Source organism: Bacillus bingmayongensis, assembly GCF_000299035.1.
GTDB classification, from domain to species: Bacteria; Bacillota; Bacilli; order Bacillales; family Bacillaceae_G; genus Bacillus_A; species Bacillus_A bingmayongensis.
On the sequence record NZ_JH921522.1, the window covers coordinates 1 to 57,671 of the forward strand.

Genomic DNA, 57,671 nt, shown 5'->3' on the forward strand with positions numbered 1-57,671 from the left:
CAAACCAGGTGCTCTACCAAGCTGAGCCACTTCCCGTTATGGCGCGCCCGAGAGGAGTCGAACCCCTAACCTCTTGATCCGTAGTCAAACGCTCTATCCAATTGAGCTACGGGCGCTTATTCATGATGTTTTGTCATCGTTGTGTTTTGGCGACTCAATTATCTTATCACACTGCATTTTTAAATGCAAGCACTTTTTTATTTTTTCTTTGGTGCGGCCGAGAGGACTTGAACCTCCACGGGGTTTCCCCCACTAGGCCCTCAACCTAGCGCGTCTGCCATTCCGCCACGACCGCATAATGCGGGTGAAGGGAGTCGAACCCCCACGCCAAAGGCGCCAGATCCTAAGTCTGGTGCGTCTGCCAATTCCGCCACACCCGCGGATTATTATAAATGGTGAGCCATGAAGGACTCGAACCTTCGACCCTCTGATTAAAAGTCAGATGCTCTACCAACTGAGCTAATGGCTCGTAAATGGCTGGGCTAGCTGGATTCGAACCAGCGCATGACGGAGTCAAAGTCCGTTGCCTTACCGCTTGGCTATAGCCCATCGAAAGATATTCCTTTTTAGTGACAAAAATCATTATATCACGATTAGCAATAAAAAACAACTGCTTATTAGCAGAAGTTAAAATGGCGGTCCCGACCGGGGTCGAACCGGCGATCTCCTGCGTGACAGGCAGGCATGTTAACCACTACACCACGGGACCATTGGTTGCGGGGACAGGATTTGAACCTGCGACCTTCGGGTTATGAGCCCGACGAGCTACCGGACTGCTCCACCCCGCGACGATACTATTTATATACTTATATTTAATATATGGTGGAGGATGACGGGATCGAACCGCCGACCCCCTGCTTGTAAGGCAGGTGCTCTCCCAGCTGAGCTAATCCTCCGAAAGTGGTGACCCGTACGGGATTCGAACCCGTGTTACCGCCGTGAAAGGGCGGTGTCTTAACCACTTGACCAACGGGCCAATATGAATGGCAGAGAAGAAGGGATTCGAACCCTCGCACCGCGTTAGCGATCTACTCCCTTAGCAGGGGAGCCCCTTGAGCCACTTGGGTACTTCTCTGTATGGCTCCGCAGGTAGGACTCGAACCTACGACCGATCGGTTAACAGCCGATAGCTCTACCACTGAGCTACTGCGGAATAATAAAGACAATTTACATCTTATATAAATTCATATTATAAGTCAAGTCGCTTATACAATATCTTGTACAAACGTGACATGTTTATAATATACTGGATTGATTTTTAACTGTCAAGGTGTTTTTTTATCTCTTTTAATCTACCCTTACACTTCCCGCAAACATATCTTTTTGTATTAATTTGACGTCTTCTTACATATCGAAGAGTACATGCTATACATTCATACACATGTGTTTTAGACTCTTTTCTCACTCCCGCTATCCGCTTACAAAATCTAGGGGCTCCAACCTCCTTCAATAACTGACGAAAATCTCGATCACGATGTTGATACCCTCTTCCCATAATATGCAAATGATAATGACACAGCTCATGCTTAATAATACCAATTAGTTCTTCTTTTCCATACACTTCATAATAACGATAGTTTAATTCTATATTATGACTTCGTAACAAATACCTCCCACCAGTTGTACGTAGTCGTTTATTGAACATTGCTTTATGCAAAAAAGCCCTCCCGAAATATTGTAACGATATTTCTTCTACAAGTCTTTGAATTTCTTTTCCATCCATTTTTATTCCCCCAAAAACTAAAAATAAACTTACACTTTTCTTCTTTCTTATACATATATTAAATAGTACATATACCCATCCTCATTCAAAAAGCGCAGCTTCTATAAACCGTCTTCTCCCTCATCCGTTCATAGAACTTCGCTAACCAAACTCTTATAAGCAGTTCCCAAGATTGAGTTTTCCATTTACTTTGAATCTTTATCTTGGTCTATGGGGACTACTTGTTAGAGCCGGATTAAACAAGGAGGGATTCTTATGCCTACGTGGCTCCGAAAACAAATGCAGCGTGCATATTTTGAAAAAAACCGGTATCAAATTAAGTTACTAAATGAATGCTGGTTTTATTATAGCAAAACACATCAAAATTCCTGATAAAGTGAACGTTTAATCAGTGGGGGATGAAGCCTCCCCCACCGATTAAAATCCCACTAACCATCCGTTCACGAAAAAAGAGCAGCGCTACACCTGCTCTCTTCCCATTCTTATTCAATAGGTAACATCGATAAGGCAACACGTCCTTTTTTCATATCAACATCATCTACCCATACCTTTACAATTTGTCCAACAGAGACCACATCTAACGGGTGCTTCACAAACTGTTTGCTCAGTTTAGAAATATGCACTAAACCATCTTGTTTCACACCAATATCGACAAATGCGCCAAAGTCAACAACATTTCGAACAGTTCCTTCCAACTCCATGCCACGCTTTAAATCTTCTAATTTGAGAATGCCCTTTTTCAAAAGTGGTTTTGGCAATTCATCACGCATATCTCGTTCTGGACTAATTAAAGCGTCTATAATATCGATTAATGTCGGCTCACCAATATTCGTCTCTTGAGATAATTTAGAAAGCTCCACTCCTTCTAAACACTGTTGTAAATGTGGTTGTCCTACATCATTAATCGATAACCCTAAACTTTTTAATAGTAATTCAACATTTTTATACTGCTCTGGATGAATACCCGTTCTATCAAGTGGATTTTCACCTTCTAGTATACGTAAGAAACCAATGCATTGTTCATACGTTTTGGCACCTAGCCGTGGTATTTTCTTTAACTCTGTGCGCTTTGTAAATTTTCCATCTTCTTCACGTTTACTTACAATATTTTTCGCAACTGTTTTTGATAATCCCGAAACGTATTGCAATAACGCTACAGAAGCTGTATTCACATTCACTCCTACTTGGTTAACAGCTGTTTCCACGACAAATGTTAATGATTCATTTAATCTCTTTTGTGATACATCATGCTGATATTGTCCTACCCCAACTGATTTTGGATCAATTTTCACAAGTTCGGCAAGCGGATCTTGCAGACGTCTTCCAATCGAAACAGCACTTCTTTCCTCAACTTGAAACTCTGGAAATTCTTCACGAGCCAAATCAGAAGCTGAATATACACTAGCACCAGCTTCATTGACAATAATATAAAATACGTCTTGCTGTACTAATTGTAAAACATCTACTATAAACTCTTCCGTCTCTCTAGAAGCCGTACCATTTCCAATCGCAATCATCTGAACCTGATATTTTTCTATAATAGAAATAACTTTTGTTTTTGCATCTTCATATTTTCGAACAGGTGGATGCGGGTAAATGACATCAATATGCAGAACTTTCCCTGTATCATCTACTACCGCTAACTTACATCCTGTTCGATACGCAGGATCTACCGCTAATACTACCTTCCCTTTCATCGGTGGCTGTAATAATAAATTACGTAAATTCTCAGAAAAAATGTGAATTGCTTGCTCTTCTGCCGTTTCAGTTAATTCTTTACGAATCTCCCTTTCGATTGACGGTTGAATTAATCGCTTATATCCATCTTCAATTGCTAATTGTACATACAATGCACTTTTGGAGGATTCATCACGAATCACTTTTTTATGTAGAAAACGCACAACCTCTTCTGTTGGTGGAATAACAACAACTTTTAGTACTTCTTCCTTCTCGCCACGATTTATAGCTAACACACGATGCGGTACAATTTTTTGGATTGGCTCTTCATAACCGTAATACATCTCATATATGTTTTTTTCATCTTTCTCTTCATCTTTTACAGAGGAAGACATCATTCCTTTTTTGAAAGTAATATTGCGAATCCAACTACGATATGCAGCATCATCTGATACGATTTCTGCAATAATATCTTGAGCGCCTTGCAATGCTTCTTCGGCAGATTGTACTTCTTTCTCGATATTCACAAATCCCTTTGCCTTATCTTTTGGGTCTTCTTTTGTAAATAGAAGTAACCACTCCGCTAACGGCTCGAGTCCCTTATCCTTTGCAATTGTCGCTTTTGTTCTTCTTTTTTCTTTATAAGGACGATACAAATCTTCTACTTCTTGTAGTTTTGTTGCAGATACAATATGACGACGTAACTCTTCTGTTAATTTTCCCTTTTCATGAATCAGACGAAGAACCTCTTCTTTTCGATCTTCAAGTTGCATCATATATTGCCATCTTTCTAAGATGGTACGAATTTGCACTTCATCTAGAGAACCTGTCCATTCTTTTCGGTAACGAGCAATAAATGGAACTGTGTTACCTTCTTCTGTTAATTGAATAACATGACGAACTTGCTTTTCTGTAAAGCCTAATTCTTTCACTAGCATTTTCATTAACGCTTGTCGATTATCTACCGTTTCCATATACAACCGAAACCTCCTCTAATAAAAAAAGTTGCCCCTTAAAGAGAGCAACTTAAACTGCCGATTTAAAAATCTATTAGTCCTAAACTAATTTGCAGAGCTTCATCTACACGACTCATCATCACTTCATCTAAATGAGTGATTTTGTCCGTTAAGCGCTGTTTATCGATTGTTCGGATTTGCTCAAGCAAGATAACCGAATCCCTCTCAAACCCGTACTTTTTCGCATCAATTTCCACATGTGTGGGCAATTTTGCTTTCTGAATCTGTGCAGTAATAGCCGCCACAATCACAGTCGGACTAAAACGATTTCCGATGTCATTTTGAATGACAAGAACCGGACGAACGCCTCCTTGCTCAGAACCAACAACTGGGGAAAGGTCTGCAAAATACACGTCGCCGCGTTTTACAATCAAAATATTACCCCCCGCTAACTAAGCGTTCTACTGTATGAGCTGCTTCATACTCTGCTAAGAAAGCTTCAGATGCAATACCAAGATTAATTTTTCCCATTTCAATATACCCACGTCGCATGGATTCATGTTGGTAGCGTTTCTTCGTCTTATGTTGACGCAATAACAGTTGTGTTGCCTGGCAAATTAGTTCATGGCGATTCTTATTCTCTTGTTTTCCAATTCCGTCCAATTCCGTTACCACTTGCTTCGGCAACCGAACCACGATTTCAGTAGTTACACTTGATTCGGACACAAAAATACACCTCCACCGTCAACTACACACCCAAATATATATATGACACCTATTGTAATAATACCATTGTATGGGGCCTGTTGCAAAGACTTCCTTATTCCTTGTTTATGTTTTCCAATTCACAAACAAAACATTCACTTTCTTTTACTTTTTATCTCTTTCTAATAAGAAATGAAACGAAATTCCCATCCACGGGAGCTTCCATCACTTTTGATAACTAACAGGTAATGGCTATCGCAAAAATACTTACTTATATATCATTTAAATAATTTATGACTTCGACAACTTTACCATCTCGTATAAATATACGAGGAACTCGAAAGCTTATTGTTGTAATAATTTCATAGTTAATGGTTCCTGAATACTCCGCAACCTCAGTCGCACTAATATATTGGTCACCCTGTCTTCCGATAAGCGTTACCTTTGTTCCAAGGGAGACCTCACAAGGAAGGTGGATCATAAATTGATCCATTGTAACCCGGCCTACAATAGGAACTCTTTTCCCATTCACAAGTACTTTAAATCCTTGCAATCTTCTAAGCCAACCATCTGCATACCCAATCGGTACCGTTGCTATCCACTCTTCCGTCTTCGTCCGATAAGTGACACCATAACTAATTCCATCACCTTTAATAACTTGTTTAATATGAGCAACTCTCGTATGAAGTGAAAGAGCAGGTTCTAATTTAATCGGTAAAAAAGGGCGTATTTCTACAGAAGGTGATAATCCATACATTGCAATCCCTAGTCTAACAGCATTGAATGTAATGCCATGAAACCTCATAGCAGCTGCACTATTAGCCGCATGAATGAACTCTGGATCTACTCCAAATTCCTCAAGCCAACTTAACTGTTCCAAAAACGTATTATATTGCTTATCAAAATAATAGGTTTCCACTTCATCCGCTGTTGAAAAATGCGTATACACTCCTTCTAATTCAAAAGATGGAGCATATTTTAAGCTATGCAAAAACCCTTTAAGTTCTTTACGTTCTCGAATTCCAATTCTTCCCATACCACTATCGAAATTAATATGAAAACGTAACGGTACCGCGCTATCCCAAATTTCTACAGCTTCCTCGACCCACTCTTTTTGAAAAACAGTTAATGCCACATCATTTTCAGCAGCTACATTCACAACACGTGGTGATGAAGGACCTAATACTAAAATTGGCGCGGTAATACCTGCTCGGCGAAGTACTAATGCCTCATCCAAAAAGGCAACAGCTAGCCTTGTTGCCCCGGCCTCTAACGCAGTTCTGGCTACAGGAACATAGTCATGTCCATATGCATTCCCTTTTACTACAGCAAAAATCTCAACTCTTTCCGGAATGAGTTCTTTAATGCGCGTTACATTGTTGTAAATTGCATCCAAATTCACTTCTACCCACGTATCACGGTAAAATGATGATTCTTCCATAAAACAACACTTCCTTATATACGATATGCGAAGCTCATTCTTTTATATTCGTCTTTTTATGAAATCCATCCCTCAAAACAAGAAAAAACGTGGTGCATATACTTCACCACGTCTAAGAAGTTTATTTCTCCTGCTTTGCTGCGACAGAACGAGCTATCATTAACAGCTCATCTGATTTTAAACCTTTAGACACGAGCATATATTCCACTCCGTCATGCGACCATGTTAATGAATCTTTTGCTAGGGCACCAATTGTAAAACCAAGATCGACTAACTCTCCACTTACACTTATTGACGCTGAAGCTTCAGCAACCTTCGCTTTTTCTTGTATTAATGTAAAAGATTTCTTATTTCCAGTGTATGTGAGTATCGCACGCTTGCCACTGTCTGTCTTCAACTCTTTCTCTTCATTTAAAACCATCCCTTGCGGAGTATCACGTGGATATAGAACAGCAAATGGTTTGTCTTCTTTCACAGTTGTTTGTACATCCACTTGCGCCCTTGACATATTTTGTTTCGTATCAAATGCACCCTTATCAAATTTTGTATCAAACTTCACTTTTGAAAAATCTACTTTCACAAGAACATTTTGATCATTATCCATCAATTTTACCGAAACGGGTGCTAAATCACTTTTATTAAATTTAATTTCTTGCTTCGGTAGCATATTTTGATGGTGATAATTCGTTTTTGTCTTAAACACATAATATTTATCTGTTTTCTCAAATGAAAGATTTTTCTCATCCTGTAAGATGTCTCTTACAAGTGACTCATATAAGTAAGCCTGACTGCTATTTTGCGGCCAGTCGCTTTGAAATCGAAAACTTTTATTAAGAGCTGGTGTTAACACAAATACACCTTCATTATTTCTTAAAATGATTTGACTCTGATCTTTCTTTGTATTTTTTAAATTTACACGATAATAAGAAGGTTCTTTATGCCAAACTTCCACATTATACTCTTGTGGTTCATTTCCCGTTTTAATAGATAATTTCGCTTCTGCTTGATAACTTTTCATACCCTTAACCTTGGCTTCTAAATCTCGTACGACATCTTCTTGTTTTTTTTCCATACAACCCGCTAACACGAAAACGGTCAATAAACCGACAATAACTAAAAATAGCCGCCTTTTCATCATTTCAGCCCCTTTGCCCCTATAAATGAATGGAAGATATTTCTTCCTTATCGCTAACTCAAATATATGAGACAAAGATATAAAATATGCAGACTAGCGTGACGAGCTTTCTAAAACAACCTGGGCCACTGCAAACTCTCTACTATGACTGATTGACAGATGAACGATATGCTCCGTATTTGCAGCGAGAATCGGCTTGCCTCTATCATCATTTTTTATTTCAATATCTAAAAAGCTTACTTCTTTTCCGATACCAGTTCCAACCGCTTTAGAATACGCTTCTTTCGCTGCAAACCTTCCCGCTACAAATTCTACAAGACGATTCCCTTTTAATTCAGAAGCAACACTACGTTCCTCCTCAGTTAAAATACGCTCCATAAATTTAAGCTTTCCATCTAGCATTTTTTCAATTCGATTCAGTTCGATAATATCAATTCCAATCCCTATAATCATTTCAAAAGTCCCCTTCTTCTATTTATCTTCCTTCATTCATATTGTAAGAATAACAGAGAATCTTTCTGATGCAAAAGGAGTGAAAATATAAAATGCCAATTCCATATATGCGGACTCCCTTACAACCCGTCGTTCTCTCTTTACTTTGCTTGCAACTAATCATGATGATACTTGGAGATTTTTTCTTTCCTACTTTAGCTGCTTACAATGAATATATTTCTAAAGGTGAATGGTGGCGGTTTATAACCTCTCTATTTATACATGTAGACTTTCAGCACTTTCTTTCTAATAGCATTTGTCTATTTCTGCTCGGTCAATCTATCGAAAAACAACTAGGCAGCATTCGCTTCCCTATTTTATTTTTCGCCGCCGGCATTAGCGGCAATATTTTTTCTTATATTATTATGCCCATCGGGTATGTTCATGCCGGCGCATCAGGTGGTATTTTCGGATTACTTGGTTCACAACTTTTTCTTTTGTATAGTCGCCACCAGTCTTCTCAGCCAAAAGAATTAGTTTTCTTTTCTTCAATTATATTTCTATTACTTCTTTTCACCTTCTCTAATCCTTCCGCTAATCCTATTAGCCATTTAACTGGACTACTAATTGGTGGTATTTGCACTCCATTTTTAACAAAAGAAAAGATGGTGTAGAGCTTATTTAACATAAAAGCTCCCACCATCGACTATTTCCACCTCTGGTTTTGCACCAAGATCTCGCATTAATTGAAATAAAGACTCATCCTTCTTTTTCGCTTCAATCATACAATCTATTTGCGAAACGCTACCTTTGATTTTCTGTAACAAAGATAAAAATGTATCTGCATCAATAAAATCCGCATGAGCTCTAGGATCCTTTCCTTTTCGCGGACTAGAAATATGCATTTTGATTGGCAATAAAGACACTTTCCAAGTATTCACTACACGTTCCCAATCTTCATACCAATCCTCTTTATCGTTATTCATCATATGATGGTGCAAATCAAATACAATCGGAATTTCCAGTTTTTCACCTAAATATAACGTTTCTTTTAATGAAAAAGTCGTATCATCATTTTCTAACATAATCATTTCTTGAATACTTGCAGGAACGTTGGACCAATTTTCAATGAAATGTTCTAATGCAAGTTCTTTATCATTATATCCACCACCAACATGTAACACGCAGCGATGTCCTCGTTTTATCCCCATTCCCTTTAGCAACTTTCGGTGCATCTGAAGCGTTTTTACCGACTGTTTAAAAATATTTTCTTGCGGTGAATTTAATACAACAAAATGATCCGGGTGAAAATCGATTCTCATGTTCATCTGATGTGCAAATTCACCTAACCCTTTTAAATTCTCCTTTAAAGGACGAATATAATTCCAATCGAGCAATTCTTCATGGTTTGCTAAAGGAATTAATTTTGAGCTAAGCCGAAAAAAGGATATATCATGTCCCTTATTATGTTTTAATAACCGCAAACAATTTTCTAAATTAGAATTAGCAATTCTTTCAAGCTTATGAATCGCCGCCTCCCGATCTTTCATACGTTGAAACTGTGCATATGTCATCGTTTGAGAAGGAGATGCATTTTTCAAGTGTACACTCATCGCTACATAACCAAGTCTTACAAGCATAAAGCCCCTCTTTTCTATACAACTTATTATGTAGTATGCGCAATTACACAAATAAAAAAGGATGCCCTTTTTTTGGACATCCTCTCTTTTATTAAGCTTGTGGCTTACGGCTATGATGTTTTCTTTCACCGCGTCCATTTGAAGATCCCGGGCGACCTTGACCTTCACCTTTACGACCACGGTTACGGTTACCGTCACGATTGCGACCATCACGGTTGCGATCACGATTACGGCCGTCACCGCCACCACGCCCATCGCGACTACGGTTACGGTTACCATCACGGTATCCACTTCCGTTACCACCGCGCTTTTTAGAACCTCTTGAAACTACAGGTGGTTCTGATGTTAAAGAAATCGGTGTTGTATCTGGTTCTTTTGTCATCATTTTTAAAGCAGCTGCTACAACAGTTACAGAATCATTTTCTTCTAACATTTCTTCTGCAATACGTTTGTAGTATGATAAGTTATCATTTTCAATTGTGCTTTGAAGTTTTTCTGCGATTAAACGTTGTTGACCTTCTAACGCTTCGTCAAGTGTCGGTGCATTCATGCGGTCCATTTTACGTTTTGTTGTACGCTCGATATTTTTTAATTGTCCTGATTCACGTGGCGTTACAAATAGCATTGCAATACCTTTTTTACCAGCACGGCCAGTACGACCAATACGGTGAACGTATGATTCTGGATCTTGTGGAATATCGAAGTTGTATACGTGTGTTACACCTGAAATATCAAGGCCACGCGCTGCAACGTCTGTTGCAACAAGAACTTCAATAGAACCTTCTTTAAATTTACGCAATACAGACATACGTTTCGCTTGCGTTAAATCACCATGAATACCTTCTGCTGCATAACCGCGTAAGTTTAATGCTTCTGATAACTCATCCACACGACGCTTTGTGCGACCAAATACGATTGCAAGCTCTGGAGATTGAATATCTAATAAGCGTGTTAACACGTCAAACTTTTTCTTTTCTTGCACTTCTAAATAGAATTGCTGAATGTTTGGCATTGTTACTTCTTTTGCTTTTACTTTAATGTGCTGAGGCTCAGTCATGAAACGCTCAGCAATACGACGGATTGGATCTGGCATTGTTGCTGAGAATAATAATGTTTGATGTGTTTCTGGCACATCTGTTAAAATCGCTTCAATATCTTCAATGAAGCCCATGTTTAACATTTCATCTGCTTCGTCAAGAACAACAGTTTCTACGTTTTGTAGACGAAGTGTCTTACGGTTAATATGATCTAAAATACGACCCGGCGTACCAACAATAATGTGTGGGTGTTTTTTTAGAGCACGAATTTGGCGGTTAATATCTTGGCCACCATAGATTGGTAAAATACGAACACGTTTATGTTTACCAATTTTGTAAAGTTCTTCTCCAACTTGAATTGCTAATTCACGCGTTGGCGCGATAACAATACCTTGAACTGATTCTTTATGTGTATCCACTTTGTCTAATAGTGGTAATCCGAATGCTGCTGTTTTCCCTGTACCTGTTTGTGCTTGCCCAATAATGTCTTTACCTTGCAATGCATGTGGAATTGTTTCAGCTTGAATTGGCGTAGCCTCTTCAAAGCCCATACTTTCAACAGATTGCAGTAAAGAATCACTTAATCCTAATTCTCGAAATGTTGTCAATGTTACTTCTCCTTTTCTATCCTATACTTATCATTTAAAAAAAGGCGTTTTCCGAATTTGCGGAAAAGCCCTTTTCCTGAATGCTCACGTATATAAACGGGCGTATATTCTTCGCGAAAATACTTCTAAACGTTATTACACTTTATCAATTATAAGTTTTGTATGTGCAAAAAGCAAACCCAACTGTTACCTTATTTCATATAAAGAGCTTTTTTCTTCACTTTTATTTTTTATTTTTTTACTGTAAGCGCTTATTAGCAGTTTCCGCTATTTTTGTATCTGTCATCCCTATTTACATGCACCAATTATTTCAACATCGTAATGACTTCTTCCAATTTCATTCCACGAGATGCTTTTACTAATACAACATCTTTCATATCAACAACAGCCTTTAAATCTTTCACAAGCTCTTCTTTATTATCATATGCTTTCACACGCTCATTAGAAAAGTTAATTTTTGCTCCTTCAGCAATTTGTGCTCCTAGTTTACCGTACGTAAATATATAGGAAATTCGCGCAGGGTCAATTAACTTACCCACTTCATAGTGAAATTGTACTTCTTGATCACCAAGCTCTAACATATCCCCAAGAACAACAATTTTTTTCGAAAATCCATCTAAACCATTCATTAAATGGAATGCTGCTTCCATTGCTGTTGGACTTGCATTATATGCGTCATTAATAATCGTTAATCCACTATCTGTTTTTACAATTTCCATACGCATACCTGTCATTTTGAGTGTTAGTAGGCCTTGCTTCATCTCTTCCCACGTTACACCAAAATATTTCGCAATTGCCATTGATGCCAATGTATTATATACATTATGTTTTCCAAGAACCGGTAGAGAAAATGTAACATTTTCTGCCTGGTTCATCTTGAAATGAGTGCCAGTCGCCTGTAATGTTACAGAGGTTGGATAATAATCATTCGCTCTCGCATCACCAAACGTAACAGTTTCTGCTGCTAAATTCATCTTTGGAACACGATTTGTTAAAAGCGGCTCATCCCCATTGTATACAAAAACTCCACCATCTTGTAATCCTGTAACGATTTCGAGTTTCGCCTCAGCAATCGCATCGCGGGATCCTAAATCCATTAAATGCGCTTCTCCAATATTTGTAATGATTGCAGCGTTCGGGCGAGCCAACTTAGATAAAAATTCAATTTCACCCAGGCTAGACATTCCCATCTCTAATACAGCCATTTCTGTATTTTCTTCTAGATTTAAAATAGTAAGCGGCAAACCGATATGGTTATTAAAGTTACCCTCTGTTTTTTGAACCTTAAATTTGGTTGCAAGGAGGCTTGTCACAATATCTTTCGTAGACGTTTTGCCGTTACTTCCTGTTACACCTATAACTTTTACATCTAACTGATCACGGTAGCTTTTTGCTAATGTTTGCAGCGCTTCTAATGTATCTTCTACAAAAATCACCGGTATATTCGTAGGTGGATTTTGTACATCCTTTTTCCAAAGCGTAGCTACAGCACCATTTTCAATTGCTTTATCTACAAAATTATGACCATCAAAGCGATTACCTTGAATCGGAACATATAAGTTACCTTTTTCTATTTTTCGTGTATCAATTGATACGCCTTGTATAGTCATTTCGCTATATTGTTCTACTAAGCCGGCACCACTTACCATTTGTTCTACTTGTTTTAACATTCGCTTTATCATAAAAACACTCCTTACATAGATGAAGCACTATTCTCTTGAATAGTGCTTCCCCCTTTTTGTTAGATTGTATATTTAATTTTTTGCTTTTCTTCGTGACGCTCAATCGCCAACTGAATTAATTCTTCAATTAACTCCGGATACGGCAAGCCCGTGTGTTGCCATAGCAGCGGGAACATACTAAATGGCGTAAATCCTGGCATTGTATTTACTTCATTAATATATACTTCTCCGCCTTTCGTTAAGAAGAAATCCGCTCTTGTTAATCCAGCACCATCTAAAGATTGGAATGCACGAATTGCATCTCTTTGAATCGTTGCCGACTCTTCTTCTGTAATTTCAGCTGGAATAATTAATGCCGTATCACCATCAATGTATTTTGATTTATAATCATAAAACTCTTTCTTCGGTACAATTTCACCGACAACAGAGTATTTTGGCTCATCATTACCTAAAACGCCAACTTCCACTTCACGACCTACAATATTTTCTTCTACAATAATCTTGCGGTCAAATTGGAACGCTTCTTCAAATGCTTTTTCTAATTCTTCACGATCTTTACATTTATTGATACCAACACTTGATCCAAGGTTTGCTGGTTTAACAAAGCATGGGTAGCCTAATACTTCTTCTACCTTTTCATAAGCAGCTTGAGGGTTTTTCTCCCATACACTGCGAATGCAAGATGCGTACTTCGCTTGTTTTAATCCAGCTTCCGCAAAGATATTTTTCATAACAACTTTATCCATACCAGCAGCTGATGCTAACACACCATTCCCAACGTATGGAATATTCATTAATTCTAACAACCCTTGTACCGTTCCATCTTCACCATTTGGTCCGTGTAACAATGGGAAAATAACATCAATCGCCTCTTCTTGCTTAGAAGAAGACGGGATAATTTCTGTACTTAATGATACTGGAGAAATTGCATTTTCCTCTCCATTCATTTGTAAAGCTTGCACGCTTGTTACTTCACCTTCAATGCGTTCACCACGCATCCATTGTCCTTGCTCTGTAATATAAATCGGATGAATCTCGAATTTTTCTTGATTTAATGCTTTTATAGCAGCAAGAGCTGTTTGTAATGAAACTTGATGCTCTGCTGATTTTCCACCATATAATAAACCTAATTTAATTTTCGTCAATGAAATCACCCTAACCAATTGTTTTCATTTTTCTATTTTAGCACTTTTTATAAAAATAGACAGTTCCTATTTAAAATAAAGTGAAACTTTTCTCAACAGGGATCTTACTGCCTACAAATAGAGAAATAAATGACAGAACGGTTTCACCAATTGCATTTTTATGAAAAGTTATTCTAGATTCATATCCTTTCCTTACAACAAAGCTGTGTTATAACCTGTTCTAGTTATGTACCTAATATATATGAAGAAATACCGCTTTTTGTGTATGTCACCTATTAATTATGAAGACTGTTTCGTCACAATTTCCTTTTGTCTTTGTTCTACAAGGCGATCTAAAGAAATATATACAATACCTGCTACTACACATCCTACCCCTAAAATCGTGAACAATAAGTGCCCTAGCGATCGATCAAGTAATAGTCCGCCAAGAAGCGGGCCGAATGCATTTCCTGTAATCCACTGCAAGCTTGCTGCACCCATATATGTCCCTCGTAAATGTTCCGGTGCTAAATTGGCTACAAACGTCATTTGCACAGGCGACATAATCATTTCACCTAGCGTATAGACCGCATAGACAACAAATAATGTTATTAAAATAACCGTAGCATTTGTTCCAAATTCACCAAACCACTTTGGAAGCCAACCGATGAAAAACAATCCAATTCCAAATAACCACGCCCCATATAACATCGTCTTTCCAACAGGTTTATCTGTTGCCCATTTTGAAATTTGAAATTGGAATAAGACAACTAGTAAGCCATTTAAAGCCATTAAATATGGATACGGGTTATTTTTACCAAAGATTTCTTTCATTTCATTATCAAAATGAAGAGGAAGCATACCTTCTGTTTGTGAAAAACCCATGGAAATAATAATACCGGCCAACAAATAAATCATTAGTACCTTATCTCGCAAGACAACTTTCCAGACAGCTTCTGATCCCTTTTCTTTATCCTTCTGTTCTTTCAATCCAGTTTTCGGCATGGTTTCTTGAATAAGTATTAACACAAGAAGTGCATAAAACAGCATTGTGGATGAAGCAATAATAAACACTAGATTTTTTGAAAGAACAACTACCGAAGCCCCCATAATTGGTCCGATTGCTGCCCCAATATTATGTCCCATTCGTAATAAACCGTACGCCTCCGTCCTCTTTTCAGGTGCTGTCACATCTGCTACCATCGCTGATGCCGCTGGATGAAATAGCGAATTACTTAATCCTAAAAGAATAGACAAAATAGCATAAGGAATAAATCCTTCTATAAATAAAAAACCAAGCATCAACACCGCATTACTCGCCATCGAAAATATCATAATCGGCTTTCTACCATATATATCAGCAATTCGACCTCCTATAAGCGAACCAAAACTTGCTGCAATTGGAGAAAGTGCCATAATAATCCCTACTTGCAATAAAGAATCTACCTTATCTTTTAAATACAATGCAAAAAATGGCATTAACATCATCATTGCAATTCCATTTAATGTTTCTCCTATAAAACGGATCCATACGTTACGATCCATCGCTCGTAACTCACGCCATGTCTTTTTCATTTACAACACTCCTTTAATCAACCACTCCTTATCTTATATTAATTTTAGAAAAATGTAAATTTTCAAAATAAAAGATCCGTTCTATTCTATTTAGAACGGATCTTTTTCTTATAAATTCGCTACATCTTCCTCATCTTTTTTATTATTTAAAACGCTATGCTTTCGGCTATAAAGGAAATAAACCACTACACCAATCACCATCCAAATACCAAAGCTCATCCATGCAGTTCCTGATAATTGAAGCATTAAATATACACAAAAGATAACTGTTAATGCAGGTAAAACTGGTACAAGCGGTGCTTTAAAAGCACGTGGTAAATCTGGGTGTGTTTTTCTCATTACAATAACAGCAACAGCTACAAGTGCAAATGCGGATAATGTTCCCATATTTACAAGATGTGCTAGTACATTTAAATCAATAAGCCCTGAAATAAGTGCTGCTATAATACCTGTTGTCCATGTATTTAAAAATGGTGTTTTAAATTTCGGATGAACTTTTGCAAGACGCTTCGGCAATAACCCATCGCGACTCATTGCATATGAAACACGAACCTGTCCATACATCATTACTAACATTACAGTTGTAATTCCTGTAATTGCTCCTACCGAAATAATACCGGCTAAACTATCTTGTCCAATAAACTGAAGCGCAAAAGCTACCGGATCAGAAATGTTCAGCTGACCATATGGTACAATCCCTGTCAAAATAAGTGAAACAACAATATAAAGAATCGTACAAATGAGTAATGACGCTATAATACCAATTGGTAAATCCCTTTGCGGACGTTTTACCTCCTCCGCTGCCGTTGATACAGCATCAAATCCAATAAACGCAAAGAATACCGTTGCAGCCCCAGCCATTACACCATCAAGACCAAACGGCATGAACGGTGTCCAGTTTTCCGGCTTTACATAATTAAAACCAGCAAAGATAAAGAGCACAACAACTGCTAACTTAATAAAAACCATTATATTATTTACACGGGCACTTTCACGTACTCCCCTAGATAAAAGAACAGTCATAATTAAAATGATAATTACAGCTGGTAAATCAATAAGACCACCCTTTCCCGTTCCAGGAGCCGAGGATAAAATGGTTGGAATATGAATCCCAAAACCTTTTAATAAAGATTGAAAATAAGCAGACCATCCGTTAGCTACCGCAGATGTTGCTAATAAATACTCCAACATTAAATCCCATCCAATTAAAAATGCAAACACCTCTCCCATCGTCGCATATGTATACGTGTAAACGCTTCCTGAAACTGGGACAGAAGATGCAAATTCTGCGTAACAGAATGCAGCAAAGGCACAAGCTAATGCAGCTATAGCAAATGATAAAATGATAGCTGGTCCAGAATGTTTCGCTGCAACAACACCGGTAAGCACAAATATTCCTGTCCCGACAATAGCTCCAATCCCAAGCATTGTTAAATCCAGTGCTCCCAATGTTCTCGATAATGTTTTCTGTTTACTTTCTTGCATTAATTTTGCAATCGGCTTTTTTTGAAAAATTTGCTTCATAGCATGCACCCCTATTTTAAATTTTCTGAAAATTTTTAATTTATTTTTCATTTTACTTATAACATGTTTTTTAGTCAATACTTTTGTCGAAATAAACAGAAAAATATATCGTCAGCTTAAAGAATAAAAAACAACCTCTTTATAACTCTTTCTATTTTTATATTTGTTCACCACATTAAATGATTTCATGATTCGGCATAAAAAGATAAAGAATATACAAATAATGTATATAGTTATATCCCTATATCTTTTTATGATTTTTTTTGATATTCTATAAATTGTCGATTCCAACTAAAGAAAGAGGCATACTCATTTTATGAGCATGCCTCTTTCCTTTATCTCACTATTTACGGGCAGTAAGCCCCCACTGATGGAAGTTTCATTTTATTTCGTAGTATATGAACCTTCTTCAATCCAGCTATACATATACTTCTCATCTTCCGTTTCATGTGCTTGTTTCACAATACGGAGCGGGCGGAATGTATCGATCATAACCGCTAGTTCAATTGTTTCTTTTTTCCCTAAGCTTGCTTCTGTTTTTCCAGGATGTGGCCCATGCGGAATACCACTTGGATGGAGTGTAATTGAACCTTCTTCTACACCTTTTCTACTCATAAAGTTCCCTTCTACATAATAAAGAACTTCATCACTATTTACGTTACTATGATAATACGGCGCTGGAATTGCTTCCGGATGATAATCATATAAACGCGGCACAAAAGAACAAATAACAAAGTTATGACCTTCAAAAGTTTGATGGACTGGCGGCGGCTGATGAATACGGCCTGTAATCGGCTCAAAATCCTCGACATTAAAGACCCAAGGATATAAATATCCATCCCATCCGACAACATCTAACGGATGATGCTGCATAATATGCTTATGCATATAACCTCTCGACTTTGTCATAACGACAAACTCGCCTTTTTCATCATATGTTTCTAACTTCTCTGGCCCTCGAATATCTCTTTCACAGAAAGGACTATGTTCTAACAATTGACCATACTCATTACGATAACGACGCGGGGTTGTAATTTGGCTATTCGCTTCTACAACAAGAAACTTAGACTCTCCCTCATCTGGAATAACTCGGTAAATTGTTCCGATTGGAATCGTTACATAATCACCCTTCCGGTAATGAATCGTTCCAAACATCGTCTCAATTTTCCCAGTCCCATAATGAACGAATAACATTTCATCTCCATCACCATTGCGATAGAAATAATCCATTTTTTCTGTTGGATTAACAACACCGATTAATAGGTCCTCATTCCCTAATACGAAATTCCTTCCACTTACTGCATCACCAGTTTTTCTATTTTCCTTCATGCGAAAGTGACGATGAGCCAGCGCTACATCTTCTTCATACTGTAACTGACAAGAATGTGCTAACGCAGCATGTCCTACTTCAGTTGGCATATAATGATGATACAAAATAGATTGTGTACCAGAGAAACCTTTCGTTCCCATCACCTGTTCACGATAAAGTGATCCATCTTCTTTACGAAATTGTACATGTCGTTTATGAGGAAGCTCCCCCATGTGACGATAATACATGCCCATCACCCGCTTTCGTTTCTTTTTTCACTGTGTTACGCAATGTGCCTAGCCCAGTGATCGTAAGTTCTACAACGTCACCATCTTGTAACCACTTTTCTGTACCAAGTTCTAAAATACAGCCAGTACCAACCGTGCCAGAACCAATTACATCTCCTGGATATAACGTAACATCCTCTGAAGCACGTTCTATCATTTCTGCAAACGTATAGTAAATATCTCGGAAATTCCCTTTAGACAAAAGTTCTCCGTTCACGTGAGCATTCATTTCTAAGTTATAATGTTCACCTGTGCGATAAACTTCTAATTCCTCTTTCGTAACAAGATAAGCTCCTAATGAAGTAGCAAAGTCCTTTCCTTTTGCTGGACCAAGCCCTACTTTCATTTCTTTAGCTTGCAAATCTCTTGCGCTCCAGTCATTCATAATACAATAACCGAAAATATATTCTTCTGCTTGTTCACGCGAAATATTTCTTCCTTCTTTCCCAATGACACAAGCAATTTCTAATTCATAGTCAAGCTTTTGAGATTGTTTTGGGCAAGAAACTGTAACTTCTGGACCGATAACAGCACGATGATTTGTAAAATAAAAAACCGGAATATCATACCACTCCGGAACAACATCTAAACCACGACTTCCACGAGCCGTTTTGACATGTTGCTCAAACGCATAAAAGTCACGAATACTACCTGGATTTGGGAGGGCCGCACAAAGCTGTACATCTTCCAAAGTGTACACGCCACTTGTTGGTTTTCGAATACCTCGCGCTATTTCTACATATTCATCCGCTTTCTCTAAAAAAGCGAGCATAGATGAAGGAAGAGTCCCATTACTTGCTATATTCATATCAATTACTTTGTCACCTTCTAGCCAACCAGCACGCATTTCTTCTGAAGGAAGACGAAATGTAATAAATTTCATCAATATTCCTCCTCACCGTTTATATAAAGTGAAACTTTAATCAGCGGGGGTTTTCTCCATCCCCCACTGACAGATAATAATTTTATAGATTTCCGCGGCGCTCTTGTTCTCTTTCAATGGATTCAAATAAAGCCTTAAAGTTTCCTTCTCCGAACCCACGAGAACCTTTACGCTGAATAATTTCAATAAATAATGTTGGACGATCCACGATTGGCTTCGTAAAAATTTGTAGCAAGTAGCCTTCTTCATCACGATCCACAAGAATCTTAAGTTCTTTTAACTTATCAACTTCTTCATCGATTTCGCCAACGCGCGCTGTTAACTCATCATAATACGTGTCTGGTGTATCTAAAAACTCAACTCCATTGGCACGAAGCGCTTTAACTGTTTTTACAATATCATTTGTCAATAATGCTAGATGCTGTACACCTGCACCATTATAAAACTCTAAGTATTCTTGGATTTGTGATTTACGCTTACCATCTGCTGGTTCATTAATCGGAAATTTAATACGACTTCCATTTGTCATAACTTTTGACATTAAAGCGGAATATTCTGTACTAATATCATCATCATCAAAATGAATCATTTGTTTAAAGCCCATAACGTTTTCATAATAGCTAACCCACTCTTCCATTTTTTCAACGTTACCAACAACGTGATCCACAGCGATTAGTCCTGATTCTTCACTCGGAATATTAAATTCAACTTCTTCATAACCAGGCATAAATTTACCTTTATAATTTTTACGCTCCACAAGAGTATGGATTGTATCACCATACGTACCGATAACCGCCTTTTTTAATGTCCCATGCTCATCCGTTAATTCTTCCGGCGGAGCAATCGCAACAGCACCTCGTTTTACAGCCTCTGAATATGCCTTTTCAACATCGTCAACAAGTAAAGCTACGTCTTTTACTCCATCACCATGAGTTTTTACAAATTCCGCAATACGACTTTCACTATTTAAAGTCCCAGACACAACAAAACGCATGTTTTTTTGTACAAGAACATACGATACCTTTTCACGGTTCCCTGTTTCCAATCCAGAATAGGCAACAATTTTAAATCCAAACGCCCTCGCAAGGTAATAACTTGATTGTTTTGCATTTCCTACATAAAATTCTAAATGATCGACATCACGTACCGGAAAGAAATCCTCCATTTGTGCAGCTAACGTATCCATAGATTTTTGTTTCATAAATTCCTCATCCCCCTGTAAATAAATTGAATGTTACATACTTAGAACTAATCGAAAACGCTTCCAGTTATCACTAAAAAATTAGTTAGCAAGCTAACAAATTTCTGACTCTTAAAATTTTCTATCTTTTCTGTCAAATTCCTCTTTTTTTCTTCTATATAAATTTCGACTTTTTTCTATTTAAAACAACATCCAAATTAATTGACGCTAGCAAAAAATATAATCATCAAAATATTACGGAGAAAAACAAAAAAGGGATATTGGCGAACAAGATGATACATGCTCCACTTCATTTTTGGTTCTGATTCTCCATCTTCTTTCCTTTATAACTTAAAACCGTGTCGAAACTTTTCTATTTAACTCATTTCAAAAAATACATTTTTACCCATTTGTGATATATAGAATTCATTCCAATGAACAACTTCATACGAACATATGTATTTTCTGTAAAAATCCATATCTGAATTATTAAAAGAAAAAGAAGCCTTATCTTAAGTAGATATAGGCTCTTTAAGCAGTGGCGCAATAATTAAAAGGCGAAAATCACAGATAAATAATTTGTACCGAGATTTATTATGCTTTATATCTTAGATGGATTTCTTCCTGTGAATCTTAATACAGATTCTCTTGAACGCTCAATTTCTTTAATATTTTCATCATAATATTTTGATGCATATGCATAGAAGATAATGTCGATAGTCAGAAATTGTGCAAATAATGAACTTGTTGCTGCGCTACGAAATTTAGCCTCCGGTGCACGAACATGATGCAAAGACATATCGACTTTGTTAGTTAATCTATTGTTCCCAAATTGCGATAATCCGATTGTTTGAATACCAGATGCTGTAGCGATATCAACAAGTCGCAGTACTTCTTCGGTTTCACCACTATTGGATATACTGAAAAAAACACAATCCTTTGTTGATGCAGCAAGTGCTGTAGCCATGATATGTGCATCTTGATTTGCACTTACAATCTTTCCTAAACGTAACCATTTATGAGTAATATCTTCCGCAACGAGCCATGAAGCTCCTAATCCATAGACATAAATAACATCCGCATTTCTCATAGTTTCAACTATTTGATCAAGAACGACTTCATCTAAATAAAGCGCTGTTTCTTGTATCGCTTGTACAGAGTTAGAAACTATTTTTTCTTTAATGGCCGTTATTGTTTCATTTGGTTCAATGTCATAAAAACCTTTCTTCTCTGGTCGTGAGATATGCGATGATAGAGATACCTTTAACTCTGAAAAACTAGCAATTTCAATAGAACGACAAAGTCTCGTAACAGCAGAACTACTCGCATTAGCATGAGTAGCTAATTCATGTATAGTCATTCTAATAACTTCTTGAGGATTGTTTAAAATATATTGTGCTATTTTCCTTTCAGATTTCGGTAATTGATGTAATAAACTTTCAATTTTTAATAATACATTCACAACTTGCATATTGAATTACTCCCTTAACTTTAAATTAACTCATATATTTCAGAGCTAAGTAGTAACATCCTAATGTAGATGATACATCTTCTAAAATAAATTGTACTTCCGGTTTTTCTTGTTTAATCTTTTCAATAAAGGAAGTTTGTACAAACGATATATTAGTTAATACGCTCCCTTTAATAGCAATTGTAACATTGTTATCAAAATTTAATTTCTTGCAAACATCAAGCGTAGTCTTAGCAAGGTGATAACCTGCTTCTTTAAGAATATTCTGTGAGAAATCATCACCTGCTTTTGCTTGTTGGACAATTATTGGAACAAATGAAGCAATCTCCGCCTTAGTTGAGGAATAAATAAATTTTTTTAATTCTAGTACACTGTGATAACCAAGTTTTGTTAGTATTAACTTAGTTAGATCACTATAATTTAATCCCGCATCTTCTTCTTGCGTCATTTTAATAAAAACCTGCATAGCAATCCAATAGCCACTTCCCTCATCCCCAAGAATATGTCCCCAGCCACCTGCTAATTTTTCGATACCATTATGAACTCCAATACTAACAGAACCTGTTCCTGAAATTGTTAAGATACCATCTTTTCCTTTTAGTAAAGCAGCATGTGCAACAATTCCATCATTTACAATCGTAAACGGAATATTAAACGCCTCATAAAGAGCATCTTTTATACCTTTTGTATTTTTAACCCCTCCATACCCAGCTAATCCTAGACATATGTACTGGCATTCTTCCTTTTTTAAAGGAACTAAGCATTGTTCAATCGCATCAATAATGTTAATAATAGCTTGTTTTTCATTTAGAAGTAAGTTTCCATACCCCGCTTTACCTTCACTTATTTTTTTTCCATTTAAATCATAAGCTACCGCTTCCGTTTTAGTGCCTCCACCGTCTACGCCGATAATATAACTCATGTAGATTCCTCCTCATTCATATATAAAAAAGGAAGGAGCACTCTGTTCCTTCCCTTTCCCTTGCTTTGAGATTTTTCTCGATAAAGTGAAATTTTAATCAGTGGGGGTCTTCTTCATCCCCCACTGATTATTAGCCTTCACCAATCGGGCTTTTACGGGCAGCCCGTCTCCCACCTAACTTCTTTGCTTTTGTTGAATCTTGAGGTGGGGTCTTACTGCCCGCGAATAGCGGGATAAAATAGAGAAATTATAATGTGGTTATTACGAAGGTGTAGTCTTGTGTTCAAAAACCTTCTAATAGGGGTATTGGGGCTATTTGTGCTAGTTTGTATTTCTATCTATTATTGCAAAAAAGACTCTAACATATTAACTATCTATAATATGCTAGAGTCTTTATTTTTTTTGAATAATAGTACGAATAATATATGAGAAATTCCACTTATCTATACTTATCATACTAATACATTTGCAAGGAATACAATAAGTGCCGTTAACACTGCTGCTCCACCTGCTGCCCCTAAGAAATCCATTTTTGTTACTTGTAATACTTGTTCCATACTCCTCATTCTCCTTTCATCTTTATTTTACACTCTTCATGCTGCCCTATTACTTGTACAAAACTTCTATTATACTAATACACTTGAAAGAAATACGATTAATGCTGTTAACGCTGTTGCTGCTCCTGCTGATCCTAATAAGTCCATTTTTGTTAGTTGTAATACTTCTTTGTTTTCCATATTCCCATTCTCCCTTCAATTTATAACTATCTTTTTACGTTGTAATACCTATGCCACTTCTTTTACAAAATTCTTATTATACTAAAGCGTTAGCTAGAAATACGATTAATGCCGTTAATACTGCCGCTCCACTCGCTGATCCTAATAAATCCATTTTTGTTAGTTGTAATACTTGTTCGTTTTTCATATTTACTCTCTCCTTATTAATAGATATTTATATGTAATTTCTAAGAAATGATTAATTCATAGTTTTTATCTTAACGTTACATTAAAACAAATAGTGTAATGTTTGTAACATTAATGTAACATAAGTTTTTTCATACTGCAATATAAATACATAAAATTTATTACATTTTTTTTACGACATTATTTGCAAACATTCATAAACCCCTTTATATAGCGTTTTCCGACACGTATACATTTGTAACATTAATGTAATATTATGATTACAAAACGAAATAAAAAAGTAGTAGAAAGAGTCCCAAATAGCTCTTCTACTACTTTTTGTACAATATGAACGTAAAAACACCGATTTTTAACAGCCGATATCAAACCTTTTTTCTCACATCAAGATGTAGTTGTTTATGTAATTCTTTTACAGTGCCTACAATAATATCTGCCTTCAAAACTGATTTCATTGCCATTTCATAAGAAGTGACACCTGTTAGTACAAGGGCCGTCCTCATATTTGCTTGCTTTCCAAATAAAATATCAGTATCTAAACGGTCTCCTATAACTAAGCATTCCTCTGGCTGTAAACATAAAGAAAGCATGACTTTATGAATATAGTAGTAAGAAGGTTTACCAATTGTGACTGTCGCTTTTGTATCAGTCGCTACTTCAATCGCTTTTACCAATGAACCTGTATCTGGAATACGATCACCTTGAATAGGGCAAAACGAGTCCGGGTTGATTTCAACCAGCTGTGCTCCGCTTTGAATTGCCTGCATACACTCATGTAGTTTTTTATATGAAAATGTTTTATCCAATCCAACAAGAACATGTGTAGCTTCTAGCGGATTATTTGTCACCCTAATATGAAAGGTTTTTAATTCTTGGAAGACGTGTTCGCTCCCAACAACAAATACATTGGCATCCCGATTTGTCTCATAAAAATATTGAGCTGCCAGAAAAGCTGCTGTCATAATTTCAGACAAATCGACTTGTAATCCTAAGTTAGCTAAACTCTTCTGAATACAAACCCTTGTTTTAATGGACGTATTCGTAATAAACATAAGCTTCTTATTTTGAGCACGTACATAAGAAATAATCTCTATTACACCTGGCAACAACTGATCCTCTAAATAGATTGTGCCATCTAAATCAAATAAATAAGCTTGAAGATTTAAAGGATTCCTCAATTTTCTAAAACAACTCCTTTCTAAAAAATAGAAACAAAATCAGAGCCTCACATATTTTAAATCTCAAAATGAATACGTAAAAAAAGCCTTTCAAAAAGCAATAGTAAACAAATCCGTACAACAGTGTACAGCTTCACTTCTCTATTACCTCATGAAAGGCTTTCTCTTCGTCTCCTGCCTCGTGAATTCCCATATGTTTATATTTCAAAAATAACAAAGTAATATTAAGAAAATGTTAAGGAACATGTCGTCATTTGTAAATATATGGAACAAGTTTTGTTAACATTAGTTTAAAACTTCCTTAACATTATCCGCTTACAATGAGGTTATAGAGTCTTATTGTAAAGGAAGGATATCCATTGAACACACAATCTTTCTTCAAAAAGCAACGCCTCATCGCTGCGTGCACATGCGAAAATATTAACAAAGCGCTTACCTCTGATGCCGATGCACTACTATTGATGAATGGAACATTATCATTTTTCATCAAATATAGAAAAGTACTAAAAGAATGCCCAAAGCCACTATTCATTCATCTCGATTTAATAAAAGGTTTATCTAATGATATAGAAGCAATTCATTTTCTAAAGAAGTACTGTACACCAACTGGGATTGTTTCAACGAAAGGCATGTCTATTAAAGCAGCAAAAAAAGAAGGTTTACTTGCCATTCAGCGCATCTTCTTAATTGATAGCAATTCACTTCATACAGCCATGCATAATATCAAAGTAAATAAACCTGATATAGTAGAAATCATGCCAGGTATCGCTCCAAATATCGTCCCTATCTTAAAACAACAACTATCACAACCCATCATTCTAGGGGGTCTTATTTGGACAGAAGAACAAGTAAAGGCTGCACTACATTCTCAAGTAGAAGGTATTTCATTAAGTAAAGAAAAATTATGGAATCAGAAAATTATGGAAGGAGTATAACGATACAAATTGATTATTCGGATTTATTGTTATTCCCGGCAAGCATAGAAGAAAAAATCCCAATGTTTATGGAGCAGGAAGCAGACTATATAGAATTATTGCTAGATGGCAGTGAGTGGTATGATTTAGCCTCCATATATCAAGAAAAAGTAGTTTCACTAAAAAATTTAAATGTAACCTATGCTATTCATCCACCAGCGTGGGGTGTGAATTTAGCCATTGAAAATAAGGAATTGCGTAATGCGGCGCTGAAACAACATATAACAGCTCTTCATTTTGCATATAATATAGATGCTCATTATTTCGTTGTTCATCCTGGTTTTTATGTTTCACCTTTGTTTCACTTACATACTGCGCAAGAATTAGCTACCGAGGCTGTCTATACTCTATATAAAGAAGCAAAAGAATTAGGGATTAAATTAGTAATTGAAAACGTTGGATATAATGGAACATCTTTATTTACAGAACAAGAATACATTTCATTTGTAGATCAATTTGATCCAAATATAATTGGATATGTTCTCGATACAGGGCATGCCTATCTCAACAACTGGAATATCCCAAATGTTATTGAGCAAACTTCCTCTCGCCTATGGACAATGCATTTAAATGATAACCACGGAGTAGAAGATGAACATTTACCAATTGGTAACGGCTCTATTAACTGGGAACTAATTTTTTCAGCCTTGCACAAACAGCCACAGCTCCCCTCTTACTTTTTACTAGAATATGGATTCGACGTAAATATAAAAAAACTACGAGAACATAATCAATTATTACTGAACAAGATCATTCAGGCACACACCTCTCTCTAAAATAGACTGTACGCAGTCTTTTTTTATTCCTTTCATAACTATATAAAGCGAAACGTTAATCAGTGGGGGTTTTCTCCATCCCCACTGATTATTAGCCCTCACCAGTCGGGCTTTTACAGACAGTTCATCCCCCACCTAACTTCTTTTATTCCGCTGAATTTTGAGGTAGGAGTGTTACTGTCCATTAATGCGAGATAAATCCATTTTGATTTTTCAACATATAATTCGCTTCTACGAAGAACAAAAGGTGACCTGCACTCGTTTTCTATCTTTGTTTTAACTTGGCTGGAGCAGGAAAAGGATCTGGCTGCTTCTATACATGGACGGATGCTCTCTCTCCCACCTAAAAAGAAAGGTTCTATGTCAGTTTTTCAATTTGTACTTATATATGTATAATAAAAGCAAAGAGGTGGTCAGTTTGAAATTAATCGCACTAGATATGGATGGTACACTACTATCATCTAATCTTGAAATCTCCAAGGAAAATTTACAAGCTATTCAGAGTGCTAAAGCAGCCGGTCATGTGGTAATGATTTGTTCTGGTCGTGCGAAAGAAGACGCTTTAAAACTATTGGAAGAGTATCAATTATCACTTCCAGTTGGAGCAAGCAATGGGGCAATTGTTTATGTTGATGGAAAAGTAATTAACGCACGTTGTTTACAAAATGATAAAGTATACAAGCTTGCGAAATTACTAGAAGCTGAAGGATTTCCATATAAGCTGTACACAAATAAAGGCGTTTATTCTCCTTACAATTGGAATGAAAAAGTAATGCATACATTCGAAGAAAATAAGCATGTGCTTGATGTTACAATTGAAGAATTGGAAAGAATTACAGAGAAGCAAAAAAAATCTAACTTAATTACTGATTTCCAAAAAATTGAAGATGTCGTAAATAATCCAGAGTTAGAAATCTCGAAATTCTTTATTTTAACGTTTGATGCAGATCATCGTTCACAGCTACTGCATTCTTTACAAGAAGATAAAGAAATTATGGTCACAGCATCAGCTCCGACAAATTTAGAAATTATGGACAAGCATGGCCATAAAGGAAATGGATTACAAGAAATGGCATCATATTTCAACATTCCAATTCAAGATACAATTGCAATTGGTGATAACTTTAATGATGTACCGATGCTTGAAGTAGCCGGTCTATCTGTTGCGATGGGAAATGCTGAAGAAGATGTAAAGAAATTATGTGATGTTGTTACATTAACAAATGATGAACACGGTGTTGCACATGCAATTGAACAATATGTACTAAAACAACCATCATCAAGTAAATAAAATAAGGACTCTTCCATAATGCGGAAGAGTCCTTTTCTTTTATACATGATGACAAGCAACAAGATGTCCTTCTCCAACATCACGAAATTCCGGTACAGTCTGCTTACAAATATCTGTTGCAAATGGGCAACGTGTATGAAAGCGGCAGCCTGATGGTGGATTCGCTGGACTTGGAATATCCCCTTGTAGAATAATCCTTTCTCGCTTAACAGTTGGATCAGGAATTGGTACTGCGGATAACAAAGCCTTCGTATATGGATGAAGCGGATTTGCAAATAGCTCATCACGAGGTGCTGTTTCCACGATTGTCCCTAAATACATAATACCTATTTTTGTACATAAGTGTTCGACAACACTTAAATCATGTGAAATAAATAAATAGGATAAACCTTTTTTCTCTTGTAAATCGCTAAACAAATTAATAATTTGTGCTTGAATCGATACATCTAATGCCGCAACGGGTTCATCAGCAACAATAAATTCTGGATTTAATACCATCGCCCTTGCAATAACAATACGCTGACGTTGTCCACCAGAAAACTCATGAGGATAACGATCGATATGATAAGGTGCTAATCCACATAACTCTAACACTTCTAATACCTTTTCACGAACATTTTCTTTCGTTGCTAAACCGTGAGCTAACATCGGTTCACCAAGCGCTTCTCCAATTCGCATCCGTGGATTTAATGAACTAAATGGATCTTGGAATACAAGTTGCATATTAGGACGATGTTTCCGCAGTTCTTCTTTCGATAACGTGTGAACATCTTGACCTTTAAATTTCACTTCGCCCTCTGTTTTTTGAACGAGACGAAGAATTGTTTTACCAATCGTCGTCTTTCCACTTCCGGATTCACCGACTAGACCAAATACTTCACCTTTATTAATCGTAAAGCTAACTCCATCTACCGCTTTTACATGCCCAATCGTTCTACTAAATACGCCGCCTTTAATAGGAAAATACGTTTTTAAATTCTTTACTTCTAATAACGGTTCACTCATTGCTCAGCACGCTCCTCATATAACCAGCAAGCTACTTTATGATTATCTTCATGTACTTCAAGATCGGGTACTGCATTTTTGCATATGTCCATGCAATGTTCACAGCGACCACTAAAGTAGCAAAATTCTCCTAGGCCAACTAAGTTTGGAACTTGTCCTGGAATTGAATAAAGCTTATCTGTTCGTTTTCCCATCACCGGCTTTGATTTTAATAAACCTTTTGTATATGGATGTTTCGGATTTTGGAATAGCTCCAGTACAGGTGCTTCTTCAATGACTTTACCACCATACATCACAACAACGTAATCTGCCATTTCTGCTACTACACCTAAATCATGTGTAATTAATAAAATGGATGTTTTAAATTCCTCTTTTACTTGTCTTAGTAGATCTAATATTTGCGCCTGGATTGTAACATCCAGGGCTGTTGTAGGCTCATCGGCAATTAATAGTTTAGGGTTACAACTTAGTGCAATCGCAATCATAATCCGTTGCAACATTCCACCACTTAGCTCATGTGGATAGGAATGTACTATTTCATCCGCACGTGCAATACCAACTTTACGAATTAATTCAATTGCTTTCTTATACGCTTCATTTTTACTAAGAAGTTCATGTTCTCTTAACGTCTCAACAATTTGTTCCCCAACAGTAAAAACCGGGTTAAGGGATGTCATCGGCTCTTGGAAAATCATCGCAATATCGTTTCCTCTTAAACTTCGAAGCTCCTTCTCTTTCATGCCCAAAAGACTTTGACCTTCATAAAGGATATCACCACCAACAATGCCGCCAGATTCAGCAATAAGTCCCATAATAGATAAAGCCGTTACACTTTTCCCACAACCTGATTCTCCTACTACACAAACAGTTTCACCCTCTCGTACCGAAAAACTAACATGATTGACAGCCTTTACTGTACCTTCTTCCGTCTGAAAGTACGTTTGTAAATCCTTTAGCTCTACTACTGCTTTACCCATGCTCCCTCACCTACCGCTTCATTTTTGGATCCAATGCATCACGAAGTGCATCACCAAGTAAGTTAATTGATACAACTGTTATAAAAATCGCAAAACCAGGCGGTATCCATAACCATGGACGTTTTTGGAAATCAATTAATGAGTTTGCAGCACTAATCATATTTCCCCATGATGGTGTTGGTGGGACAACCCCAAGCCCTAAATAACTTAATGCCGATTCGCTTAAAATAGATCCCGCCACACCTAACGTTGCCACAACAATTAATAGCGGAAAAACATTCGGAATTAAATGATGGAGAATTTTGCGAGAATCTTTTAATCCTAATACATCAGCAGCTTGCATAAACGCCTGTTCACGAAGCGTCAAAATTTGTCCTCTAACAAGACGGGCAAGCCCTGGCCAACCTACTAGACTTAAGATAATCATGATTACGTAAAGACGATATTCAGATGGGAGTTTCCATTCAGATAAGATAGCTCCCATAATTATCAGTAATGGTAATCCTGGGATAGACATTAACACATCCGCGATGCGCATAATAATATGATCTACAATACCACGGTAAAAACCGGAAATAGCCCCTAATATTGCTCCAAGTATGACAGATAAAACCATCGAAGCTAAACCAATTGTTAATGAAATCCGGCCGGCTTGCATTAATCGTGTTAAAATATCTCGTCCCAATTGATCTGTGCCAAGCCAATGTGAAAAATTCGGTGGTTTATTAATTTGTGTTACTTGTACTGTTCCTTCAGCATACGGCGAAAAGAATGGCCCAATGAAACTAAATAAAAACATAAAAATTAAAACATACAAACCAAACAGTGCTAATTTATTTTTCTTTATTTTCTTATAAGCCTGACGCCATGGTGATGCTTCATTGTCCTTTTTCTGTTCTTTCTTTTTCTTAATTATTGTTGTAACAGTTTCCATCTCTTCCCCCCCTTACTTCAGCCGAATACGCGGATCAACAAGCGCATATACAATATCCGCAAAAAAGTTTGCCATAATCGTTAAACATGAAAGAAACATTGTAAATGCCATTAACACTGTGTAATCACGGAAGTTCAATGCTTCCAATTGGATACTACCAATACCTGGCCAGTTAAAAATTTGTTCAATAATAATTGCTCCTGAGAACAATCCTGGTAATTCAAATGCAAGTAATGTAATCGCTGGTAAAATCGCATTTTTTAGTGCATGTTTATAAATAACAGCTTTTTCTTTCAAACCTTTTGCACGTGCAGTACGGATATAATCTTGTCTTACGACCTCAAGCATACCCGTTCTAAAATAACGCGTTAATGATCCTACCCCAAGAAGCGTTAAAATAAACACCGGTAAAATCATATGTCGTAATACTTCTAATATGTATGTAATGCCAGTCGAATTACTCCCAATGTCAATCATACCGCCAATTGGCAATAAATTTAGATCAACTGCCAATACCTTAATTAGAAATAATCCGATAAAGAATGATGGAAATGACATCGCAGCAAAAACACCAATTGTGACAAATCTATCAAACCATGAATGTTGTTTTGTCGCTGAAACAACGCCAATAATAAGTGCGATTATCCAAGTGAAAAATAAAGCTGCCACTGCAACAATAAAAGTATTCCAAATGAATTTATTTAGTAATGATGTCACCGGCTCTTGATATTGCAACGAGAAACCGAAATCACCGTGTAATGCATTGCCTAACCAATGAAAGTATCGCTCAATAATTGGCTTATTTAATCCATATAATTCTCTTAATTCTTGTGCTCGTTCTGGCGTTAACTTTGGATTAGAATCAACATAATCGCCCGGCAGGAGGGCAAATAAGAAAAAGATAATAATAGATGTACCAAACAATGTAGGAATCATTTGCAGAAACCTACGAATGATATATGTCTTCACTTTTTGTCTCCCCAATCATATTTACTTAAAAATAGAAGAACATTTTTTCAAATCAGCATCTTATCACTTGCTGTATGAAAAAATGTCTTCTATTATACTCACTTATCTTTATTCTTCAATTGATAACACTGGTAAGTTTGAGCTAATGCCATCGTATTTTTCTGGATTAATCCCTTTTATTCGAGCATTATAACCATAAAGTAATTTACGGTAGTTTAATAAAATAACTGGTGGATCATCACTTAACTCTTTATATAATTCTTTATAAATTTGCTTGCGCTTCTCAATGTCAACTGTTTCTATACCTTTTACAATCAATTCATCCACTTTTACATTTTTATAACCTGTATCATTTTTAGGATTAGTCGACAAGTAGTCAATGACAACTTCGCTTGGATCACTAATACCTGGCGTTGATACAGACGCTAAATCATAGTCACCTTTTCCAAGTTTTGAAAGCATTGTATTAAAGTCCATCAACTCTGGATTAAACTCGATTCCTATCGCTTTATAATTTTCCTTAGCAATTGGAATAAAGATATCATTTGTTTTCCCTGTACTTGATGCATAATACGTTAATTTTAATTTTTGACCATCTTTTTCACGAATTCCATCAGAACCAACTTTCCATCCTGCTTCATCCAATAATTTTTTTGCTTTTTCTACATCATATTCGTATTTATTAATTCCTTCTTCCGTATACGCCCAAGAGACTGGAGCAATTGGTACATTTGCAACGGATCCGTAACCTTGTAAAGCTGTATCTACATATTTTTTACGATCTAATCCATAAATCAGTGCCTGACGCACTTTTTTATCTTTTAAATACGGTTTCTTATTATTCATATAGATATAGGCAATATCACTTGATGATTCCAGATGAATATTCGCAAATCCTAAACCTTTTAATTGCTCAATATTTTCTGGATTCGCTCTAAATCCAGTATAGTCAAGTTCTCCTGTTTGGAATAACTGGAATCCTGTGTCACCTGATGTAATTTTATAAATGAAATTTTTAATTTTTGGTTTTCCTGCATAGTAGTGTTCGTTCGCAACAAAACGAACTTCTTGTCCTGGAACATACTTATCAAACTTATAAGGACCAGCAGCAATTGGCTGACCATATAATGCTTTCAAATAATCTAAACTTGTATTTTGTTTATAATCTTTCCCATAATATGCTTTAGATAAGACAGGTCCTCCAAGGCTTGTTAACGCTTGAGAATTTACCTTCTCTGTTGTAATTTTAATTGTTTGTGGATCAACTACTTTAATCCCCTCAATAGAAGTTGCTTTTCCTTCTTTATAATCTTTTCCGCCCTTAATTGCATACTGGGAAATGTCTTCACTACCTTCATATGCTTTGTCATGTAACAGCGTTAATGTAAATGCCACATCATCTGCCGTTAATGGTGAACCGTCACTAAACTTTAAATCCTTACGTAAATGAAATGTATATGTTAACTGATCAGCAGAAACATCCCATTTTTCTGCAAGCTCTGGAATTGGTTTTCCTTGCTTATCCCTTGTAACAAGAGAAGCAAAAATAACAGATGTTACGTTGCCATCCCAACCATTATCCTGAAAATATGGTAAGAACACACCACCTGGTTTAGAAATGGCAGTAATGAAAGTATCTTTCCGCTGGTTGGCTTTCTCTGGACTTTTCTTCTTATCTGTAGCTACAATTTTTTCTATCTTTAAATCTTTTAAATCCTGCTGCTTAACTGGTTCCGTCGAAGCTTTATCCTCTTGTCCCCCACAAGCGGATAACACAAGCGAACTACTCAGTAATACTGAAAATACACCAGCCCATTTTCTGGTTTTTTTCTTCATTGTCCCCACCCTAACTTTTTTTAATAATTACACCTTATGAACTGCTTGCCTTATGTATGCCTCCCACAGCAACATTTTTAATAACCTATCGGAAAAGTCGGTTTTAAATACAAAAAAAATAGATATTTTATGAGGGGTAACATTATTATTCCGACTTTCCCGGTAGACTTTATGGTTATTAGCTTATATCGTTCACTATATTTTGTCAATTCTTTCTATATAAATATTTTAAGAATTTTCATGAAATTATTGTTGAATCTTTAATTTAGGTAAACTTAACAATATTCCATTATAATTATCTTCCTGTAATCCTTGTATTCTCGCATTATGAGCAGAAACTTCTTTACTATTATTTAAGAATATAACGGGCGGATCTTCGCTAAGTTCTTGATATAGCTTCTTATAAATTTCTTTTCTTTTCTCAATATCCAATGTTTGTAATGCTTGCGTTGCTAATTCATCCACTTTGGGGTTATGATATCCATCATAGTTCCGTTTACTTGTTGAAACGAACTCTTCAATTGTACCACTTGGATCATCAATTATTGGCGTCGACACCATCGCTAGGTCATAATCCCCTTTGATTACCTTCGAAATCATCGTATTAAAGTCCATATATTCTGGATTGAAGTCTACACCAATTTTTTTATAATCTTCTTTCATAATCGGTATCAAAACATCATTCATTTTACTATCAGAAGAAGCAAAGTAACTCACTTTCAATTTCTGACCGTCTTTTTCACGAATTCCATCTGAACCTTCTTTCCAACCAGCTTCATCAAGTAATTTCTTCGCCTTATCTAAGTTATACTCATACTTATTAATGCCCTCTTCTGTATACGCCCAAGAAACAGGAGTAATCGGTATGTTAACAAGTGAAGCATACCCTTGAAAATACGTATCAATGACCTTTTGGCGCTCTAATCCGTAAATAAATGCCTGACGAACACGCTTATCTTTAAAGTACGGTTTCTTATAATTCATTTTAATATAGCCATAGGAACTTCCCGTATACACATTGATATTCGCAAAACCTAACCCTTTTAACTGCTCGACCGTTTCTTCATTTGTTGCAAAGCCATCATAGTCGACTTCACCTGTTTGAAACTGCTGCAGCTTCGTATCACCTTTTGTAATTTTGTAGATAAAATGCTCAATCTTCGGTTTTCCTTCAAAATAATTTTCATTTGCCACAAAACGAACTTCTTGTCCTGGAATATACTTATCTAATTTATAAGCCCCTGCTCCCATTGGTTTTCCGTATAACTCTTTTAAATACTCTAAATTTCCTTGCTTGTACTCTTTTCCGTAATAAGCCTTTGATATAACTTCCCCACCTATAAGAGATAATGTTTGTGCATTTACTTTTTCTGTCGTAATTATAATTGTCTTAGGATCAACAACTTGGATTCCTTCAATGGTATTTACTTTCCCTTCCTTATATGCTTGCCCACCCTTAATAGCTGTCTGACTTATATCTGTTGCCCCGCTATAAGTTGGGTCATGTAATAGTGTTAATGTAAACGCCACATCATCTGCTGTTACTGGAGATCCATCACTAAATTTCAAATCATCTTTTAAATGAAACGTATATGTCAGCTGATCAGCAGAAATATCCCATTTCTTTGCCAGAATCGGGATTGGCTTCCCTTCCTTACCTAATCCAACAAGTGGTGCAAAAATAGCTTGTGTGATATTTCCATCCCACCCATTTTCCATAAAGTGCGGAAGGAATATTCCTCCTGGACTGGGCATTCCAATTACAAAGGTATCTTTTCTTTCTTTTGCTTTTGCTGGATTTTTTGCTTTGTCACTCGCTTGGATAAATTCATCTTTTACTTTCGGTACGTTTGCTTTTTCATTTGTACTTGCTTCTTCTTGTCCACATCCCACCAGCAGCATGGATGTACTAAAGAGAGTAGCAAGTAAACCAGTAAATACCTTTCTCATTTTTCTCACCCTTACTTTATATTTTCTACCTATGTAACGAAACAACAGACTCCTTTCTGTAACTATCTTTACTTTACCCATAAAAATAGTATGAATTAATTTCAAGATTATTCCTTTTTTTAAATTGTGTCAATCATTCCTTACTATTTTTTACTATAAAGAAACGATTTAAAAATGATTCTATTATTCAGCGAACGAGCATAGACTACTAACAAACTATCAAAAAGGGGGCGAAAATATGGACAAACTATTCCAATATGTCTTGCACTATGTTGCATTAACACTCATGATAGTCGGGGCATTGTTACTCTTCCCGTTTTTCCCAAAGTTCGTCCTCTTTTTAGCATTCTTCTTTATGCTCGGACTTGCGATTATCATCTCTATGGGAGAAGACGATACACAAAAAGAAAGCAGAGTTCAGCGCGTTAAGCTGTAAACTCTGCTTTTTTTCAATCATAACGTATTCTTGTTAAACCAATTACAAAGAATACACCAGCAAATAAAATGAGTATACCAACATATCCTGCTATATCTACCAAGGTGCCTCCCCTTACAATCAATTCGGTAAATCCGCGCATTGCCCAAGTTTGAGGAACAAAGTTTGCTACCGTTTGCATCCATTCTGGTTCTATTTCAATTGGCCAGTACAGACCACTAATCATACACGTTGAAACGACAACGATATTACCTAATGCTGATTGCTGCTCCGTTGTCTTCACAATACTTGCTAATAATAACGCTAAACCAATCACTGCTAGCAATAACACTGAAACAAGTGTAATCGTCCCTAACAAATTTCCCCACTGTACATCGAACAAAATATTCGTTAATAACATTAACATCCCAAATTGAATCCAACCAATTAAAAAGAAGGAAAGTATATATCCTCCCAGGATTTTAGCCTTTGAAACCGGTGTTACTAATAAACGATACCAAACGCCAAGTTGTCTTGATTTTAAAATTGTTCCTGTCGCACTTAGCATCACAATCATTACAAATAGAATCGAAAATCCTGCCGCTCGCCCTGTTACGTTATTCAGCTTCTCCTCTCCAGATATAATGGATTCCTTTTGAAGTGAAACTGGTTCTGCTTTTGTATGAATCGTTTCATACATCTTCTCCCAAGACGTTCCCCCTTTTTTCTCTGAATCCCTTGCTCCCGCTACTTCTACTTCCATCTTTTTCATTGCGCTTTGTAATACTTGTTCTACAGATGCTCCTCCTGTAAAATCAGCGCTTGATTGGAATTTAACCTTCTCTATCTTCCCGTCTGCCATACTCTTTTGAAATTCTTTTGGGATTGTTACAATACCCGAGGACTTCTTATTTTCGATTTTCTGTTTCGCTTCTTCATACGTTACCTTTTCTATAGAAATCAAATCACTTTTCTCTATTTCTTTATAATAGGAGTTGGATAACGTAGATTCATCTTGATCTACTAAACTAATATTTACTTTCTCGTTTCCACTTCCACCTAAAAGTCCACCAAAAATGAGTGTAAAAATAATCGGCATTCCGAACATGAGTATATAGCTTTGTGGCCTAATTAAGATTTGTTTTAATTCTAACCAACAAAGTGCCCAAACTTTCTTCATTGACTTTCCTCCTATCTTGTACGTAAACGGAATGTTCCAATGATAACGGAAATAATACCTGCACTAGATAAACTTAAGATAACTGGAAGTAATGCATACCATGTTGTTCCCGACATAATATCTAAAAAACTTGTAAGAGCCCATTTATTTGGGGCAATGTTAGCAATTGTTTGAAGGGTATCTGGAAATGCATAGATCGGTAACATACAGCCTCCTAATACTGCTAACAACTGAATTCCGATCCCTCCCATTAAATCTGCTGTTTTTTCCTCACGAATAAATGCTGCAATAAGCATAGATAAACCAGCAACACAAAATGCATAAGCGATCCCTACTACAATAATCTGAGTAATATCTTCACCCCAGTTCACATGAAAGGCATAATGAGTAGCAATTACAAATACCCCAAATTGAATACAAGCAAATAGTAATGTGCCAAAAAATTTACCTAATAAAATAGCAAAAGAACTTGTCGGTGTACTGAATAGCCTTGCTAATGTTTCAGTTCGTTGCTCTGTCACAATAGATTTTGCGCCTACTGTTATGTTAAATAATAAAAACATGACTAACATGGCCGCAGCATAATATTGCATCGCAGCAACTGTTTTTTTGCCAATCGTCCCTTTCTCAATTCCAACCGTATTCGAAGTCGCCACTGTTTGTAAGTTAGCACTTACCTCTTTTGCAACCTGTTCCATATTTCCTGGCTGTGACTGCGCTAAGTCTGTTACGATACTCCTAGTAGAAACAGCAATTGTTTGAGCACGTTCCGAAAAAGAATGAATAAGCGATTCCGTGATTTTTGCTTGTATATCTTTTGATGGATCTGTAATCAATTTTGGCTCTTTTAATTTTCCATCCTTGATATGTTCACTCCACCCGTTTGGAATCATAATTCCAACATCAATTTTCTGCTTCCTTAGCAGATTCTCCAGCTCTTTTTGTGAGGTGACTACTTCTACTTTTACATCATCTTTTATTTCCCTTGATTGTAATACATCCTTTTGAAATACATTTGCAAACTCATCCGTTCCTTCTTGATAATAACCAATTACCGTTTTAGGTAATCCGCTATTATCAAATATGTTACTTAGTGCTGATCCTAAAATAGCTGTTAATAAGAGTGGCATAAGTAACATCATCATAAATCCACGCCGATCTATTAAACGAATTTTTAAATCTTTCCATGCAATAATAAAACTTTTCATGTGTTCCTAACCCCCTTAATCACGAAGCGAACGCCCTGTTAACTGTAAAAAGAGGGCTTCTAAATTTGGCTCTTGTACTTCAAGCTTTAAAATTTGCATATGATTTTCTACAACCACCGAAACAACAGTACCGACAGCTTCTCCATTCTTCAATCCAATATCAAGTGTATTTGTATCTTCATCGATGATAATCCGTTCAACAGTAGGGATTTCTTTTAATTTCTTCAATAAATCTTGGCTATAACGATTCAGTTGTAACTTCACCATAAAACCATCAGCAAGACGATTACATAACTCCGTTTTCGTCCCTGATGCGATTACCTTTCCATAATCAACAATAGCGATCCGTTCACATAAATACTCCACTTCTTCCATGTAATGACTCGTATAAATCACCGTCATACCCTTTTCATTTAATCCTTTTACCGTTTCTAAAATGTGGTTCCGTGATTGCGGATCAATTCCAACTGTCGGTTCATCCATAATTAATAACTCTGGTTCGTGCATAAGTGCTGCACCAATGTTAATTCGGCGTTTCATTCCACCTGAAAATGTTTCAATTTTATCTTTTGCACGATCTTGTAAGCCTACATATACTAGTACCTCGTCTGCCCGCTTCTTTGCAGTAGCTCCACTTAAACCGTACATTTTTCCCCAGAAGATTAAATTCTCTTTGGCGGAAAGCGTTGGGTATAACGCGATATCTTGCGGAACAATACCAATCTTCTTTTTCACATCTAATGGATAATCTTTTACAGACTTCCCCCCAACCTTTATATCTCCACCTTCATATGGAATAAGTCCACAAATCATTGATATCGTCGTTGACTTTCCTGCACCGTTTGGACCAAGCAAACCAAATGTTTCTCCTTTCTTCACTTCAAAAGATACATTCTTTACCACTTCTTTCTTCCCAAATGACTTTGTAATATGATCTACGACTAACATGTCGATTCAGCCCCTTTGTATTCATCTACAGTTTCATTGTAAAAAAATATCCTCTTTCTTCCATCTCCCTTAAGATAGAAATGCAAAATAAAAAAGCAGCACAATCTGCTGCTTTTCCTTATTTTTCTATGCCAAAAGTCATGTGTATGTTGTAACACCGTATCTTACTGCATATATAGCTGCTTGCGTCCGATCTCTAAGCTCTAGCTTACTAATTAGATTAGATACATGATTTTTTACAGTTCCCTCTGTAATAAACAATTTCTCAGCAATTTCTTTATTATTTAATCCAAGACCTATTTCTCTTAATACATCTATTTCACGCTCTGTTAATTGTTCCATTTGCCTTGGCTTACTTTTCTCCGATATTTCTACTACTTTTGTTCTTTTTAGTTCCTTCACAATTTGCGCTGTTATATCTTGAGGAAGAACGGCTCCTCCTCCATGGACCGTCAATATTGCCTGAACAATTGCATCCGTCTCCATATCTTTTAATAAATAACCGCTCGCTCCTTGTTCTAATGCTTCAAAAATAAGTTCACTATCATTAAAAGTCGTCAGCATAAGAACCTTCATATCAGGAAATCTTTCTCTTATTAAACGAGTTCCTTCAACACCATTTATACGTGGCATTCGAATATCCATCAAAATAATTTCAGGGTGTAGTTGTTCCGCCTTTTGAACTACTTCATCCCCATCATTCGCTGTTCCCACCACCTCAAGTTCTGAACGTAAATTTAATAGCATTGCTAAACCATCACGAATAAGTGATTGATCATCAACGATCATAATACGAATCATACTGTTCCTCCTATTACCCACTTCTTCTCCTTAAGTGGGAACTCAATCTGCAATCGAAACCCCTTCTCTTTTTCACACTCAAATCGAATGATCCCCCCATGCTCTTCTACACGTTCTTTCATATTCATTAGCCCAAAACCTGGACTCACTTCATTTACACCGACACCATTATCTGAAATAGATAACATAACTTTTTCGTCCAAACAAATAAGTCTAACTTCACACGCGCTAGCTTTTCCGTGTCGCTTCGCATTTGTTAATGATTCCTGTATAACCCGTAGTAAAGGAGGATGTAATGACAGTGGAATCGTAACTGGATCACCTTGTAAATGAAATGTTACTTGTACTTTCGTTACCTTTGAAAATTCGTTTAGCATTTCACGCACATTCTCTATTATATTTCCTAAGTTTTGTTCCTCTTTCAATGTACGAACCGATGCTCTTACTTCTTGCAGAGATTTTCTAGCTAATTCATGACATGTATGTAAAACTTCTTCTGTAACTTCCGACTTTTGCTTCCATAAAGCCTCAGCAAGCTGCAATTGAACAAGTAAAGCCGTCATATTATGACCAACTGTGTCATGAATTTCTCGGGCAATATCGTTCCTCTCCCGAACTGTAGTTAATTCCTCTACTTCTTTTGCATAAAGCTGCAACTGTTCATATGCTTCTTTTAGAGCTGTATGTGATAATGTCAATTTTTCATATTGATCATCAACAGTTTGGCGAGCTACTGTAAGTTTTTTAATTAAGTTTCCCGCTAAAGCACTGAAGACAATGAACATAAAATTAATGGCATTTTCCCAAATCCTTATCTCTCCAGCATACCAATATGTATATAGTAAAATAGCAAACCAGCATACAAAGAAAAAACTCGCAAACAAATATACGACTACTTTCCGTTGTGTATTCATAAATAAGCCTACTGCATCAATCCCAAATATAATTAAATATAAAGATGTCTGTGGAACTAAGAATCCTAATAGGGCTGTAATTACCCCATTTGAAAGTAATATATATAAATTACGCCGCTTCTCTTGATGTGAGTGCATAAGTAGAATGTGATTTACAATGTAAACAAATAATGAAAAACCAACGAAGATTTTCAAGTCTACTGTTTCACGTGAAACATAAATCATATATACAATACAAATAATAACAATCGTAATGATACGCGCGTACCCTAACATAAGGCCCCCCTCATATTTTTTAACTCTCATTTAAAATTACGCCCCTGTTTTGAAAATCATATTCATAATATAACGAAAGGGAATTTATAACAATGATGAACAAAACGCCCCTCCATTCCCATAAAGAAAAGCAAGCCTCCTTACTCACATACTACGAGAGGATAACTTGCTTTTCTTTTACTTATTCCATCATACTGTCTAATCTGTTATATAATTCTACACGTAATAACTCTTTCTCTGTTTTTTCTTTATATAGCTGTTCTAGCACTTCAACATCACGTTCGTCTTCCATTGTACACTCCAGCGCATATATATCTTCTTCTATATGCATAAGCTTATTTTCAATTCCTTCTACATCACTAGATTCCTTCTTCTTTACATTCATTACTTTTATTTTTGGAACCTCTTGCTGCTCTTGTTTCACTACTTGATTCTCTATTCTTTCTGCCCATTTCTGACGTGCCCAAGCATAGTTCCCTGCAAACTCAAACAATTTATGCTCATCAATCCAATACGTTTTCTCAAATAACTTATTTAAAAAGTAGCGGTCATGTGAAACAGCAAGGATTGTTCCATTATATTGTTCGAGTGCTTCTTCCAACACTTCCCTCGATTCGATATCAAGATGGTTTGTGGGCTCATCTAACACAAGGAAGTTTATATCTTGATACATAAGCTGTGCCAAACGTAATCTCATTCGTTCACCACCGCTAAGTTGATTGACCTTTTTAAAAACAGCTGGGCCATAAAATAAAAAGCGAGCTAATATGTGGCGAGCTTCTCCTTCTGTTACAGCTACATGCTCCCGGAAAGCTTCCAGTACCTTAGTTTTTATATTTCCATAAGCATGCTGTGATAAATAACCGATTTTCACACCACTACCGATTCGAATCTCGCCAGTATCTGGTTTCATTTCCTCCAATAACAATTTTAATAATGTTGTTTTCCCTGTACCGTTACGCCCAACAATAGCCGCACGCTCTTGAAAACGAACATGTAAATTCGCCCCCTGGAATAAAGAACGCTCAGCAAAACTTTTGCCAACTTCCTTCATTACAATAACGTCTTTTCCACTTCTCTCTTGTCCTTCAAACTGAAGTCCCATCTGTTTTCTTTCTATAATTGGCTTCTTTAACTTTTCCATCCGTTCTAAAGCGCGCTCCATATTTCTAGCCCGTTTATGCAGTCCTTCATTCGGAGGATTCGCTTGATTCGCCCATTCTTTTAGGCGCTTAATTGCTTCTTTCATTTTCTTTATTTTCTTTTGCTGTTCCTGATAAGATTGGAACTCTTGCAGTAGCCTTTCCTCCTTTTCTTTCACAAATTGCGAGTAATTGGTATAGTACACGTGAAGTTCGCCATCTTCTAAATCAAAAATTTTCGTAACGACTTCATCTAGAAAATAACGATCATGTGAAATCACAATAACTGTTCCTGTATACTCTTTCAAGAATTGTTCAAGCCACTCCACTGCAAATAAATCTAAATGATTTGTTGGTTCATCTAACAGGAGTAAATCTGGTTTCTGCAATAGCATATAGGCGAGACTCACCTTTGTTTGTTCTCCTCCACTTAACTGCGTAAAAATACGTGAAAATAGCTCTGTTACTTGTAGACCATTTGCTACCTTCATGATATTCGCTTCTATTTCATAGCCGCCCAAGAACGCAAATTGTTCCTGTACTACTCCATATTTCTCCATTAATTTTTGTAAATCAGCTGGCTCTTGTTCCTCTGCCATACGTTTCTCTAAACTACGCATTTCTATTTCCAATTCTTTCTCTTTTACAAAAGCAGAGCTTAATACATCGTATACAGTCGCTTCACCAGCAAACTTTGGAATTTGTGCTACATGACCAATACGTGTCCCTTTCTTCATATGAATTGCACCAGCATCTATATTCTCTATTCCTGTTAACAACTGAAAAATTGTGGTCTTCCCACTACCATTGCGGCCAACTAATCCAATGCGTTCGCCATTCTTTATTTCAAGCGATATATTTTCAAATATGATATTTCCACCAAAAGATTTCGTTATATTGTTTACACTACAAATTGTCATTTTCCGTACTCCTTTCAACGTAAAAAACCATGGGGAAAGAAACTTTCCCCATGGTTTTTGGCATAGAAAAAGGAAGCTAAATAGCTCCCTTTTCACACGTCTTATAAAAATGGGTGAAGAGATTTCTATCGTTCAATAGCTACTATGCAATTGCTAAAAAAGGGCATACGTATCCCGTTGGCAACCACATCATGAAAAATCGCACGACAAAAATAGAGGAAATCTAAAAATTTTGTGCGCACAGCTAAAGAACATTTCATCTCATTCACTCCTTTCGTACGAAATTTGATACTTACTTCTTTATTATACTTCCCCATTTAATGTTTGAATAGTCATTTTTCTGAAAATAATGAAGATAGACTAAACATTTCAACAAATTACATCCAATCTTACAAAACTGTTATGTTCACGTAATGGAAAGCGATAGTACGAAATGAAGCCTCCTTATACAATAAAGATGTAAACAAGAGATAAACAAAAGGAGAAAATAATCATGATGAAAGAAATCGTAAAAGCAATCTTCGAAGTGTTAGTAAACGGACAAGCAGTTGTAAAAGAACTAAACCAACTATAAAAGGAGGAATAAAAATGATGAACATGGTAAAAATGATTCTCCACGCTTTAATTGATGCAAAAGCAGTTAGCCAAGAATTAAATGAACAATAAAAAGGGGAAAACGAATATGAAGAAAGCCATTTTTACAATTGTAGGTACAATCTTTGCCTTACACACACTAAAAAATAGAAAAAAGAAACAGAATGAAAATACTCTATATTATCCATATACATTATTACAGAAAAAATAAAAGACAAGATACCCATGTGCAATTAGGATATCTTGTCTTTTGTTTTTTCTATTAAAAATTGTTGTTCCTTCTCCTCTTCTCACTACAAAGGATTTCCCTTTCCTTTTCACGAATATAGTAGACGGGAATTTTACATATATTTTCAAAGGGGCATATACGAATGGATACACAACAACTTTATTTTTTAAATGATATTGGAAAACAAAAACCAGAAAGTATTCGCAATAAAAGCACCGCTTGTCCTTTTTGCGATACAGAAAACCTCACTGATATTTTAGAAACCGAAAATTCTATCATCTGGTTAAAAAATAAATTTCCAACATTGAAAGATACGTTCCAAACAGTTCTTATCGAAACGGATAATTGTGATGATCATATCGCAACCTATACACAAGAACATATGCAAAAATTAATTCGTTTCTCAATTAAACATTGGCTCGCTTTAGAAAAGAGCAATGAATTTACTTCCGTTATTTTATATAAAAATCACGGTCCATTTTCAGGGGGAAGTTTGCACCATGCGCATATGCAAATTATCGGAATGAAGTATGTAGACTGCCTGGAAAACATAGCACCTAAAAACTTTCAAGGCGTAATCGTAAAAAAAGACGAACAGATTGAACTTAATATTTCTACACGACCAATTATCGGCTTCACCGAGTTTAATATTGTCATTGAAGACATGAAATCGATCGATATGATGGCACACTATATTCAGCAAACTGTGCGTTACATACTAACAGATTTTCATAAAGGATGTAGCAGCTATAATTTATTCTTCTATCATCTCCATGAAAAAATAGTCTGTAAAGTTGTTCCTCGTTTTGTTGTTTCACCATTATATGTCGGGTATAAAATCCCTCAAGTTTCTACAAAGCTAGAAGATGTGAAGCAACAACTCGCACGATATTTTACGAGAAAAGGTGAGTAAAAATAAATTATATAGCTCGAAAAGCTACTATAAATGATATAGAGTCATTAATTGATTTGCGCGTTTCCTTACTTAAAGAAGTAGATGGGCTGCATTCATATGAAGAGGAAGGTTCTTTCAGGCGCGCTACAGAACAATATTTACAAGTTGAAATACAAACAGGAAATTTTATCGCTTATATAGCTACCGTCAATGAAAAAGTTGTTAGTATAAGTGGAGTAACTTTCTTTCATCGACCACCTTATATAGAAAATTTAGAAGGCAAGGAAGCCTACATTTTGAACATGTATACTCTGCCGAAGTACCGTGGACATGGTATAGCCAAAAAATTACTAGAATACCGCTTAGAGGAATGTAAAGAAAACGGCGTAAAACGAATATGGCTTCATTCGTCTAAAGATGGTGAACCGCTATACAAAAAAATAGGCTTTACTAATAAACAAAATGAAATGGAGCTTTTTCTGTTAGAAAAACAGAGTAGGTTCTTAGCACCTACTCTTTGATTACCCCTTTATTTCGATAGTACACGTCCTCTAGCCCAACGTTATACTTCATATTTTGATCTGTCCACTCAGTTCCTAGATTGCCAGGCCACCCGGACGTATTTGCTATATATTTTAGTAATGCTAAATCTGTTAAACCCTTTTGCACACCTCTTTTATACCCTTTCATTAAATGAGGCATGGCAATTTGGGCATTTGTCCGCGGGTCTTTCAATTGCTCGTCCGTTAGGTGATCAGGAGCAAGTCCCCCGCCTCGATGTAACTGAAATAATCCAAAAGAAGTGCCATTGTCTCCAACACTTCGCGGGTTCAAACGACTTTCATGCTCGGCAATTGTAAGAGGTATCCATTCTGGGAGATTTACTTTCTTTGCTTCTTCAATAATAATTTGTTTCATTTGTTTTGCTTCCTCTGAATCAACGTAACTTGTTTGATTCGTCAATCTTTCCATTCCTTCAGATTCTCCTTGGAAATATAAATACATCCCAAGAACAACTAAAAATCCTACAAAGAATTTTTTCACTACCTCTACCTCTTTCTATGCTGAAATTTGTCCCCTTTCAGCCCTTCCTTTACAATTACCTGCAATCTATCATCCTATTACTCTTAAATCATATCAAACAAGCATTCATCTTAACATCATGCTTTAGACCGATTTTATGAACAATGCATAATAAAATAGTAAGAAAAATGTAGCATTCTTTCTCTATTATATATATGTAATTTTTACCATAACCCATTTTACATGGATTCCACCTTTTTATTTGTATATAATTGTAAATTGAATTCTACAAAAAGAACAGGAGACTGCCTACATGAAAGGAAAGTTATTACTCTTTCTCACCATTTTACTACTCATTCCTATCCATACTTCTGCTCAAACAACGAAAAAGCCAAAAGTACTGATTTTGCATAGCACAGAAAACGGACAAGTTACAAATGATATACAAATTTTAAATAATTTACTCGGACATTTTACAAGTGATATAACACTAAAAAATGCAGCACAGCCAAACGAACTTCCTACACAATCATCTTATACACATGTCATTTACATAGGAGAGAAAAAAGAGCACTTTTCTGATGAAACAAAACAATTTTTAGAAAGTTTTTCAGGCCCCTTATTATTTCTCGGGGAAAATATAGAACAATTACCAAATCGTTTTTCCTTTATTACGCTTAAAGAAGAACAAGTGCGAGTTCATACTTTACAATATCCAACACATCATCTCAAAAACAACTTGCACGAAGATCGTTTGATTCAACAATTTGATACAGCTGGGGAATCTCCTCTTGCATATGCAATTGGTTCAAACGGTACATATCCCTTTATCGTGAAACAAAATCAATCCTATTACGTAGCGACATCACAGCTGTTTAATTGGACATCTCATTACGTTGGTGAAATGCTCTTTTCTTACTTCCAACAAAAACCGGAAACAAATAAACATCGTGCCTATTTACGCTTAGAAGATATACACCCAACAGCCGATACGAAGCAATTACAGAAAATCGCTGAACTATTAAAAGAAAAGAATATACCTTATATGATTGCTGTCATCCCAGTGTATAAAGATCCAAGTACAGGAAAGACAATACACTTACAAGATAAACCTGAGTTAATAGATGTATTACGTTTTATGCAAGATAACGGCGGCTCCATCGTTATGCATGGCTATACCCACCAATTTTATGATAGTGAAACAGGAGAAGGATTTGAATTTTGGGATGTAAAAACTGATCAACCGATCCGCCATCCTAATCATGAACAACCAAAAGCGAGACAGGATTTCGAGTCAGATACTGCTTATAAGGAATACGTGGAAAATGGTAAAAAATTTGAAGAAACGTATATAACAGAACATATTGAAAAAGGAATTGAAGAACTCGTAGCAGCTAAATTATACCCGCTCGCTTTTGAAGCACCGCACTATGCAATTTCACAAAAAGGGTATGAGATATTATCACGCTACTTTTCAACTTATGTAGGGCAATTACAGTTAGGTGACGCAACATGGAAAACCATGCACGCAACAGCCTTTTCAAGTAAACCATCTTTTTTACATGGGATGAAGGTGCTCCCTGAAACAGTTGGATTTATAGAGGCAGATCATCCTCATGCAGCTTCTAAAATGAAAGAACGTGCATTATCATTTACAAAGCTATCAGATGGCATAATCGGTTCCTTCTATCACCCATACTTAGGGATCACACCTCTCAAACAACTATTAAGTGAATTAGAAGGCATTCCAAATATAGAATGGATTGATTTACAAAGAGAATCAAATGAAGTAAAGATGAAGGATATCCACATTACTTCTAATAAAGATGGTATCCATATTGATAAACCTTTTTCTTTAAGTGACACGATTGAATCTCTGAAGAAGTATGGATTTTTTCTCATACTTGGAATCGTCTTAATTGTATTTTTGTTATTAATACGGCGTGCAAAACGGCTCGAATCATAAAAAAATACCAAGCACAAATTTGTGCTTGGTATTTTTTATTCCAAATCAAAACGAGGCACTTTATCTACTACCCATTGCTTATTCTCGTAGATCAACTCTATTTCTACTTCTTTTTTCACATCTTCATAGTCATTATACGTTTCTGCCGTCGCCAATATTTTTCCATCTTTTAGCTTAGCAGAAATAATTTTGGTATATTTAGTACCTGCTCCTGATCCCAAATCTCCAACAACATAGTGCATCTTTCCACCTATTTCCTTTATGTATTCACTTTTCATATACTTCGTAATGAAATCCTTTGAGAAATAAGTAGCTAATGATGTCTCTAATGCCGTCTTCGTATTATATGTAGGAAGTGTTAATTCCCCGTATGAAAAACGGTCTACTGGTTTCGTATTCCCTGTTGATGCTGAAACGGCAATATTAATAATCTCTTGTTGAGCGTTGACTACCTTTCGTAGCAATGCATCATCAGATAGTCGTTTATCTTGCTTTTCATTTGATTTCTTTGTATCAAGATTTAGAATTAGACCATTATCTGTATATAAATGCATGTCACCGGCTATAAAGTATAAATAAGATTTAGATGGTTCAACCGCTCCATCATAAATTTGCTTTTCATTCCCACCATTAATCTTTCTTTTATAAACACCGTCTTTTTTTAAGTAATAGAAGGAATCTCCTTTTATATTCATCTTTAAGGCATCTTTTATTTCTAATGTCTCTCTATTTTGTTGAACATCCAACTCATATATACCCTTATCTCGTTTTTGATTATCTAAATTCAACGAAAAATCTACAATTGCATATAGTTTTTCCTTATTGTATGTACCACTAGATATTTCTGCAAAACTTTCCTTTGACCAAGTTTGGTCACCTTTGCTCACTTGTGTGCCACGAAATTTATTCCAGTGCACAATATTATCATCGATCGTTTCAGCCCAACCAGATGTTTTAATCGGTGACTCTTCTTCTTGTCCTGTTTTCAAATCCAATTTCACAATCCCTACAATATCAAACCCACCATGTTCAGAATACTTTTTCGTATAGAATAACGATTGATCCTTTACGTAAACGTAATTTGTATTTGTTTTCAGCGTATCTAATTTCTTTGTAGAAATATCATATTTCATCAAAGAAGGCATTACATTTGTATTCGTATTTTTCTCTCGATCCCAGTGGATAAAATATAAAGCCTTATCTTTTATATTTATATAAGAAGCGTTTACTCCCTTTACGACAAGCTCCGATGTTTGAAACTTATCTTTCGTACGATAAATGCCCCCTGTATTTTTATCACCATTTACCGCATAGTAGATCCAACCATCACCTTCTGCCATTTTTCCTTTATTAGAGATATTTCCGATCGCATTTCCTCTTTTCTCATTTTCTTTCATTTGTTCTTTTACTGCTGGATCAACTTCTTTTATTTCTTGTCCTATACTTGTGGTCGTCGCTTTCTTCTCTGTTTCACATCCCAATACAGAAATCACCATAGCTGCCGTCATAATAGCAACAGCCATTTTTTTATATACTCTCCCCACTCTTTTTCCCCATCTCCTTTTATTAAAACCTCGATGTATATTATAAATTATAGAAAATAATAGAAATAATATCCATATACTTCAAATAAAAAAGGATAGAGGCTTTTCTTTACCTCTACCTTTTCCCATAAAACTGAACTGTATTTTGATATATTTGCTCTGCTACCTCTTCTATTGGCAATTGTTTAATCTGACTAATCTCCACTAGCACATCTTTAATCATATTCGGATGTGTCATTATATCTTCTTGAAATTCCCAAGGTCCATCGGTTTCTACCATCATATATTCTAATGGATAAAACGATACAATCTTTCTAATTTTCTCCTTCTTCATAACATCTGGTGTGATTGAAATGTAGTATCCATTTTGAATCATTCGCTCCATCGTTTTTTTACTCCCCTTAAACCAATGAAAATGCGCACGTGATATCTCATACTGTTCCAGTAAATCACATACAATATCAGCGTCTTCATAGACTGCATGTAAAACAATCGGTAAATTGAACCTTTTCGCAAGTATGATAAATCTCTCTAACACCTCTACATAATAACCTAATACGATATCTTGCTGTTCTTGCCTTAAGTAATATGGCAAGCCGACCTCTCCTACAGCAACAAGCTTTTTTGCATTCTCCTCAATTAACTTATAAATTTGCTCACATTCTTTTTCATTGATTACTTGCTCCGGATGAAAACCAAGTGCTGGATGTACAAATGAATGTTGTTTGGCTAAAGATAATGTTTGTTGACAAGAATGATAGTTCATCGATACCGCAATCATACCTTCAATCTCGTCCGCTCCTCTTACATTATCAATTAAATGTATTTGTTCTTCTTTCCTATATTGATCTAAATGTATATGACTATCGATCCACCGCATCTTTATCATCTCCTACACCCATTTTAATATGATATTCAAGAGTGAGTGCAAATAAAAAACAAGAAGGAAGCTCCTTCTTGTTTTATCATCTATATTATTTAACAATTAAATTTGTAATTATATCAAAAAGTCCAACACATACGACAGCAACAGTAAAGTATCTACAGAAATCTTTTATCGGAAACTTAACTACTTCTTCTTTTTGCATCCCATTCTTCTCCCTTCTTATTACCTTTCCTAATTTTTTATCTATTTTTATTATGCAAAAAATGTGACAAATAAGCTATCGAATTAACTTACGAAAACATTACAATGTTGTAAGGTTTTAAAAAATAGCCTCATCTCATAATGAGATGGTATTATCCCCTTTAAGTAGACAGTGTAAAAAGACCATGTACATACATGGGTGTTACACTATTACTTGGAGGGGATTTTTCGTGGTTAAAAAAGGTACAACATTCAATACGTATTCAGATGGATTAAAACTATCAGCTGTTCAAAGTTATTTAAATGGAGAAGGCAGTTATCAAGCTATAGCTAAGCAATATAATATCAGGAGCTCTACACAACTTAAGGATTGGGTGAAAAAATATAAAGAATTGGGTGATATTACAGATACTCGTGGAAAAAATAGCGGAACTCAAGGTATTCCTAATCCTCTAAAAGGAAAACGTGTCCATTTTAACAGTGTGGAGGAAGAGAGAGACTACTACAAGGCACAGGTTGCATATTTAAAAAAGCGTTATCCAAATCTGTAAATGGAGGTGCACTGAGGCACAAGGAGCGATATCGTATCATTGAATCGTTAAAAATGAAATATCCGATCACTTGGCTTACTAAATTCGCAGGTGTACATCGAGCGGGTTATTATAAATGGATCCGTGCGAAAACAGCTAAAAATGTACGATCAGAAGCGGATCAACAATTAAAAAAAGTGATACAATCTATCCACCTGAAGTACAAACAATACGGCTATCCACGTATGAAAATAGCTTTACAGGAGGAAGGTTTCTTTGTAAATCATAAAAAGGTTTATCGATTAATGAGTGAGCTCAACATTCAATCTATTATTCGTAAGAAGCGACGCTTCTTTAAAGGGAATTATTCGAATACTTTTCCGAATGTTTTAAACCGTGAATTTAAAAATCGAAAACAAAATGAAGCGCTCGTTACAGATATTACGTATTTACGAATCCAAGATGGATTTCGCTATCTTTCTGTCGTGCAAGACATTTATAATAATGAAATTGTTTCTTGGAAAATCTCTAGACGCAATGACAATGAACTCGTATTAGATACGCTTGAAAATTTGGTACAAAAAAGAGATGTGCGTGGAACCATTCTTCATTCAGATCAAGGGTTCCAGTACACATCTCATGTCTACAACAAACGACTTTCAGATTTGGGTATCATCGGCAGCCACTCTCGCAAAGGAAACTGCCATGATAATGCCTGCATCGAGTCATTTTTCTCCCATTTTAAATCGGAGATGTTGTATTTACACCATTTTAAAACAGAAGAAGAAGTAGTACAAGCAATTGAGGAATATATCTACTTCTATAACTATAAACGATTCCAAAAACGACTCAACCACCGAGCTCCGATAGAATATCGAATCTTGATGGCTGCCTAGTCTTTTTTATAGCTGTCTACTTGACAGGGCTAACACCAAGATAAGGCCTATTCAATAGTTGGTTGTTTTTCAAACATTCATCATCATTTCAGACAGAAAGTTATATGTTCAAACTTTCTACTTGTATTGTAATAGAATTCGCATATGGCAACTATCGAATTACCTTACATGTACCTTACAATGTTGTCATGAACAATATCACTTTTAACAAATTAGCTGTAATCAGACTTGCTAGCGTTGCAGCTCTACTTACAGCTTGGCCTAGTATAAACTTGTTTCTACTTTCTTGTTATATAGTTAGAGCTCCTAGATTCCATACTCACTGTCTAATTAAAACATATTATATATAAAACTATCTTGATTTTTCGACATATAAGTCACTGCTACGAAGAATAAAAGGTGACCTGCACTCGTTTTCTCCCTTTGTTTTAACTTGGCATGATGCAGAAGAGGGTCTGACCGCTTCTATGCTTGGCCGGATGCTCTCTCCCACCTAAAAAGAAAGGTTTATGTCAGTTTTTCAATTCGTATTTATATAGTAATTGTATATTCAAATACTGATAACGAAAAATTTCTTCTTTAAAAGATTTATCCCGCATTAACGGGCAGTAAGATTCCCACTGATTAAAGTTTCACTTTATATGCAATAAAAGACTGTAATACACTCGCCATGTTACAGTTTTTTACAATGTTTTACCTCATCTTCAAAAGCTGACTTCTCGCCTGCACAGGAATATTTTGATCCTCAATCTCTACTAATGATTCACCATAACGTCCTTTTGCGAAAATTTTCAATGCCTCATCTCTTTTTAACATATTTTTTACCGTTTTCTTTATAGTTTGTTCTCTTCCTTTTTCATCGTATGCAACAAATTCATATTCGTACCAATCATCGCCAACGTGCTGACCGATACCATTTACAATCGTATAGTATTCTTTCGTTTTATAAAATGGATTATATTTATCAATTACTGGTCCAAGCTTTGTTGGTAGTAGTAGTATAGTTGCAGCTACCGTCGCAATCCCAGTAATAATTACTCGCTTTTTTACCCTTTCCCACTCCAAGATGGATTCCTCCTCCATACAATATGTGTAGTTTTCTATAAACTTATTTTAAAGAGAAAGACTCAATTCCGCCATTGAATCCCATTACATTTCCCTTACATTTTTGTAAGAATTCGAATGAAATTTTATAATATTTTTAACAATTTGTGAACCCTCCAAAACTGTGATAAACATCACACCCTCTATTTTCCAAATATTCTATAATACGAGTATAAAAGTTTGTTAAACATTTCACATTTAAGAGGGGAAATGAATATGAAAAAACGTTTAGTCATGATCGGGAATGGTATGGCTGGTATACGCTGCATTGAAGAGATTTTAAAACAAGATCCGAAGCTTTATGACATTACCATTTTTGGTGATGAACCTCACCCAAACTACAATCGTATTATGCTATCTCACGTCCTACAAAGAAAAACAAATATACAAGATATCATTATGAACGAATACAGTTGGTACGAAGAAAATGATATTACACTGTATACAAATGAAAAAGTAATAAATATTGATCGTGAAGAACAAGTCATTGTTACAGAAAAGAACCGTATCGTTATGTACGACAAGCTCATTGTTGCAACAGGGTCTAGTGCTTTTATCTTACCTGTTGAAGGTTCGGAGCTTCCAGGTGTAACAGGATTTCGTACAATTGAAGATACACAATTTATGATGGATGCTGCTAAGCAATATAAAAAAGCTGTTGTAATAGGCGGTGGATTACTTGGTTTAGAAGCCGCACGAGGGCTTATTGACCTTGGCATGGACGTACACGTTGTACATTTAATGCCTCACTTAATGGAGCAACAACTTGATGCTAAAGCTGCTTCATTACTGCGTGAAGATTTAGAAGCACAAGGTATGAAGTTTCTTATGGAAAAGAAAACAGTGAAAATTCTTGGTACTGACCATGTTGAAGGTATCCAATTTGAAGATAGCAGTGTTGTAACATGCGATTTAATTGTAATGGCTGTGGGGATACGTCCAAATACACAGTTAGCTAAAGATGCTGGTTTACTTGTAAACCGCGGCATCGTTACGAATAACTATATGCAAACAGATGATGAATCCATCTATGCAGTTGGTGAATGTGCCGAGCATAATGGTATTGCCTATGGTCTTGTCGCTCCTTTATACGAACAAGGTGCCATACTGGCAAAACATATAACGAACTCACAAACAGGCGGGTATACAGGTAGTATTGTCGGTACACAGCTTAAAGTTGCAGGATGCGATTTATTCTCTGCCGGACAAATTTATGAAGATGATAAGACAAAAGCAATCTCAATCTTTAATGATTGTACACGTTCCTATAAAAAAGTATTAATTCGCGACAACAAAGTCGTTGGTATTGTTTTATACGGAGACACCACTGAAGGTACACGGCTCTTTAGTATGTTGAAAAAGGAAGAAGATATACAAGAATACACACCAGCTTCTCTTCTTCATAAAGCTGGTGAAGAAAGCGGACTTGACGTTGCAAGCATGAGTGCTGATGACACTGTTTGTGGGTGTAACGGTGTGACAAAAGGAACAATTGTTCATGCCATTTTAGAACAAGATTTAACAACTTTTGAAGAAGTAAAAGGATGCACAAAAGCTGCTGGATCATGTGGTAAATGTCGTCCACTTGTTGAACAAATTTTATCACATACACTCGGGGATAGCTTCGATGCATCTGCACAATCTGTTGGTATGTGCGGATGTACAACTTTATCACGTGATGAAGTTGTCACAGCGATTCATGAAAAAGGGTTAAAATCGCCAAAAGAAGTACGAAACGTCCTTGGCTTCGCACATGAAGATGGCTGTTCAAAATGCCGTCCTGCATTAAATTACTATTTACGTATGGCACGTCCAGAAGAATATGCAGATGATAAGGCATCCCGATTCGTTAATGAAAGAATGAATGGTAATATTCAGCATGATGGCACATTTTCTGTTATTCCTCGTATGTATGGCGGTGTTACTACTGCAGATGATTTAATGAGAATTGCTGAAGTTGCGAAAAAGTATGATGTGCCGCTCGTAAAAATAACAGGCGCAAGTCGAATCGGCTTATACGGTGTTAAAAAAGAAGATTTACCAAGAGTTTGGGCTGACCTCGATATGACTTCTGGTTATGCTTATTCGAAATCCCTTCGCAATGTAAAATCTTGCGTCGGCTCTCGCTTCTGTCGCTTTGGTACAAAAGATTCATTAGGGCTTGGTATGTTACTTGAACAATCGTTAGAAATGGTAGATACACCGCACAAAATGAAAATGGGCGTAACGGGTTGTCCACGTAACTGTGCAGAAGCATTAACAAAAGACTTCGGCGTCGTTTGTGTTGAAAATGGATTCCAACTTTATATTGGCGGTAACGGTGGGACAGAAGTTCGTGAAGCTGATTTTGTAATGATTGTCCCTACAGAAGAAGATGTACTTCGCATTGCCACAGCTTATGTACAACATTACCGTGAAACTGGCATTTATGGCGAACGAACAGCCTATTGGGTCGAACGAATCGGCTTAGATCACATAAAAGAAATACTGCAAGATAAGCAAATGGTCGCTATGCTAAATGAACGTTTCCAAAAAGCGCGTAACACATATGAAGAAGCTTGGGGACAAGCGCTAGAAACTAAATCCTTAAAAGCCATGTATGAAGTAGAAACTGTAAAGTAAGGAGCGATCTACATGTTACAAACAAAAGAGAAAATAAAAATAATGCGCGCCGAAGATCTTCCCATGCAAATCGGTAAGGAAGTGCGAATGAAGGACATATCCATCGCCTTGTTTCGTCTTTCAAATGGCGACATTCGCGCTGTAGAAAATCGGTGTCCTCATAAAACTGGGCCTTTAGCGGAAGGAATTGTTTCTGGAGAATTCGTCTTCTGTCCGTTGCATGATTGGAAAATTTCATTAATAACAGGTGAAGTTCAAAAACCTGATGATGGTTGTATTCAAACATATGAAGTAGAAGTTATTGATGGGGATATTTATATATACATGTAACTTGTACAAGAAATCCTTTTTGGGGTTTCCTTTCAAGTAAAAATAGATGAGGTGGAGAGATGAACGGATACGTATATTTAGTTGGTGCAGGGCCTGGTGATGAAGGACTTATTACAAAAAAAGCAATAGATTGCCTAAAAAAAGCAGATGTTGTTTTATATGACCGCTTATTGAATCAAAATTTACTTCGCTATACAAAGCCAACATGCGAACTCGTTTACTGCGGGAAAATGCCAACAAATCATATTATGCGACAAGAAATGATTAACACGCATTTAATTAAGTCTGCCAAAGAAGGTAAAATTGTCGTCCGCTTAAAAGGCGGAGATCCATCGATTTTTGGCCGCGTTGGTGAAGAAGCAGCAGCTTTAGCAGCTGAAGATATTCTATATGAAATTGTTCCAGGTATTACATCTAGTATTGCCGCTAGTGCGTATGCCGGCATCCCTCTTACCCATCGCAACTATAGTAATAGTGTCACGTTGCTAACTGGTCATACAAAGGGAGCAATTAGCGACCAAGTCAATTACAGTGCCCTCTTAAACAGCGATACAATCGCCTTTTACATGGGTGTTAAAAACTTACCGGTAATTTGCGAAAACTTATTGCAAACAGGAAGAAAAAAGGATACACCCGTAGCAGTCATTGAATGGGGTACAACGGGAAAACAACGAGTTGTTACAGGTACATTGTCTACAATCGTTGATTCCGTAAAGAAAGAACATATTTCAAATCCTTCGATGACAATCGTTGGTGAGGTTGTATCTTTACGTAAACAAATTGCTTGGCAAGAACACAAACCACTACACGGAAAAAAAGTTTTATTTGCCTCTGCAACAAATAAAACAAGTATACTAGCGCAAAAGTTACAAACAAATGGAGCAGAAATATATCAAATACCAACTTTCAAAAAGCGGGAATATCAG

The 57,671-nt window shown here is 36.2% G+C and carries 53 protein-coding genes and 11 tRNA genes (1 of these 64 running past the window's edge); 14 read left to right on the forward strand and 50 right to left on the reverse strand.

The window, feature by feature from the left end:
* Positions 1–39: 39 nt before the first annotated feature.
* The 12 genes from Y7E_RS0126465 to Y7E_RS0126520 all read right to left on the reverse strand — a co-directional run bounded on the left by Y7E_RS0126465 (position 40) and on the right by Y7E_RS0126520 (position 1,723).
* Positions 40–116, reverse strand: a tRNA-Arg gene (locus Y7E_RS0126465).
* A 93-nt stretch (positions 117–209) separates the two neighbouring features.
* Positions 210–295: transfer RNA gene (locus Y7E_RS0126470), tRNA-Leu, on the reverse strand.
* 4 nt (positions 296–299) lie between these two features.
* Positions 300–380, reverse strand: a tRNA-Leu gene (locus Y7E_RS0126475).
* 13 nt (positions 381–393) lie between these two features.
* Positions 394–469, reverse strand: a tRNA-Lys gene (locus Y7E_RS0126480).
* 5 nt (positions 470–474) lie between these two features.
* Positions 475–549: transfer RNA gene (locus tag Y7E_RS0126485), tRNA-Gln, on the reverse strand.
* Between the two features lie 84 nt (positions 550–633).
* Positions 634–709 (reverse strand) — tRNA-Asp (locus Y7E_RS0126490).
* A 2-nt stretch (positions 710–711) separates the two neighbouring features.
* Positions 712–788: transfer RNA gene (locus Y7E_RS0126495), tRNA-Met, on the reverse strand.
* Positions 789–820: 32 nt separating this feature from the next.
* A tRNA-Val gene (locus Y7E_RS0126500) sits at positions 821–896 on the reverse strand.
* Between the two features lie 5 nt (positions 897–901).
* Positions 902–976, reverse strand: a tRNA-Glu gene (locus Y7E_RS0126505).
* Positions 977–984: 8 nt separating this feature from the next.
* A tRNA-Ser gene (locus Y7E_RS0126510) sits at positions 985–1,075 on the reverse strand.
* A gap of 3 nt (positions 1,076–1,078) precedes the next feature.
* Positions 1,079–1,153 (reverse strand) — tRNA-Asn (locus Y7E_RS0126515).
* 105 nt (positions 1,154–1,258) lie between these two features.
* The gene (locus Y7E_RS0126520) at positions 1,259–1,723 is read right to left on the reverse strand and encodes a SprT family protein (RefSeq protein WP_017154226.1); all 465 of its coding nucleotides are present in this window, start codon (positions 1,721–1,723) and stop codon (positions 1,259–1,261) included.
* A 255-nt stretch (positions 1,724–1,978) separates the two neighbouring features.
* Between Y7E_RS0126520 and cmpA the strand changes: the two genes are divergently transcribed.
* The gene (gene cmpA / locus Y7E_RS33000) at positions 1,979–2,095 is read left to right on the forward strand and encodes a cortex morphogenetic protein CmpA (RefSeq protein WP_017154227.1); all 117 of its coding nucleotides are present in this window, start codon (positions 1,979–1,981) and stop codon (positions 2,093–2,095) included.
* 110 nt (positions 2,096–2,205) lie between these two features.
* On the opposite strand, the gene Y7E_RS0126530 is transcribed toward cmpA, so the two are convergent.
* The 6 genes from Y7E_RS0126530 to acpS all read right to left on the reverse strand — a co-directional run bounded on the left by Y7E_RS0126530 (position 2,206) and on the right by acpS (position 8,090).
* On the reverse strand, positions 2,206–4,374 hold the full coding sequence (locus Y7E_RS0126530; RefSeq protein ID WP_017154228.1) for a Tex family protein: 2,169 nt from the start codon (positions 4,372–4,374) through the stop codon (positions 2,206–2,208).
* Between the two features lie 65 nt (positions 4,375–4,439).
* Positions 4,440–4,790 carry a type II toxin-antitoxin system endoribonuclease NdoA gene (ndoA, locus tag Y7E_RS0126535; protein ID WP_000635965.1) on the reverse strand — a complete coding sequence of 117 codons (351 nt, stop codon included), beginning with the start codon at positions 4,788–4,790 and terminating at the stop codon, positions 4,440–4,442.
* A gap of 4 nt (positions 4,791–4,794) precedes the next feature.
* Positions 4,795–5,082 carry an antitoxin EndoAI gene (locus Y7E_RS0126540; RefSeq protein WP_000004571.1) on the reverse strand — a complete coding sequence of 96 codons (288 nt, stop codon included), beginning with the start codon at positions 5,080–5,082 and terminating at the stop codon, positions 4,795–4,797.
* 250 nt (positions 5,083–5,332) lie between these two features.
* Positions 5,333–6,502 carry an alanine racemase gene (alr, locus tag Y7E_RS0126545; protein ID WP_017154229.1) on the reverse strand — a complete coding sequence of 390 codons (1,170 nt, stop codon included), beginning with the start codon at positions 6,500–6,502 and terminating at the stop codon, positions 5,333–5,335.
* Positions 6,503–6,623: 121 nt separating this feature from the next.
* Complete coding sequence (locus Y7E_RS0126550; RefSeq protein WP_026049361.1) at positions 6,624–7,574, reverse strand: LolA family protein; 951 nt, start codon at positions 7,572–7,574, stop codon at positions 6,624–6,626.
* Positions 7,575–7,730: 156 nt separating this feature from the next.
* Positions 7,731–8,090 (reverse strand): holo-ACP synthase, encoded by a 360-nt coding sequence (gene acpS / locus Y7E_RS0126555; RefSeq protein ID WP_017154231.1) that lies wholly within the window; start codon positions 8,088–8,090, stop codon positions 7,731–7,733.
* 92 nt (positions 8,091–8,182) lie between these two features.
* Between acpS and Y7E_RS0126560 the strand changes: the two genes are divergently transcribed.
* The gene (locus tag Y7E_RS0126560) at positions 8,183–8,743 is read left to right on the forward strand and encodes a rhomboid family intramembrane serine protease (protein WP_017154232.1); all 561 of its coding nucleotides are present in this window, start codon (positions 8,183–8,185) and stop codon (positions 8,741–8,743) included.
* A gap of 3 nt (positions 8,744–8,746) precedes the next feature.
* On the opposite strand, the gene uvsE is transcribed toward Y7E_RS0126560, so the two are convergent.
* From uvsE to Y7E_RS0126635, 15 genes are all read right to left on the reverse strand, one after another.
* Complete coding sequence (gene uvsE / locus Y7E_RS0126565; protein WP_017154233.1) at positions 8,747–9,709, reverse strand: UV DNA damage repair endonuclease UvsE; 963 nt, start codon at positions 9,707–9,709, stop codon at positions 8,747–8,749.
* Between the two features lie 91 nt (positions 9,710–9,800).
* Positions 9,801–11,354 (reverse strand): degradosome RNA helicase CshA, encoded by a 1,554-nt coding sequence (gene cshA / locus Y7E_RS0126570; protein ID WP_017154234.1) that lies wholly within the window; start codon positions 11,352–11,354, stop codon positions 9,801–9,803.
* A gap of 305 nt (positions 11,355–11,659) precedes the next feature.
* Positions 11,660–13,036: a UDP-N-acetylmuramoyl-tripeptide--D-alanyl-D-alanine ligase gene (locus tag Y7E_RS0126575; RefSeq protein ID WP_017154235.1), complete on the reverse strand. Its 1,377-nt coding sequence runs from the start codon at positions 13,034–13,036 to the stop codon at positions 11,660–11,662.
* A 59-nt stretch (positions 13,037–13,095) separates the two neighbouring features.
* Positions 13,096–14,181: a D-alanine--D-alanine ligase gene (locus Y7E_RS0126580; RefSeq protein ID WP_017154236.1), complete on the reverse strand. Its 1,086-nt coding sequence runs from the start codon at positions 14,179–14,181 to the stop codon at positions 13,096–13,098.
* Positions 14,182–14,460: 279 nt separating this feature from the next.
* Positions 14,461–15,735 carry an MDR family MFS transporter gene (locus tag Y7E_RS0126585; protein WP_017154237.1) on the reverse strand — a complete coding sequence of 425 codons (1,275 nt, stop codon included), beginning with the start codon at positions 15,733–15,735 and terminating at the stop codon, positions 14,461–14,463.
* A gap of 108 nt (positions 15,736–15,843) precedes the next feature.
* Positions 15,844–17,259 carry a branched-chain amino acid transporter BcaP gene (locus Y7E_RS0126590; protein ID WP_017154238.1) on the reverse strand — a complete coding sequence of 472 codons (1,416 nt, stop codon included), beginning with the start codon at positions 17,257–17,259 and terminating at the stop codon, positions 15,844–15,846.
* A gap of 384 nt (positions 17,260–17,643) precedes the next feature.
* Positions 17,644–18,816: a homogentisate 1,2-dioxygenase gene (locus Y7E_RS0126595; protein WP_017154239.1), complete on the reverse strand. Its 1,173-nt coding sequence runs from the start codon at positions 18,814–18,816 to the stop codon at positions 17,644–17,646.
* Positions 18,782–19,738: a fumarylacetoacetate hydrolase family protein gene (locus Y7E_RS0126600; protein WP_017154240.1), complete on the reverse strand. Its 957-nt coding sequence runs from the start codon at positions 19,736–19,738 to the stop codon at positions 18,782–18,784. The genes Y7E_RS0126595 and Y7E_RS0126600 overlap by 35 nt, the downstream gene beginning before the upstream one ends.
* An 82-nt stretch (positions 19,739–19,820) precedes the next feature.
* On the reverse strand, positions 19,821–20,939 hold the full coding sequence (gene hppD / locus Y7E_RS0126605; RefSeq protein WP_017154241.1) for a 4-hydroxyphenylpyruvate dioxygenase: 1,119 nt from the start codon (positions 20,937–20,939) through the stop codon (positions 19,821–19,823).
* A 580-nt stretch (positions 20,940–21,519) separates the two neighbouring features.
* Positions 21,520–22,389 (reverse strand): MurR/RpiR family transcriptional regulator, encoded by an 870-nt coding sequence (locus tag Y7E_RS0126610; RefSeq protein ID WP_017154242.1) that lies wholly within the window; start codon positions 22,387–22,389, stop codon positions 21,520–21,522.
* 25 nt (positions 22,390–22,414) lie between these two features.
* Positions 22,415–23,311: a BadF/BadG/BcrA/BcrD ATPase family protein gene (locus Y7E_RS0126615; protein WP_017154243.1), complete on the reverse strand. Its 897-nt coding sequence runs from the start codon at positions 23,309–23,311 to the stop codon at positions 22,415–22,417.
* 452 nt (positions 23,312–23,763) lie between these two features.
* Positions 23,764–23,877 (reverse strand): DUF3948 family protein, encoded by a 114-nt coding sequence (locus Y7E_RS0126620; RefSeq protein ID WP_026049362.1) that lies wholly within the window; start codon positions 23,875–23,877, stop codon positions 23,764–23,766.
* A 60-nt stretch (positions 23,878–23,937) separates the two neighbouring features.
* On the reverse strand, positions 23,938–24,048 hold the full coding sequence (locus Y7E_RS0126625) for a DUF3948 family protein (protein ID WP_017154245.1): 111 nt from the start codon (positions 24,046–24,048) through the stop codon (positions 23,938–23,940).
* Between the two features lie 76 nt (positions 24,049–24,124).
* Positions 24,125–24,235, reverse strand: coding sequence for a DUF3948 family protein (locus Y7E_RS0126630; protein ID WP_017154246.1), 111 nt, complete (start codon positions 24,233–24,235; stop codon positions 24,125–24,127).
* 361 nt (positions 24,236–24,596) lie between these two features.
* Complete coding sequence (locus Y7E_RS0126635; protein WP_017154247.1) at positions 24,597–25,409, reverse strand: HAD-IIA family hydrolase; 813 nt, start codon at positions 25,407–25,409, stop codon at positions 24,597–24,599.
* 359 nt (positions 25,410–25,768) lie between these two features.
* On the opposite strand from Y7E_RS0126635, the gene Y7E_RS0126640 reads away from it, so the two are divergent.
* The 3 genes from Y7E_RS0126640 to Y7E_RS0126650 all read left to right on the forward strand — a co-directional run bounded on the left by Y7E_RS0126640 (position 25,769) and on the right by Y7E_RS0126650 (position 28,450).
* Positions 25,769–26,344: a glycerol-3-phosphate responsive antiterminator gene (locus Y7E_RS0126640; protein WP_017154248.1), complete on the forward strand. Its 576-nt coding sequence runs from the start codon at positions 25,769–25,771 to the stop codon at positions 26,342–26,344.
* On the forward strand, positions 26,314–27,159 hold the full coding sequence (locus tag Y7E_RS0126645) for a sugar phosphate isomerase/epimerase family protein (protein WP_017154249.1): 846 nt from the start codon (positions 26,314–26,316) through the stop codon (positions 27,157–27,159). The genes Y7E_RS0126640 and Y7E_RS0126645 overlap by 31 nt, the downstream gene beginning before the upstream one ends.
* A gap of 418 nt (positions 27,160–27,577) precedes the next feature.
* A complete protein-coding gene (locus Y7E_RS0126650; protein WP_017154250.1) occupies positions 27,578–28,450 on the forward strand; it encodes a Cof-type HAD-IIB family hydrolase in 873 nt (290 codons plus the stop codon).
* A gap of 39 nt (positions 28,451–28,489) precedes the next feature.
* On the opposite strand, the gene Y7E_RS0126655 is transcribed toward Y7E_RS0126650, so the two are convergent.
* The 6 genes from Y7E_RS0126655 to Y7E_RS0126680 all read right to left on the reverse strand — a co-directional run bounded on the left by Y7E_RS0126655 (position 28,490) and on the right by Y7E_RS0126680 (position 36,121).
* On the reverse strand, positions 28,490–29,455 hold the full coding sequence (locus Y7E_RS0126655) for an ABC transporter ATP-binding protein (RefSeq protein WP_017154251.1): 966 nt from the start codon (positions 29,453–29,455) through the stop codon (positions 28,490–28,492).
* The gene (locus Y7E_RS0126660; protein WP_017154252.1) at positions 29,452–30,432 is read right to left on the reverse strand and encodes an ABC transporter ATP-binding protein; all 981 of its coding nucleotides are present in this window, start codon (positions 30,430–30,432) and stop codon (positions 29,452–29,454) included. The genes Y7E_RS0126655 and Y7E_RS0126660 overlap by 4 nt, the downstream gene beginning before the upstream one ends.
* Before the next feature lie 10 nt (positions 30,433–30,442).
* Positions 30,443–31,366 (reverse strand): oligopeptide ABC transporter permease, encoded by a 924-nt coding sequence (gene opp4C / locus Y7E_RS0126665; RefSeq protein ID WP_017154253.1) that lies wholly within the window; start codon positions 31,364–31,366, stop codon positions 30,443–30,445.
* Between the two features lie 12 nt (positions 31,367–31,378).
* Entirely contained in the window at positions 31,379–32,335 is a 957-nt protein-coding gene (locus Y7E_RS0126670; RefSeq protein WP_017154254.1) for an ABC transporter permease, read from the reverse strand.
* 108 nt (positions 32,336–32,443) lie between these two features.
* Positions 32,444–34,171: an ABC transporter substrate-binding protein gene (locus Y7E_RS0126675; protein WP_017154255.1), complete on the reverse strand. Its 1,728-nt coding sequence runs from the start codon at positions 34,169–34,171 to the stop codon at positions 32,444–32,446.
* A 246-nt stretch (positions 34,172–34,417) separates the two neighbouring features.
* Positions 34,418–36,121 carry an ABC transporter substrate-binding protein gene (locus Y7E_RS0126680; RefSeq protein ID WP_017154256.1) on the reverse strand — a complete coding sequence of 568 codons (1,704 nt, stop codon included), beginning with the start codon at positions 36,119–36,121 and terminating at the stop codon, positions 34,418–34,420.
* Positions 36,122–36,359: 238 nt separating this feature from the next.
* Here Y7E_RS0126680 and Y7E_RS0126685 point away from each other — a divergent pair, with 238 nt between their 5' ends.
* Entirely contained in the window at positions 36,360–36,557 is a 198-nt protein-coding gene (locus tag Y7E_RS0126685; protein WP_017154257.1) for a hypothetical protein, read from the forward strand.
* Positions 36,558–36,570: 13 nt separating this feature from the next.
* Here Y7E_RS0126685 and Y7E_RS0126690 read toward each other — a convergent pair whose 3' ends face one another.
* The 7 genes from Y7E_RS0126690 to Y7E_RS33925 all read right to left on the reverse strand — a co-directional run bounded on the left by Y7E_RS0126690 (position 36,571) and on the right by Y7E_RS33925 (position 44,185).
* Positions 36,571–37,716, reverse strand: coding sequence for an ABC transporter permease (locus Y7E_RS0126690; RefSeq protein ID WP_017154258.1), 1,146 nt, complete (start codon positions 37,714–37,716; stop codon positions 36,571–36,573).
* A gap of 11 nt (positions 37,717–37,727) precedes the next feature.
* Complete coding sequence (locus Y7E_RS0126695) at positions 37,728–38,924, reverse strand: ABC transporter permease (RefSeq protein WP_017154259.1); 1,197 nt, start codon at positions 38,922–38,924, stop codon at positions 37,728–37,730.
* 15 nt (positions 38,925–38,939) lie between these two features.
* Positions 38,940–39,872 carry an ABC transporter ATP-binding protein gene (locus Y7E_RS0126700; protein WP_017154260.1) on the reverse strand — a complete coding sequence of 311 codons (933 nt, stop codon included), beginning with the start codon at positions 39,870–39,872 and terminating at the stop codon, positions 38,940–38,942.
* A gap of 138 nt (positions 39,873–40,010) precedes the next feature.
* Complete coding sequence (locus Y7E_RS0126705; protein WP_017154261.1) at positions 40,011–40,673, reverse strand: response regulator; 663 nt, start codon at positions 40,671–40,673, stop codon at positions 40,011–40,013.
* Positions 40,670–41,863: a sensor histidine kinase gene (locus Y7E_RS0126710; protein WP_017154262.1), complete on the reverse strand. Its 1,194-nt coding sequence runs from the start codon at positions 41,861–41,863 to the stop codon at positions 40,670–40,672. Before Y7E_RS0126710 ends, Y7E_RS0126705 begins: the two co-directional genes overlap by 4 nt.
* 181 nt (positions 41,864–42,044) lie before the next feature.
* Complete coding sequence (gene abc-f, locus Y7E_RS0126715) at positions 42,045–43,925, reverse strand: ribosomal protection-like ABC-F family protein (protein WP_017154263.1); 1,881 nt, start codon at positions 43,923–43,925, stop codon at positions 42,045–42,047.
* Between the two features lie 125 nt (positions 43,926–44,050).
* Complete coding sequence (locus Y7E_RS33925; protein WP_313771947.1) at positions 44,051–44,185, reverse strand: RAxF-45 family protein; 135 nt, start codon at positions 44,183–44,185, stop codon at positions 44,051–44,053.
* A gap of 422 nt (positions 44,186–44,607) precedes the next feature.
* Here Y7E_RS33925 and Y7E_RS0126725 point away from each other — a divergent pair, with 422 nt between their 5' ends.
* From Y7E_RS0126725 to Y7E_RS30440, 3 genes are all read left to right on the forward strand, one after another.
* Positions 44,608–44,730, forward strand: a complete 123-nt coding sequence (locus Y7E_RS0126725) for a hypothetical protein (protein ID WP_017154264.1) — start codon at positions 44,608–44,610, stop codon at positions 44,728–44,730.
* 160 nt (positions 44,731–44,890) lie between these two features.
* Positions 44,891–45,661 carry a DUF4931 domain-containing protein gene (locus Y7E_RS0126730; RefSeq protein WP_017154265.1) on the forward strand — a complete coding sequence of 257 codons (771 nt, stop codon included), beginning with the start codon at positions 44,891–44,893 and terminating at the stop codon, positions 45,659–45,661.
* Positions 45,662–45,717: 56 nt separating this feature from the next.
* Entirely contained in the window at positions 45,718–46,164 is a 447-nt protein-coding gene (locus Y7E_RS30440; RefSeq protein WP_017154266.1) for a GNAT family N-acetyltransferase, read from the forward strand.
* Here the strand turns inward: Y7E_RS30440 and Y7E_RS0126740 are convergent.
* A complete protein-coding gene (locus tag Y7E_RS0126740) occupies positions 46,154–46,687 on the reverse strand; it encodes a transglycosylase SLT domain-containing protein (RefSeq protein ID WP_017154267.1) in 534 nt (177 codons plus the stop codon). The two genes, Y7E_RS30440 and Y7E_RS0126740, sit on opposite strands and share 11 nt — an antisense overlap.
* A 292-nt stretch (positions 46,688–46,979) precedes the next feature.
* On the opposite strand from Y7E_RS0126740, the gene Y7E_RS0126750 reads away from it, so the two are divergent.
* Positions 46,980–48,632, forward strand: coding sequence for a DUF2334 domain-containing protein (locus Y7E_RS0126750; protein ID WP_017154269.1), 1,653 nt, complete (start codon positions 46,980–46,982; stop codon positions 48,630–48,632).
* A 35-nt stretch (positions 48,633–48,667) separates the two neighbouring features.
* Here the strand turns inward: Y7E_RS0126750 and Y7E_RS0126755 are convergent, their stop codons facing one another.
* Positions 48,668–50,176: a DL-endopeptidase inhibitor IseA family protein gene (locus tag Y7E_RS0126755; RefSeq protein WP_017154270.1), complete on the reverse strand. Its 1,509-nt coding sequence runs from the start codon at positions 50,174–50,176 to the stop codon at positions 48,668–48,670.
* A 115-nt stretch (positions 50,177–50,291) separates the two neighbouring features.
* On the reverse strand, positions 50,292–51,056 hold the full coding sequence (locus Y7E_RS0126760) for a TatD family hydrolase (protein WP_017154271.1): 765 nt from the start codon (positions 51,054–51,056) through the stop codon (positions 50,292–50,294).
* A 437-nt stretch (positions 51,057–51,493) separates the two neighbouring features.
* On the opposite strand from Y7E_RS0126760, the gene Y7E_RS33355 reads away from it, so the two are divergent.
* A protein-coding gene (locus tag Y7E_RS33355; protein ID WP_154652025.1) for an IS3 family transposase occupies positions 51,494–52,689 on the forward strand; the annotation gives its coding sequence in 2 pieces (ribosomal slippage) (positions 51,494–51,800 and positions 51,800–52,689; 1,197 coding nt in all).
* A 693-nt stretch (positions 52,690–53,382) separates the two neighbouring features.
* On the opposite strand, the gene Y7E_RS0126780 is transcribed toward Y7E_RS33355, so the two are convergent.
* Positions 53,383–53,754 (reverse strand): YxeA family protein, encoded by a 372-nt coding sequence (locus tag Y7E_RS0126780; protein WP_017154273.1) that lies wholly within the window; start codon positions 53,752–53,754, stop codon positions 53,383–53,385.
* A 255-nt stretch (positions 53,755–54,009) separates the two neighbouring features.
* On the opposite strand from Y7E_RS0126780, the gene nirB reads away from it, so the two are divergent.
* The 3 genes in view from nirB to Y7E_RS0126795 are tightly spaced (at most 59 nt apart) and all read left to right on the forward strand, a layout consistent with a single transcriptional unit that may run on beyond the window.
* Complete coding sequence (nirB, locus tag Y7E_RS0126785) at positions 54,010–56,415, forward strand: nitrite reductase large subunit NirB (protein ID WP_017154274.1); 2,406 nt, start codon at positions 54,010–54,012, stop codon at positions 56,413–56,415.
* 12 nt (positions 56,416–56,427) lie between these two features.
* Positions 56,428–56,745: a nitrite reductase small subunit NirD gene (gene nirD, locus Y7E_RS0126790; RefSeq protein ID WP_017154275.1), complete on the forward strand. Its 318-nt coding sequence runs from the start codon at positions 56,428–56,430 to the stop codon at positions 56,743–56,745.
* A 59-nt stretch (positions 56,746–56,804) separates the two neighbouring features.
* Positions 56,805–57,671: the 5' portion of a uroporphyrin-III C-methyltransferase gene (locus tag Y7E_RS0126795; protein WP_017154276.1), read on the forward strand. It continues 558 nt past the right edge of the window; only the first 867 of its 1,425 coding nucleotides appear in the window; it begins with the start codon at positions 56,805–56,807; its stop codon lies off the right edge, out of view.

Bases quoted from the DNA above. Each gene is read 5' to 3' on its own strand.
- Y7E_RS0126520 (WP_017154226.1), bottom strand. From the start codon at position 1,723: ATGGATGGAAAAGAAATTCAAAGACTTGTAGAAGAAATATCGTTACAA.
- cmpA (WP_017154227.1), top strand. From the start codon at position 1,979: ATGCCTACGTGGCTCCGAAAACAAATGCAGCGTGCATATTTTGAAAAA.
- Y7E_RS0126530 (WP_017154228.1), bottom strand. From the start codon at position 4,374: ATGGAAACGGTAGATAATCGACAAGCGTTAATGAAAATGCTAGTGAAA.
- alr (WP_017154229.1), bottom strand. From the start codon at position 6,502: ATGGAAGAATCATCATTTTACCGTGATACGTGGGTAGAAGTGAATTTG.
- Y7E_RS0126550 (WP_026049361.1), bottom strand. From the start codon at position 7,574: ATGGAAAAAAAACAAGAAGATGTCGTACGAGATTTAGAAGCCAAGGTT.
- acpS (WP_017154231.1), bottom strand. From the start codon at position 8,090: ATGATTATAGGGATTGGAATTGATATTATCGAACTGAATCGAATTGAA.
- Y7E_RS0126560 (WP_017154232.1), top strand. From the start codon at position 8,183: ATGCCAATTCCATATATGCGGACTCCCTTACAACCCGTCGTTCTCTCT.
- uvsE (WP_017154233.1), bottom strand. From the start codon at position 9,709: ATGCTTGTAAGACTTGGTTATGTAGCGATGAGTGTACACTTGAAAAAT.
- Y7E_RS0126575 (WP_017154235.1), bottom strand. From the start codon at position 13,036: ATGATAAAGCGAATGTTAAAACAAGTAGAACAAATGGTAAGTGGTGCC.
- Y7E_RS0126585 (WP_017154237.1), bottom strand. From the start codon at position 15,735: ATGAAAAAGACATGGCGTGAGTTACGAGCGATGGATCGTAACGTATGG.
- Y7E_RS0126590 (WP_017154238.1), bottom strand. From the start codon at position 17,259: ATGAAGCAAATTTTTCAAAAAAAGCCGATTGCAAAATTAATGCAAGAA.
- Y7E_RS0126595 (WP_017154239.1), bottom strand. From the start codon at position 18,816: ATGTATTATCGTCACATGGGGGAGCTTCCTCATAAACGACATGTACAA.
- Y7E_RS0126600 (WP_017154240.1), bottom strand. From the start codon at position 19,738: ATGAAATTTATTACATTTCGTCTTCCTTCAGAAGAAATGCGTGCTGGT.
- hppD (WP_017154241.1), bottom strand. From the start codon at position 20,939: ATGAAACAAAAATCTATGGATACGTTAGCTGCACAAATGGAGGATTTC.
- Y7E_RS0126610 (WP_017154242.1), bottom strand. From the start codon at position 22,389: ATGCAAGTTGTGAATGTATTATTAAAAATTGAAAGTTTATTACATCAA.
- Y7E_RS0126615 (WP_017154243.1), bottom strand. From the start codon at position 23,311: ATGAGTTATATTATCGGCGTAGACGGTGGAGGCACTAAAACGGAAGCG.
- Y7E_RS0126620 (WP_026049362.1), bottom strand. From the start codon at position 23,877: ATGAGGAGTATGGAACAAGTATTACAAGTAACAAAAATGGATTTCTTA.
- Y7E_RS0126625 (WP_017154245.1), bottom strand. From the start codon at position 24,048: ATGGAAAACAAAGAAGTATTACAACTAACAAAAATGGACTTATTAGGA.
- Y7E_RS0126630 (WP_017154246.1), bottom strand. From the start codon at position 24,235: ATGAAAAACGAACAAGTATTACAACTAACAAAAATGGATTTATTAGGA.
- Y7E_RS0126645 (WP_017154249.1), top strand. From the start codon at position 26,314: ATGGAATCAGAAAATTATGGAAGGAGTATAACGATACAAATTGATTAT.
- Y7E_RS0126655 (WP_017154251.1), bottom strand. From the start codon at position 29,455: ATGAGTGAACCGTTATTAGAAGTAAAGAATTTAAAAACGTATTTTCCT.
- Y7E_RS0126660 (WP_017154252.1), bottom strand. From the start codon at position 30,432: ATGGGTAAAGCAGTAGTAGAGCTAAAGGATTTACAAACGTACTTTCAG.
- opp4C (WP_017154253.1), bottom strand. From the start codon at position 31,366: ATGGAAACTGTTACAACAATAATTAAGAAAAAGAAAGAACAGAAAAAG.
- Y7E_RS0126675 (WP_017154255.1), bottom strand. From the start codon at position 34,171: ATGAAGAAAAAAACCAGAAAATGGGCTGGTGTATTTTCAGTATTACTG.
- Y7E_RS0126680 (WP_017154256.1), bottom strand. From the start codon at position 36,121: ATGAGAAAGGTATTTACTGGTTTACTTGCTACTCTCTTTAGTACATCC.
- Y7E_RS0126685 (WP_017154257.1), top strand. From the start codon at position 36,360: ATGGACAAACTATTCCAATATGTCTTGCACTATGTTGCATTAACACTC.
- Y7E_RS0126690 (WP_017154258.1), bottom strand. From the start codon at position 37,716: ATGAAGAAAGTTTGGGCACTTTGTTGGTTAGAATTAAAACAAATCTTA.
- Y7E_RS0126695 (WP_017154259.1), bottom strand. From the start codon at position 38,924: ATGAAAAGTTTTATTATTGCATGGAAAGATTTAAAAATTCGTTTAATA.
- Y7E_RS0126700 (WP_017154260.1), bottom strand. From the start codon at position 39,872: ATGTTAGTCGTAGATCATATTACAAAGTCATTTGGGAAGAAAGAAGTG.
- Y7E_RS0126705 (WP_017154261.1), bottom strand. From the start codon at position 40,673: ATGATTCGTATTATGATCGTTGATGATCAATCACTTATTCGTGATGGT.
- Y7E_RS0126710 (WP_017154262.1), bottom strand. From the start codon at position 41,863: ATGTTAGGGTACGCGCGTATCATTACGATTGTTATTATTTGTATTGTA.
- abc-f (WP_017154263.1), bottom strand. From the start codon at position 43,925: ATGACAATTTGTAGTGTAAACAATATAACGAAATCTTTTGGTGGAAAT.
- Y7E_RS33925 (WP_313771947.1), bottom strand. From the start codon at position 44,185: ATGAAATGTTCTTTAGCTGTGCGCACAAAATTTTTAGATTTCCTCTAT.
- Y7E_RS0126725 (WP_017154264.1), top strand. From the start codon at position 44,608: ATGAAGAAAGCCATTTTTACAATTGTAGGTACAATCTTTGCCTTACAC.
- Y7E_RS0126730 (WP_017154265.1), top strand. From the start codon at position 44,891: ATGGATACACAACAACTTTATTTTTTAAATGATATTGGAAAACAAAAA.
- Y7E_RS0126750 (WP_017154269.1), top strand. From the start codon at position 46,980: ATGAAAGGAAAGTTATTACTCTTTCTCACCATTTTACTACTCATTCCT.
- Y7E_RS0126760 (WP_017154271.1), bottom strand. From the start codon at position 51,056: ATGCGGTGGATCGATAGTCATATACATTTAGATCAATATAGGAAAGAA.
- nirB (WP_017154274.1), top strand. From the start codon at position 54,010: ATGAAAAAACGTTTAGTCATGATCGGGAATGGTATGGCTGGTATACGC.
- nirD (WP_017154275.1), top strand. From the start codon at position 56,428: ATGTTACAAACAAAAGAGAAAATAAAAATAATGCGCGCCGAAGATCTT.